The organism is Gardnerella sp. c12Ub_1, from assembly GCF_055804375.1.
The window spans coordinates 1-57,671 of sequence record NZ_JANUZC010000001.1; the positions used below are offsets into that span (position 1 = coordinate 1).

41 protein-coding genes and 2 pseudogenes (1 of these 43 running past the window's edge) are annotated in these 57,671 nt (G+C 43.4%); 30 read left to right on the plus strand and 13 right to left on the minus strand.

Translation table 11 applies throughout. The features are described 5' to 3' along the window. From NYP65_RS00005 to NYP65_RS00025, 5 genes and pseudogenes are all read right to left on the minus strand, one after another. Nucleotides 1–768, minus strand: a pseudogene (locus tag NYP65_RS00005) (hypothetical protein); the annotation flags it as partial. Nucleotides 769–1,094: 326 nt separating this feature from the next. After that, a complete protein-coding gene (locus tag NYP65_RS00010) occupies nucleotides 1,095–2,522 on the minus strand; it encodes a hydroxymethylglutaryl-CoA synthase (protein WP_116285635.1) in 1,428 nt (475 codons plus the stop codon). A gap of 123 nt (nucleotides 2,523–2,645) precedes the next feature. Beyond that, the gene (locus NYP65_RS00015; RefSeq protein WP_116285637.1) at nucleotides 2,646–3,971 is read right to left on the minus strand and encodes a hydroxymethylglutaryl-CoA reductase, degradative; all 1,326 of its coding nucleotides are present in this window, start codon (nucleotides 3,969–3,971) and stop codon (nucleotides 2,646–2,648) included. A gap of 252 nt (nucleotides 3,972–4,223) precedes the next feature. Further along, nucleotides 4,224–5,516: a thiolase family protein gene (locus NYP65_RS00020; RefSeq protein ID WP_119529228.1), complete on the minus strand. Its 1,293-nt coding sequence runs from the start codon at nucleotides 5,514–5,516 to the stop codon at nucleotides 4,224–4,226. A gap of 358 nt (nucleotides 5,517–5,874) precedes the next feature. Then, complete coding sequence (locus tag NYP65_RS00025; protein WP_004574671.1) at nucleotides 5,875–6,456, minus strand: xanthine phosphoribosyltransferase; 582 nt, start codon at nucleotides 6,454–6,456, stop codon at nucleotides 5,875–5,877. Between the two features lie 444 nt (nucleotides 6,457–6,900). On the opposite strand from NYP65_RS00025, the gene NYP65_RS00030 reads away from it, so the two are divergent. The 22 genes and pseudogenes from NYP65_RS00030 (at nucleotide 6,901) to NYP65_RS00135 (ending at nucleotide 37,229) form a co-directional block, all read left to right on the plus strand. Further along, nucleotides 6,901–9,927, plus strand: a complete 3,027-nt coding sequence (locus NYP65_RS00030) for an ATP-dependent helicase (RefSeq protein ID WP_473410427.1) — start codon at nucleotides 6,901–6,903, stop codon at nucleotides 9,925–9,927. A 415-nt stretch (nucleotides 9,928–10,342) separates the two neighbouring features. Continuing rightward, the gene (locus NYP65_RS00035) at nucleotides 10,343–10,777 is read left to right on the plus strand and encodes a DUF4418 family protein (RefSeq protein ID WP_102704705.1); all 435 of its coding nucleotides are present in this window, start codon (nucleotides 10,343–10,345) and stop codon (nucleotides 10,775–10,777) included. A 21-nt stretch (nucleotides 10,778–10,798) separates the two neighbouring features. Next, nucleotides 10,799–12,010, plus strand: coding sequence for an ABC transporter permease (locus tag NYP65_RS00040; protein WP_119529230.1), 1,212 nt, complete (start codon nucleotides 10,799–10,801; stop codon nucleotides 12,008–12,010). A 1-nt stretch (nucleotide 12,011) separates the two neighbouring features. Further along, nucleotides 12,012–12,773, plus strand: coding sequence for an ABC transporter ATP-binding protein (locus NYP65_RS00045; protein ID WP_422112723.1), 762 nt, complete (start codon nucleotides 12,012–12,014; stop codon nucleotides 12,771–12,773). 749 nt (nucleotides 12,774–13,522) lie between these two features. After that, nucleotides 13,523–14,149: a 30S ribosomal protein S4 gene (gene rpsD, locus NYP65_RS00050; protein WP_004113375.1), complete on the plus strand. Its 627-nt coding sequence runs from the start codon at nucleotides 13,523–13,525 to the stop codon at nucleotides 14,147–14,149. A gap of 667 nt (nucleotides 14,150–14,816) precedes the next feature. Next, on the plus strand, nucleotides 14,817–16,634 hold the full coding sequence (gene galT / locus NYP65_RS00055; RefSeq protein ID WP_101889426.1) for a galactose-1-phosphate uridylyltransferase: 1,818 nt from the start codon (nucleotides 14,817–14,819) through the stop codon (nucleotides 16,632–16,634). Nucleotides 16,635–16,736: 102 nt separating this feature from the next. After that, nucleotides 16,737–17,411, plus strand: coding sequence for a histidine phosphatase family protein (locus NYP65_RS00060; protein ID WP_101889425.1), 675 nt, complete (start codon nucleotides 16,737–16,739; stop codon nucleotides 17,409–17,411). Between the two features lie 119 nt (nucleotides 17,412–17,530). After that, nucleotides 17,531–17,965, plus strand: coding sequence for a DUF948 domain-containing protein (locus tag NYP65_RS00065; RefSeq protein WP_473410428.1), 435 nt, complete (start codon nucleotides 17,531–17,533; stop codon nucleotides 17,963–17,965). Beyond that, on the plus strand, nucleotides 17,965–18,243 hold the full coding sequence (locus NYP65_RS00070) for a hypothetical protein (protein ID WP_020757849.1): 279 nt from the start codon (nucleotides 17,965–17,967) through the stop codon (nucleotides 18,241–18,243). Before NYP65_RS00065 ends, NYP65_RS00070 begins: the two co-directional genes overlap by 1 nt. A gap of 52 nt (nucleotides 18,244–18,295) precedes the next feature. Next, a complete protein-coding gene (gene alaS / locus NYP65_RS00075) occupies nucleotides 18,296–20,977 on the plus strand; it encodes an alanine--tRNA ligase (protein ID WP_473410429.1) in 2,682 nt (893 codons plus the stop codon). A gap of 63 nt (nucleotides 20,978–21,040) precedes the next feature. Then, nucleotides 21,041–21,571 (plus strand): Holliday junction resolvase RuvX, encoded by a 531-nt coding sequence (ruvX, locus tag NYP65_RS00080; protein WP_004131952.1) that lies wholly within the window; start codon nucleotides 21,041–21,043, stop codon nucleotides 21,569–21,571. After that, nucleotides 21,564–22,721: an endolytic transglycosylase MltG gene (gene mltG / locus NYP65_RS00085; RefSeq protein WP_115761579.1), complete on the plus strand. Its 1,158-nt coding sequence runs from the start codon at nucleotides 21,564–21,566 to the stop codon at nucleotides 22,719–22,721. Before ruvX ends, mltG begins: the two co-directional genes overlap by 8 nt. Before the next feature lie 452 nt (nucleotides 22,722–23,173). After that, nucleotides 23,174–23,623 (plus strand): A24 family peptidase, encoded by a 450-nt coding sequence (locus tag NYP65_RS00090; protein WP_004131957.1) that lies wholly within the window; start codon nucleotides 23,174–23,176, stop codon nucleotides 23,621–23,623. Between the two features lie 459 nt (nucleotides 23,624–24,082). Beyond that, nucleotides 24,083–25,270 (plus strand): chorismate synthase, encoded by a 1,188-nt coding sequence (aroC, locus tag NYP65_RS00095; protein ID WP_473410430.1) that lies wholly within the window; start codon nucleotides 24,083–24,085, stop codon nucleotides 25,268–25,270. Continuing rightward, nucleotides 25,267–26,970: a bifunctional shikimate kinase/3-dehydroquinate synthase gene (locus NYP65_RS00100; protein ID WP_473410431.1), complete on the plus strand. Its 1,704-nt coding sequence runs from the start codon at nucleotides 25,267–25,269 to the stop codon at nucleotides 26,968–26,970. The genes aroC and NYP65_RS00100 overlap by 4 nt, the downstream gene beginning before the upstream one ends. Nucleotides 26,971–27,027: 57 nt before the next feature. Then, nucleotides 27,028–27,510, plus strand: a complete 483-nt coding sequence (aroQ, locus tag NYP65_RS00105; RefSeq protein ID WP_162861550.1) for a type II 3-dehydroquinate dehydratase — start codon at nucleotides 27,028–27,030, stop codon at nucleotides 27,508–27,510. Then, a complete protein-coding gene (locus tag NYP65_RS00110) occupies nucleotides 27,503–29,170 on the plus strand; it encodes a CTP synthase (protein WP_004131966.1) in 1,668 nt (555 codons plus the stop codon). The genes aroQ and NYP65_RS00110 overlap by 8 nt, the downstream gene beginning before the upstream one ends. A 561-nt stretch (nucleotides 29,171–29,731) precedes the next feature. Continuing rightward, nucleotides 29,732–31,363: pseudogene (locus NYP65_RS00115) on the plus strand (peptide ABC transporter substrate-binding protein). Between the two features lie 232 nt (nucleotides 31,364–31,595). After that, entirely contained in the window at nucleotides 31,596–32,522 is a 927-nt protein-coding gene (locus tag NYP65_RS00120; RefSeq protein WP_016636289.1) for an ABC transporter permease, read from the plus strand. 12 nt (nucleotides 32,523–32,534) lie between these two features. Further along, nucleotides 32,535–33,524: an ABC transporter permease gene (locus NYP65_RS00125; protein WP_016797158.1), complete on the plus strand. Its 990-nt coding sequence runs from the start codon at nucleotides 32,535–32,537 to the stop codon at nucleotides 33,522–33,524. Between the two features lie 23 nt (nucleotides 33,525–33,547). Beyond that, entirely contained in the window at nucleotides 33,548–35,575 is a 2,028-nt protein-coding gene (locus tag NYP65_RS00130) for a dipeptide ABC transporter ATP-binding protein (RefSeq protein WP_020973370.1), read from the plus strand. Between the two features lie 169 nt (nucleotides 35,576–35,744). After that, nucleotides 35,745–37,229, plus strand: a complete 1,485-nt coding sequence (locus NYP65_RS00135) for a sensor histidine kinase (RefSeq protein ID WP_004131977.1) — start codon at nucleotides 35,745–35,747, stop codon at nucleotides 37,227–37,229. An 8-nt stretch (nucleotides 37,230–37,237) separates the two neighbouring features. Here NYP65_RS00135 and NYP65_RS00140 read toward each other — a convergent pair whose 3' ends face one another. The 4 genes from NYP65_RS00140 to NYP65_RS00155 form a co-directional block, all read right to left on the minus strand. Continuing rightward, complete coding sequence (locus NYP65_RS00140; RefSeq protein WP_004131981.1) at nucleotides 37,238–37,510, minus strand: WhiB family transcriptional regulator; 273 nt, start codon at nucleotides 37,508–37,510, stop codon at nucleotides 37,238–37,240. 154 nt (nucleotides 37,511–37,664) lie between these two features. After that, the gene (locus NYP65_RS00145) at nucleotides 37,665–39,440 is read right to left on the minus strand and encodes an FtsK/SpoIIIE domain-containing protein (RefSeq protein ID WP_346284345.1); all 1,776 of its coding nucleotides are present in this window, start codon (nucleotides 39,438–39,440) and stop codon (nucleotides 37,665–37,667) included. A gap of 96 nt (nucleotides 39,441–39,536) precedes the next feature. Further along, the gene (locus NYP65_RS00150; RefSeq protein ID WP_020757527.1) at nucleotides 39,537–40,886 is read right to left on the minus strand and encodes an LCP family protein; all 1,350 of its coding nucleotides are present in this window, start codon (nucleotides 40,884–40,886) and stop codon (nucleotides 39,537–39,539) included. A 133-nt stretch (nucleotides 40,887–41,019) separates the two neighbouring features. Then, nucleotides 41,020–42,501 (minus strand): LCP family protein, encoded by a 1,482-nt coding sequence (locus tag NYP65_RS00155; protein WP_473410432.1) that lies wholly within the window; start codon nucleotides 42,499–42,501, stop codon nucleotides 41,020–41,022. A gap of 100 nt (nucleotides 42,502–42,601) precedes the next feature. Here NYP65_RS00155 and NYP65_RS00160 point away from each other — a divergent pair, with 100 nt between their 5' ends. Together NYP65_RS00160 and NYP65_RS00165 are read left to right on the plus strand one after the other, a co-directional pair. Then, nucleotides 42,602–45,916, plus strand: a complete 3,315-nt coding sequence (locus NYP65_RS00160) for a glycosyltransferase family 2 protein (protein WP_415691502.1) — start codon at nucleotides 42,602–42,604, stop codon at nucleotides 45,914–45,916. A gap of 72 nt (nucleotides 45,917–45,988) precedes the next feature. Continuing rightward, nucleotides 45,989–47,614, plus strand: coding sequence for a DUF5719 family protein (locus NYP65_RS00165; protein ID WP_473410768.1), 1,626 nt, complete (start codon nucleotides 45,989–45,991; stop codon nucleotides 47,612–47,614). Nucleotides 47,615–47,638: 24 nt separating this feature from the next. Here the strand turns inward: NYP65_RS00165 and NYP65_RS00170 are convergent, their stop codons facing one another. Then, nucleotides 47,639–48,067, minus strand: a complete 429-nt coding sequence (locus NYP65_RS00170) for a metallopeptidase family protein (protein ID WP_004131993.1) — start codon at nucleotides 48,065–48,067, stop codon at nucleotides 47,639–47,641. Nucleotides 48,068–48,185: 118 nt separating this feature from the next. Here NYP65_RS00170 and NYP65_RS00175 point away from each other — a divergent pair, with 118 nt between their 5' ends. Further along, nucleotides 48,186–48,998 (plus strand): HAD-IIB family hydrolase, encoded by an 813-nt coding sequence (locus NYP65_RS00175; protein ID WP_473410433.1) that lies wholly within the window; start codon nucleotides 48,186–48,188, stop codon nucleotides 48,996–48,998. 77 nt (nucleotides 48,999–49,075) lie between these two features. Further along, nucleotides 49,076–49,813, plus strand: a complete 738-nt coding sequence (locus tag NYP65_RS00180) for a ComF family protein (protein ID WP_101889416.1) — start codon at nucleotides 49,076–49,078, stop codon at nucleotides 49,811–49,813. 72 nt (nucleotides 49,814–49,885) lie between these two features. Here the strand turns inward: NYP65_RS00180 and NYP65_RS00185 are convergent, their stop codons facing one another. The 3 genes from NYP65_RS00185 to glgB are packed head-to-tail and all read right to left on the minus strand — an operon-like array spanning nucleotide 49,886 to nucleotide 54,068. Then, the gene (locus NYP65_RS00185) at nucleotides 49,886–51,034 is read right to left on the minus strand and encodes a sensor histidine kinase (RefSeq protein ID WP_115761585.1); all 1,149 of its coding nucleotides are present in this window, start codon (nucleotides 51,032–51,034) and stop codon (nucleotides 49,886–49,888) included. Beyond that, nucleotides 51,006–51,755 carry a response regulator transcription factor gene (locus NYP65_RS00190; RefSeq protein ID WP_004131998.1) on the minus strand — a complete coding sequence of 250 codons (750 nt, stop codon included), beginning with the start codon at nucleotides 51,753–51,755 and terminating at the stop codon, nucleotides 51,006–51,008. Before NYP65_RS00190 ends, NYP65_RS00185 begins: the two co-directional genes overlap by 29 nt. 42 nt (nucleotides 51,756–51,797) lie before the next feature. Further along, nucleotides 51,798–54,068 (minus strand): 1,4-alpha-glucan branching protein GlgB, encoded by a 2,271-nt coding sequence (gene glgB, locus NYP65_RS00195; protein ID WP_473410434.1) that lies wholly within the window; start codon nucleotides 54,066–54,068, stop codon nucleotides 51,798–51,800. A 146-nt stretch (nucleotides 54,069–54,214) separates the two neighbouring features. Between glgB and NYP65_RS00200 the strand changes: the two genes are divergently transcribed. The 4 genes from NYP65_RS00200 to NYP65_RS00215 form a co-directional block, all read left to right on the plus strand. After that, nucleotides 54,215–54,811, plus strand: coding sequence for a CarD family transcriptional regulator (locus NYP65_RS00200; protein WP_128813736.1), 597 nt, complete (start codon nucleotides 54,215–54,217; stop codon nucleotides 54,809–54,811). Nucleotides 54,812–54,883: 72 nt separating this feature from the next. Further along, complete coding sequence (gene miaA, locus NYP65_RS00205) at nucleotides 54,884–55,873, plus strand: tRNA (adenosine(37)-N6)-dimethylallyltransferase MiaA (RefSeq protein ID WP_032816129.1); 990 nt, start codon at nucleotides 54,884–54,886, stop codon at nucleotides 55,871–55,873. 151 nt (nucleotides 55,874–56,024) lie between these two features. Further along, complete coding sequence (locus tag NYP65_RS00210; protein WP_016797139.1) at nucleotides 56,025–57,026, plus strand: cation diffusion facilitator family transporter; 1,002 nt, start codon at nucleotides 56,025–56,027, stop codon at nucleotides 57,024–57,026. A gap of 84 nt (nucleotides 57,027–57,110) precedes the next feature. Then, a protein-coding gene (locus NYP65_RS00215) for a TrmH family RNA methyltransferase (RefSeq protein ID WP_410294037.1) crosses the window boundary here: on the plus strand, nucleotides 57,111–57,671 show its 5' portion. 420 nt of this gene lie beyond the right edge of the window; the window shows 561 of its 981 coding nt (coding positions 1–561); it begins with the start codon at nucleotides 57,111–57,113; its stop codon lies beyond the right edge, outside the window.

Consider the following 57,671-nt stretch of genomic DNA (forward strand, 5'->3'; position numbering starts at 1 on the left):
GCTACAACAATCCATGGAGCCGTAAAATTTACGACAAACACGCAAAATTTTGTTAAGATCTTCACCTTTTCGAGCAGCAGAATCGAAAGTTGCCAGCGACTCGGCGAACGACCCCTTCCAAGCACACACATAGATAACGTTGTAAATGCTGGCAACATGACTAATAGCAAGTTCTTCATCAGTCGCAATATGCCCAAATGACGATGCTGTCAAAAAATTCGTATTCTCATCTAATTTATTAAAATTGTCAGCATCTGAATCTAGATAAATTCCGTTTTGATTTTTAATAATATCTTGAATTGCAATCTTTTTAATCTGATTTCGCAACACAGGATTTTTGATTTTGCGCATATTTATCTCATGATTGCGCTTAGCTTTTTTGCTACATGCTATAAAAATTTCTATATTGTTGGCATGTGTTGTTGGTAGTGCAACAACTTCCAGTCCAAGCAATGCTGCGCCAGTTGATGCTGTGAATTTCCATTTTTTCATCTTTATTTTTTGTGAAATTCCCGTAGCAACAAATCTAACTCTGTCCTTGTAGTGCATGTTGTTCCAAATTTCAGTTCTTACATATAGACCGCGATACGGTTCAACTAAATTTCCAGATTTGAAATTAGGACGCAAATTATTGCGAGAGTTGACTTTTGAGGCCATTAGGCATGAATTATTTCGCTCCGACTCAAGTAAATTGTTCATGAGTCTGGCAGGGATATCTGTATTTCTACAAGATGTCTCTGTGTTGTATAGAACATTGTTATTTTTCATAGACTGATAATAAGTGGCAACGTTTTTCTTGTAAATAGATTTTTATCAATGTGGTTAAAGGCTATTTTTAATGATTTTGTGGTGCGTTTGCGCGACGACCTGCCGTATTTTAGATACAATCGCACTACGGTTTTGTTTGTTTGTGTAGTGTGTTTGTATGTAAAAATGCTGAAATTTGGTACAATCGCACTACGGTTTTACGTGTTTGTGTAGTGCGTTTGCGCGACGACCTGCCGTATTTTAGATACAATCGCACTACGGTTTTGTTTGTTTGTGTAGTGCGTTTGTATCAAAAAACACGGAAATTAGGTACAATCGCACTACAGCTAGATAGAACGATAGTTGCGCTCTTGAGATTTGATGGAGTCAAGCACGAATCGCGCGCCACTTCGATTCTTCTGGCTGCTTACAAAATCTTGCGGAGAATAAGGCGCTGCGCTGTTGAACATCTCCTCGTATTGCGAAACGGTTAATTGCGTGCGATTGTTTAATGTTTTTATGTGCTGATTGGAAAACAGCGCGCTTCGCCATCCTGGAACAAGTGTTGCGCTAAAGAATTCTGCTACAGCGCCTGAACCGTAAGAGAATAAGCCGATTTTTTGACCTGGGAGTAGGGGAGACAGGCGCGTCGGCGATTCGTTTGTGTGCGTTGCGGAGGACGAATCGCAAGCAACCGCAGACGAATCGCCAGCAGACTCTGATGAATCGCAAGAATTCCTAAAATAATCGTAATCAAGTAAAGAAATTAAGCCTAAATAGAGTGAGCCAGTGTAAATATTTCCGATTCGGCGACTGTATTGTGTGCTGTCTTGGTATCGCGCAAGAAGACGTTCGCGAGTATCGCTTGTAAGGGACGCGTCGTTATTTGCGCGCAACACGCCGTCATTTGTGTGTAAAACGCCATCGCATGAGTGCGGCGCGCCATCGCATGCGTGCAACACGCCAGAATTTTCCTCCAGCCCAGCTCGAAGCGCTTTAAGCCCCATTTTTGTGTACGGAAGATGGAAGCAAATCGCCTCAAAATCGTTGAAATTGCAGGCGTTTTCCGCACTGTATTTCTGCCACACATCACAGAACATACGAATGTATTGCTCGGTTGAAAACTTTCCGCGCGCCAAAGCCGTGCTTTGATATACGGGCCGCCAAAAATCCTGGATTTCCGCCGATTTTACAACGCTGTCGTTGTTGATTTGCAACACGCGCGGATTCTCGCTTACAAGCATCGCCACAGCACCAGCGCCTTGCGTCACCTCGCCAGGAGTGCCAACGCCGTAGCGCGCGATGTCTGCAGCAATCACCAAAACTTGCGCGCCAGAGTGCGCCAAAACGTAATCACGAGCCATCATAAGCGCCGCAGTTCCGCCATAACACGCCTCTTTTACTTCCACGCAACGCACCCACTCGCTAATGTTCAGCAATTTGTGAATGTAGAGCGCGCTGGATTTGCTGGCGTCGACGCCGCTTTCTGTACCAACGATCACCATTTTTAGGCGGTTGCTGTCGATGGACGGCATCAGTGGCAGAGCAGCTTGAGCGCCAAGCGTTACGATATCTTGATGATTTGGCGGCACTGCTTGCTGGCTTTGGCCGATTCCGATTGTGAATTTGTTAGGGTCAATTCCGCGCGCAATCGCAAGGTCGCGCATGCTTAGGTAGCAATTTGGGGTTGCGAAAGTTATACGGTCGATACCGACTTTTGGCGGAATTTGGGGCGTGCTGGGTGTGTTGCTCGGTATTTTTTGTGTGTTGCTCATGGTTTCCTATTTTTTTTTAAGTGCGATTTTTTTAAGTGTAATTTTAGTGGTGTAAATTTTACGGCGCGGAAGCTTCCGACTTTTCCGCGGAAAAATGGCCATTAACCGCGCGTTTTTGCGGTTTTACGTGTTCCTGCGCTTGCGCAAATCATCAAGAATTATTCTTGCAGAATTCGTGTTCAAATCGGAAGAATTTTCGTTTAGAAGCGCGTGCACAACCTTTTGAATTTCGTCCCCGCGCGCTCCAGAAGCTATAGCGATGTTTGCGGCCTGAAGGCGCATGTGGCCAGCTTGGATTCCAGGGCCTGCGAGTGCGCGAAGAGCCGCCAGGTTTTGCACGAGTCCTACGGCTGCTAGAACGTTTCGAAAATCGTTGGCGTTATTGACTTTAGCAAGGTGCAGCGCGATTTTTGACATTGGGAGTGAGGCGATTGCGCCTCCCACTGTGCCGATTTGCAGCGGGATTTCGATGCGGCCGTAAAGGATTTGGTCGTTATTTTGCAAGGTCCACGTTGAAAGAGGCATGTAGCGGCCAGATTTTGCAGCCCATTCGTGCGCGGCGGCTTGCAATGCGCGCGTGTCGTTGCCCGATGCGAGTGCTGCAGCCACTATTCCGTTTAGGATTCCTTTATTGTGTGTTGCAGCGCGCTCCGCGTCTACGGCGGCCAGGGAGCTTAAGGCGGCGATGCGGCGCGCAAGGCGCATGCCGTCGGCATCTCCAGCTGCGGCAGTTTTTGCGCTAGGCACAAGCGCTTCTACGGGTATGCGCACTTCGGCGACTGTTGCCGCGCGGCTGGAGTTGGCAAGAATTGCCACCAGCGCCTTGCGCCCAACCCAGCTCTCCAGCTGGGTTTTAACAGCTTCGCCAATGGTGTTTGCAATGTTTGCCCCCATTGCGTCGCACGCGTTTATGTCTAGTGTTAGCTTGGCGAAGCCTGTTAACGCCGCCGCCTGCGCGCGTTCTAATCCGCCGCCGCGTTGGTATATTGATGGGTGTGCGGAGCGCGCAACCTCACTAATCGCCGCGCGTTTTGACTCGTCGCGCATTATGTTATCTAGTTTTTTGGCCACTCTTCCGTCCGCATCTTCAAAAACGATTTGCGCGCGCGTAACGTAATGCTCGCTGAGTGCAACAACGCCGTTTTCTAGGCTTTTTGACGCGATTTTTGCTCCGTTGCATGCGGCAGCGATTACGGACGGCTCTTCTGTAGCCATAAGCACGTTTCGCATAACTCCGTTTACTTTTAGGCCGCGCACAACGCCTACTGGCAGGCTGAATCGCCCGATTTGATTTTCGACCATGCTGTTTGCAACGCTTGCAGGAATGTTTGTTTCGCTGCTTTGCGCGAGTTGTTCGAGCAGAAGTTGCGCAAAATCGCCGCTAAGCGCGCACTCTGATTTCAGCGTTTTTATGCGCTGTTCTACGCTTAATTCTCGAAAAGCTGCCATGTTTCTCCATTTTTTGCGCTATTTTCACGATTTTCATTTTTACGTTTTTCACTTTTGCAATGTCTCTTTGATGCGATTGACGCGATTAAAGTCGCAGCAACCGCGAATCGTAAGCAGCCGCCATATTCGTCGCCAGCAACCGCGCGTGTCTCAACACTCCGTATGCATTCTGCCACAATTCGTGCGTGTCGCGACACTCCGTAAGTTGTGTCATTTGTATACGCACACTCCGCACTTATCGCATTGCTACGTCTACTTTCGCATCCTAACTTGCATGCTCACTCCAATTCCGCCTCCCACGCACAGCGCTGCAACGCCGTTTTGCATGTGATTGTCTTTAAGCGCGTAAAGAAGTGTTGTTAAAATCCTGGCTCCGCTAGCGCCAAGCGGGTGACCGAGCGCAATCGCGCCGCCTCTTACATTCAGCTTGTTTTCGCTTATGTTCAGCTGCTGACACACGGCTATGCTTTGCGCAGCAAACGCTTCGTTAATCTCAAAAAGGTCAATGTTTTCAACGGTGTAGCCCGTGTTTTTTAGCATGCGCTCCATAACGTGTTTTGGCGCGTATCCCATAAGATCTGGGCTGATTCCGCCCTCGGCAAATCCCACGATTTCTGCCAAATAGTCGATTCCGTGCGCGATTGCGTAGTCTTTGCTCATTAAGACGAGTGCTGCTGCGCCGTCGTTGATACCGCTCGCGTTTCCAGCGGTTACGGTAGGCGAGTGTTTTGTGCCAGAATCTGCCTCGCTCATTCCACCAGTTTCGCGACTGCCAGAATCCGCCTCACTCAAGCCACAGTTCGCTCCACGCATTCCATCAGCTTCGCGCGTTCCAAAATCCGCCTCAAACAACGTTTTAAGCTTAGCCAATTTCTCCATAGAAGTGTTGGCTCGCGGATGCTCGTCTCGGCTAATCAAAGTTCCATCCGCAAGCTGCACGGGAGCAATCTCCGCGTCAAAATCGCCGTTATTTTGCGCAAAAACGGCTTTCTGGTGCGATTTTAGTGCAAAAGCGTCTTGCTGCTCGCGCGTTATGTCAAACTTTGCAGCCACGTTTTCTGCAGTAACGCCCATTTCTTTGCCAGTAAAAGCATCACAAAGACCGTCTTTTTTTAGTCCATCAACCAGCGCGCTGTTGCCGTAGCGAATGCCACCAAATCGCACGTTTTGCGCGTAAAACGGCACGTTGCTCATGCTTTCCGTGCCGCCAGCAACTACGACTTGTGCGTCTCCCATGCAAATCGCCGACTGCGCAAGGCGAATGGCTTTAAGACCAGACCCACAAACCTCGTTGATTGTCATTGCGCAACTTGACTCGTCAAGCCCCGATCTAAGGGCGATTTGGCGCGCAACGTTTTGACCGCTGCCTGCTTGAAGTACGTTGCCAAAAATCGCTTGATCTACGGATTTTGGGCTGATTCCTGCGCGTTCGATTGCGGCTTTTGCTGCGATTGTTCCTAACTCAACAGATGTGAGCGACTTCAACGCGCCTCCGAATTTGCCTATCGGTGTGCGCGCTGCGCTTACAATCACAACATCACTCATACGTTTAGCCGCCAATCAGTTGAAAACTAGCCGATTAAAGCTATCTTGATCAAGCTATCTTATTGAAAATTATTAAAAATTGCATGTTGAAAACTAGCACATTTAGAGTAATAGGTTTCAAACACCAACCGAACTACTTTATCGTATTTTTACGCAAAATTGCGATTTGTGAAGAATTATGTTTAATTTTTTCACAATTTGCGCACAATCACATTTTTCGCATTTTCCGCTTTTTGTACGTGTTTTGGGTTGATTTTGGTACAAAGTGCGTCAATTTTTTCCGCTTTTTGTACGTGTTTTGGCCTGAATTTGGTACAAAATGCGGAAGTATCGTGTGGTATAAAATGCGAAAGTATCGCTATTTGCGGAATGTGATTGAGCCATCGCTAGGATCCATCGACTCCACAATCGCCAGCGAATCCAAGTCATATCCAGCTTCGCGCAACGCGTCTCCGCCGCCTTGGAAGCCTTTTTCAATCGCAATGCCAATGCCAGCAACCGTGGCCCCAGCGTGATTGCAAATGTCAATCAACCCTTGCAAAGCCTTGCCATTAGCCAAAAAATCGTCCAAAATCAAAACGCGGTCGTCTGCGCTCAAATATTTTCTAGACACAATTACAGGGAACTCGCGCTGCTTTGTAAACGAGAATACGGTAGACACGTATTGATCGCCATCCAGGTTTATTGATTGCGCTTTCTTTGCAAAAACCACTGGAATGTTTCCAAAATGACGCGCAGCAACGCACGCGATTCCGATTCCCGAAGACTCGATTGTTAGGATTTTGTTGATTTGCGTGTTCTGAAAATGCTGTGCCCAAGCGGCTCCCATTGCGTCAAAAAGCGCGCAATCGCACTGGTGGTTAAGGAATGCGTCGACTTTCAAAACATTTCCTGGCTTAACAATGCCTTCTTTTTGGATGCGTTCTTCAAGTTCTTGCACGATTATTCCTTTCAAATTGCGCGTATTTTGCGTGTGCAGCGGTATCTGTATAGCTTACCCCCCGCTTTGACCGCGCTCCGACCTGCCTGAGCGCTCAAAGCGTAGCGCGCGAAGGCAATTCGGAGCGCTGAGCTTGCTTAAGGTTGAAAGCACGGTGTGCTTTCAACGCAAGCGAAGACGTGAGCGCGCTGTAACGCGCGAACGACAGTACCTGCCTTGTAGTGCGTTTGTATAACGACACGCCGTAAATTAGGTACAATCGCACTACAGTTTTACATGTTTATGTAGTGCGTTTGTACCAAAAAACACCGAAATTAGGTACAATCGCACTACAGATTTGCGTAATGCGTACAGTGCAAAACGCACGATTTGTGTTTGGCTGCCGTCCGTTAAAATTGGTTAGAGTTTAATTTTTGCGATTTGGAACACGGGGGAGAGTGGCTTTTGAGCAAGTACGGTTACGATTTTGATTTGTTTGGCAATCCAGAAGCTGCCAGCGAGCAGAGCGATGCTACTATTAATGAAGTTTTCGACGAGCAGAGTGATGCTCCCATTGGCGATGCCTTCACTGGTGATGCTCTTATTAGCGATGCCCCTATTATCGATGCTCCTATTAATGAAGATATGACGAGCGAAGTTTCTGCTTCTACGGTTGCTGGTGATTTTTCCGCACAATATTCAAATTCCGCACAATCTTCCCAAATAGTTCAATCTTCTGCAGCTGAACAATACGCTCAAACATCCGCACAATCTTCCAACCTTCCCGAAATCAACCCACAATCGCTTTTAGAAGGCTTAAATCCCCAGCAATCCAAGGCAGTCCAATACACTGGTCCCGCACTTTTAATCGGAGCTGGCGCAGGCAGCGGTAAAACGCGTGTTCTTACGCGCCGAATCGCGTGGATTTTGGCTAATCGCAAAGCGTGGCCGAGCCAGATTCTTGCAATCACGTTTACAAACAAGGCAGCTGCGGAGATGCGCGAGCGCCTGGCAAGCTTAATCGGCAATAGCGCAAATAGCATGTGGGTCTCTACTTTCCACTCTGCTTGTGTTAAGATTCTTCGCACTCATGGCGATTCAATCGGCTTAAAATCGGGCTTTTCTATCTACGATTCTTCCGATTGCGAGCGTCTTGTTAAAATAATCGCATCCGAATTGAACATCGATATTAAAAAGTTTACGCCGAAACTTTTATTGTCTAAGATATCTGATTTCAAAAATAATTTGGTTACATGGCAGGAAAATCTTAAAAATTACGCACCAGATTATAAGCCAGGCGCGTCTGTATCTGGCGCATCTAGCTTTAATGCTGCTGGCAATGCTGATGCGCTTTACGCTGCCGTTTACGCGGAGTACCAAAATAGGCTTAGTGTGTCGAATTCTGTTGATTTTGACGATTTGATTATGCTAACGGTTAAGCTTTTGCGCCAAAATCCGCAAGTTAGCGCGTATTACAAGCGAAAGTTCCGCTACATTTTGGTTGACGAGTATCAAGATACTAATCACGCGCAATACGTTTTGATTCGCCAGCTTGCAGGCGTGGGTGATGCAGGTGTGGGTGATGCAGGTGTGGGTGATAATTCCTCAGTTCCACAAGTTTCCGCATCTTCACCAGTTTCCGCATCTTCACCAGATTCTCCCCAGCTTTCGCAATCTTCAATCACGGTTGTTGGCGATTCCGACCAGTCGATTTACGCTTTCCGCGGTGCAGATATTCGCAATATTCAAGACTTTGAGCAGGATTTTCCAAACGCTACAACAATTATGTTGGAGCAGAATTATCGCTCTACGCAAACAATTTTGGACGCTGCAAATGCTGTGATTTCTAACAACACTAATCGCAAGCCTAAAAAGTTGTGGACATCTTTAGGCAAGGGATCTCCAATCGTCGGTTACGTGGCCGATAATGCGCAAGGTGAGGCTTCTTGGGTTGCTCAAGAAATCGCGCGTTTGGCAAGCGAAGATGGCGTAAACTACTCAGATATTGCGATTATGTATCGCGCAAATTCGCAATCGCGTAGCTTAGAAGATGCGCTTATTAAGTCGGGCTTGCCTTATCAACTTGTTGGCGGAACTAAGTTCTATGAGCGTCGCGAAGTCAAAGATGCGCTTGCTTACTTGCAATCGATTGCAAACCCTGATGATGATGTTAATATGCGCCGAATTTTGAACGTTCCAAAGCGTGGTCTTGGTGCGCGCGCTGAGTCGCAGATTACGTCTTATGCAAAAGAAAATTCTATAAGTTTTTGGTCTGCTCTTAGTCAAATAGATAAGATTGCGGAGCAAATTGGTATTTCATCTAGGACTTTTAACGCGCTTAAGAGTTTTAGGGATCTTATGACTTCGCTTATTGACTTTATGAAAGCTAACGATTCCAAGCCTTCTAAGGTTGTAGAGAACGTGCTTAACGAAAGCGGATTGTTGCAGGATTTGCGAGAGTCTAAGGACCCTCAAGACGAATTTAGAGTAGATAACTTGTCTCAATTGCAATCGGTTGCAGCCGAGTATGAGCAGAATACGCCTGATGCTAATGTTGCTGGTTTTTTGGAGACTACGGCTTTGGTTGCTGATTCGGATCAGCTTCCAGACCAGGGCGAAGATACTGGAAAAGTTACGCTTATGACGCTTCACACAGCTAAGGGCTTGGAGTATCCTGTTGTGTTTTTGACTGGAATGGAGCAGGGCACTTTTCCTCATTCGCGCTGTGTTGACAATCAAAAGGAGCTTTGCGAGGAGCGTCGTCTTGCATACGTTGGCATAACTCGTGCTAAGAAGATTTTGTACGTTACTTGGGCAGCTGAGCGATCTCAATGGGGCAAATCTGCGGAGATGATTCAAAGCCAGTTTTTGGACGAGATTCCTGCGGATTTGATTTGCTGGAAACGCACAGAAGCGGCCGTTATGCGAGCTGGACTAAGGGGAGCAGGCAGAGATTTTGACCGCGATTTTGCTGGCGATTTCTCCGACGATTTTGGAAGCGACGGCGGTTGGAGCGACGATTCGTACACAACTTACGGAGTCTCGAGTTATAGCGGATCTCGCTACAGCAAATCGCATTATGGCAGCTCATATGGTTCTTCAAAGTCTTATGGCAAGTCGTGTGGTTCAAAGTCGTATGGTTCTAGTTCGTATGGCAGCTCATACGGCAAGTCGTATGGCTCAAAATCTGGCAAAGTCACCACGCGAATCGCAAGAAAATCAAGCGCATCGTACCAAAGTCAATCGTCCACCTCAAATTTGCAATCGTCAGCATCGTCATTATCTTACAAAAAGCAAAGTTTGCAAGAAAAAGACAATCATCTAAACATCAACGATTTTCATGAAGGCGATAAAATTTCGCACGACACATACGGCCTTGGAACTGTTCTTAAAACACAAGACAAGGGCAGAAACTCAATTATTACAGTTGACTTTGGTTCGGATGGCGTAAAGCGACTTATGCTAAGAGTTGCTCCGATTGAGAAATTGTAAAATTTTTCGTTTTATAAATTTTACACTTAAAATAATGCGATCTTATTGAAGATTACTTTAAATTGTTAATTGTAATATTGTTATAACTAGTGCGTGATTATATACACTAAAACAAAATATTCAAGACTTGTTTTCTATTAAGCTATAAGAAAAAATATAAGAGTAAGAGAAATATAAGCGCAAGAAAAATATAAGAGTAAGAAGAATAAAAGTAAAAAAGAATAAAAGTAAAAACTGCAAATGTTCAAGATTTTAGACTCAAGGGGAAGTCGATTAAGTTCTGAATATTTGCGATTGTAGTTATAAACGAGATTTAAAAGGCGTGGCGCTTGCAAATGTGAGTGCCGTAAAGCGTGTTGCGTTAAACAAAAAGCAACACTAAAAAATAATAACTAGATTTAATGAGGTATTTATTATGAAGAACAAATTATTCACATCGCTTCACGCAATTGTGTTTGGAATTCTTATTGCTATAGCGCCATTAACATTTGCAAAACCATGCTCAACTGGTGGCATGGGCAAAATGTCTAAAATGGCTAAAATGCCTATGATGATGCAACCTATGACATGCTACTACACAAGCCGCGTGGCTATTGGAATTGGCGTTGTTATAGCGATTCTAGGCATTATTGCGCTATTTGTTAAAGAACACGTTCGCGCTGGCTTAAATATTGCTGTAATTGCTAACTCTCTGTTTATGATTGCTACTACAACATTCCTTATTGGTGTTTGCAAAAGCCCAATGATGCATTGCGCATCTGTTATGCGTCCAACGTTGATTGTGTTATCTGTACTAGCGTTGGTGTTTGCATCCGTTAGCGTGTATCTCGATACTAAGTCTGCTTGCTAGTGTGTATCTAAGTAATTTACTATGCACACTATTACATTAAAGCGATTGCCGCTAGAAAACCTAAAGCAAAAGCCGCTAAGAACCGCCGCGTTAATCGTGGTTTCCGCGTGCCTAGCTGCAGTGTTTTTTGGCGGCTCGCTAATCTCCCTAAATCTTTCAAACGGCCTAAATAGCATGCGCGCTCGCCTTGGCGCGGATATTATGGTGATTCCGCAAAACACATACAATCGCGCGGAAGCGTTGCTAACTAATGGCGGATCGAGCACGTTTTACTTTACGAACAATATTGAAGATTTTGTGCGAAAATCAAAAGGCGTTGAAAAAGCAAGCATGCAAACTTACATATCTTCTCTATCTGCTGGATGCTGCGCGGAAAAGTTGCAAATCATAGGTTTTGACCCTACGAGTGACTTTGTAATCGCGCCATGGATTTATTCACAACACAAAAACGAGCTTAAAAAAGGTCAGATGATTGCAGGCGCAAATGTGCTTGTTTCTTACCAAAACACGGTTCGCTTGTATGGGCACGAATGGCCGATTGTTGCGCAACTTGCTAAAACGGGCACTAGCCTAGATAACTCAGTGTTTGTAAACAGAGACACGATTCCAGCGGTTGTTAAGTATTCTTCTAAAGTTGGGCACACTGCGATTCCTGCAAAATACGCGCGCAAGGCCGTTAGTGCTGTTCTTGTAAAAGTTCGCAAGGGTTTTAGCGCTAAGAGTGTTGCGGAAAATATTCGTAAAACTAGCGGAATTAAAAGTCTTGGAATGGTTTTTCCAGGCGGAATTACAGAGCAGACTAAAAAGAGTTTAGAGGTGCTAAACAAGGCGATTTTCCTTGGCGTTTTTGCGTTTTGGGCTGTGGGCGTGTTAATTCTTGTGTGCGTTTTTGCGGCATCTACATCGGAGCGCAAGAGGGAATTTTCTTCATTGAGGATTTTGGGCGCAAATAAGCGCATGCTTTTTGTCATGATTTCGCGCGAATCGGCTGTGATTGGCGTTGCAGGTGGCGTGATTGGCGTTGCGTTTGCTTCGCTTATTTTGTTCCCATACAATATTGCGATTTCTAGCCAGTTACAATTGCCGTACTTGGAATCGAATGTTTGGCTTGTGTGCGCGCTTGCTGCGATTTCTGTAGCGTTTTCGCTTGCTAGTGTTTTGGTAACTTCTGCGATTATTGTTGGGCGAATCGCAAGCAGGGAAGCGTATTTGACTTTAAGAGATGGCGAGTAAGATGGCGAATAAAGTGGTTAGTAACGATTTAGGCGATTTAGTCGTAAATCTTAAAAACGTTACTCGCGAATTTAAGCGCAAAAATCGCAAGTTTATTGCTGTAGACAATGTTGATTTTTCGCTTAAAGCTGGCGACTTTGCGGCGATTGTGGGCAAGTCTGGAAATGGAAAGTCAACTCTATTAAACATGATTGCAGGGCTTTTAAAGCCTACGCGCGGAAGTGTTACGATTTTTGGATGCAATATTTCGATGTCTTCTATAAGCGACGAGCAAATTTCTGCGATTCGCGCAAAAAACATTGGTTTTGTTACGCAATCGCAGACGCTGCTTGCTAATTTGAATGTGATAAATAACGTTATTTTGCCTGTTATGATTGCGCGTGCTTCTTCTAAGCGAGTAGGCGATTTTACGCAAAAACTTGAGACAGAAGATTGTGCGAATTTAAATTCCTTCGCTATGGATTTGCTTAAGCAACTTAACGTGGACGATCTTGCGCATTGCTATCCGCGCGAGCTTTCTGGCGGAGAAATGCGTCGCGTTATGATTGCGCGCGCTTTGATTAATAAGCCGCGTTTGTTGATTTTGGACGAGCCTACTGGCGATTTGGATTCGCAAAACACGCAAACTGTTGTGTCTTTGCTGCGCGATTGTGCGGCTTCTGGAGCGGCTGTTTTAGTTGTGACTCACGATGAATCGGTTGCTGCAAGCGCTGACTGTGTTTACGCAATGGACTCTGGCGTTCTTCGCGCGCGCTTTGACTGAGCGCTTAAAGCATAACGCGAGAGCGATTTTCCGCACTTTGTACCATATTTAATCTAAATCACGTACAAAAAGCGTCAACCATTTCCGCACTTTGTACCATATTTGACTTAAATCACGTACAAAAAGCGTCAACCATTTCCGCACTTTGTACCATATTTGACTTAAATCACGTACAAAAAGCGTCAACCATTTCCGCACTTTGTACCATATTTGGCCTAAATCACGTACAAAAAGCGTCAACCGTTTCCGTACTTTGTAGCTTAAAGCATTCGCGCGGATTAGCCGCGCTATTCCTCGCGGCTATTAGTAGCCGCTCGGCTGATTTGGCATGTAAAGTCCACTGGACTTTACATTTGAGCCAAATCACGCTTTGAAGGAGCTTGAAACGCGCTATGCAATTTCAAGCTCAGTCAGAGCGCTTTGCAGCGCAGAAGCAATGCTTCTGCTTTAAGCGGCTCAGCGCTCCGAATTGCCTTTGTGCGCTACGCTCAAGCACAAAGGCAGGTCGTCGCGTATATTCTACGGCGCGGAGTAGTATAGGGAACGATGCCTATTTTTCGTAGGCATTATCTGGAGCCTTAGCCCATCAGTGGGTCGGCGCGCAAGAATTATGGCGTTATTTAAGCGTTTTAATGCTTTCGCGTTCGTGTGTTTACACGAAGAAGCACTGGAGAGGCCGGCTCAGCGTGAATAATCGTAAAAGTTTGGTTCACGTTCCGTTCAGATAACGACAGAATAAAGGATTAGTAATGACTAATATTCAGCGTTCTCGCCGTCAGGTGCGTCTTTCTCGCGCCCTCGGCATCGCTTTGACCCCAAAGGCTCAGCGTATTTTCGAGAAGCGTCCATATGCTCCAGGTGAGCACGGCCGCACTCGTCGTCGTACCGAGTCCGATTACGCAGTACGTCTTCGCGAGAAGCAGCGTCTTCGCGCTCAGTACGGTCTTTCCGAGAAGCAGCTTCGTGCAGCTTACGAAAAGGGTACGCACACTGCAGGTCAGACTGGTGACGCAATGCTCACTGATTTGGAAACCCGTCTTGATGCTTTGGTTTTGCGCGCAGGTTTTGCTCGTACAACCGCTCAAGCTCGCCAGTTTGTTGTGCATCGTCACATCTTGGTAGATGGCAATCTTGTTGATCGCCCATCTTACCGTGTTAAGCCAGGCCAGACCATTCAGGTTCGCGCTAAGAGCCAGACAATGGTGCCATTCCAGATGGCTGCTGAAGGCGTTCATCGTGACGTTTTGCCAGCAGTTCCTGGTTACCTCGATGTGAATCTTGCCTCTTTGAAGGCTACTTTGACTCGTAAGCCGGAAGTCGATCAGATTCCAGTTGAAGTCAACATCCAGTACGTCGTCGAGTACTACGCTCGCTAAATTCTGGATTTCATTCTTAAGGACATACCGCTTGACCCCTGCTGTGCATTGCATAGTGGGGGTCAATGCGTTTTATTTGCTATTCTTCCCGTGTTTTGTATTTTGATTGGTGTGTTGGACTACAAAGTGCGGAAGTTTTTCCGCGTTTTGTTGTTCAACACGCTGTTTAGAGCTACAAAGTGCGGAAAATACTGCACGAATCGTAGTGCATTTGTATAAAATCAGTATGAACTACGTAAAAGCTGGTTGTGTGTTGGTGCGCATTAACTTTTGTTAGGGAAAGGTCGCAAGTAACCGAACATTATGCAACAAAACGCTTTAATAATAAAACAAAATCACATATAATAATTACATTAATGCCCGTTATATTACAAAATATAACATTGTGCGAGTGTTGAATCAGAAAATATATAATAGGTAACTAAGCGTCTAAAGCGTGTTGTTAAGATACAAAAGAATATATAAAAGAATAAAAGAAGATACAAAATACAAGTAAAACAGAATACGCAATAAAAGAAGACTAGAGAGTAGAAGAGACGATGGAGTCAAAGATGTCTCAACAAAATACCAAAGCGAATGCGCTAAAAGCACAACAACTTGCCGCATGCGCAATCAACAAACACGCAAAAGACGCGCTAAACAATAACACTTTTGAAGGGGTGGTCTTGTGGTAGAGCCTAAAAAGATTGACGGGTTGCATAATATTCCAACTACGGCTGGATTTGCAGGCCCAGGCGGCGGCTTTGAAGGTGGTGCTGCTGCAGGATTCGAGATTGATGATGCTTCTGTGCATAAGAAGGCAGATGAACGAGAAGTCGAAAAAAGTCTAGAAGACACAGATGCTTTTGATGCAATAGACGTTAACGCGATTCGTGCTAGAAACAAAGCTAGCGGCGCAAACGAAACGGTTATGAGCAAGATTACAAGCACGGGTGTTGGGGATTCTTCGCTTAGTAGCCTTGTAGCTCAAGCCGAAGGAGAAGCTGCTGCCGATGTGCGCGATTCGTTGTATGTAACTCAGCAAATGCCTGCAGTACCTGCGGTTTTAAGTGGTATTACGCCGCAAGAGCCGCCGCACGCAACGCAATCTCCGATTCGCGATTTTGGCGGCGAGTATCCGTATAAGTTGTATCGCCCTGGAACTTACGCGCGCGAGCATATGCGCATTACAGCAACAAAACTTTCCGACGGGCGAGACTTTTTCTACATAGATGACAATCCAGAATACGTTAGCGGCCACAAAACAAGGGAACTGATTGACCCTAGAAAGTTGGCGTATCGTTTTACTTCGCATGTTGATAGCGAAGGCAACGAAGTTCCTAGCGAAGTTCCGCAAATGCGCCAAGATCCGCTTACAGGAGACTGGATTCCTATGTCTAGGTTGTGGGCAAAGCGGCCAGCTGCGATTCTTGGTGAGGATTCAAATAATCATGATTCTGCGGATTCTGCAGAAGGTTCTGCGCCATCAAGAATCGACCCATTTGCTGGCAGAAAAGCGCAATGCGAGTATCAAGATGGCGAAATTCCAGACGAAGACTATGACGTTGTTGTTTTTGAAAACCGCTATCCAGCTATGGCTCAGGTTGCAGGCGTGCCAAATACAACAACATACGTTGACGGAAATCCATTGTGGAAGCAGGCTCCTGCAGCTGGTCGATGCGAAGTGATTTGCTTTAGTTCAAACGAGAATATGCTTCCAGCTAATCTTTCTGTTTTGCGCATGCGCACGATTGTTGAAGCGTGGGCGTTTAGAACCGCAGAAATTAGCCAAATCGAAGGAATTGAGCAAATTTATCCGTTTGAAAATCACGGCAGTCAAATCGGCGTAACTTTGCATCATCCTCATGGTCAGATTTACGCGTATCCGTTTATTGCTCCTAGGTTAGAGCAGGAGTTGCGCCACACTGAGGCTTATTTTGAGCGCACTGGCAGCAATCTTCTTAAGGATTTGATGAATTCAGAGATTGAAGCTAAAAAGCGTGTGATTATGCATAATCACAGTTGGGTTGCGTATGTTCCAGCTGCTGCTCGATGGCCGCTAGAGGTGCATGTTGCTCCTGTTAGAGACGTTCTTACTTTGGATCAGCTTGACGACCAAGAGCGTTGGGATTTGGCGCAAATCTACATAACACTTCTTAAGCGTGCTAATAAGTTCTTTGGATTATCGTCTTCAAACGCGGGCGATTCGAGCGCTAAATCGTTTGCAAGTTCGGCTGCTTTCGACTTATCTTCTGGCGCGAGTGATGCAAATTCCAGCGATTTCGTTGATTTGCCTTACGTTGCAGCGTGGCATCAAGCCCCTGTGCATGATTCTCGCCGCTCGCATTATCGCCTTAATTTGCAATTCTTCTCGTTTATGCGAGATGCTAATAAAATCAAGTATTTGGCTGGGTCGGAAGCAGGGATGGCATCTTGGATTTCCGATACTACTCCAGAGTTGATTGCAAGCAGATTCCAAGAATTAGGAGATGTTGACTTGGATTAGTCTGACTTGATTAGTTGTGATTAGTCTTGTCTTAATTTGTTTAGTCAGTCTTGATTGCTCTGATTTTTACACGTTTTACTCAAAAAGTGAGATGATTAAGTTATGTTGTTGCATCTTTATTTAGTTCGTCATGGCCAAACCATGTTTAATTGCTACAATCGCTTGCAAGGATGGAGCAATTCTCCACTAACTCAAAAAGGGCTCAAAGACGCCGATTTAGCAGCTCAAAAGCTTAAGAACGTTGTTTTTGCTGCCGCATATTGCTCCGATACAACTCGTGCGCAAATCACAGCTGAGCGTATTTTAAGCGAAAACGAAAAGCATACGCATATTCGTCCGCATCTTGTAAGCGATATGCATTTTCGTGAGCAATGCTACGGCTATTTTGAAGGCCAAGATATGAATATGGCTTGGTGGGCTGCAGGCGCGCCTCACGGAGCAAAAACGTATAACGAAATCGTTGAAAAATTTGGTCTTGCTGCAACTCGAGACATGCTTAAAGAGGCCGACCCATTCCACGATGCGGAGTCAGATATTGAGTATTGGAAGCGCGTTGAAGGCGGTTTCAAAATAATCGCTAGCAATCCAGCGTTAAAAGACGGAGACAACGTTTTGCAAATCTCCCACGGAAACACGCTTTTAAGCCTTATGCATCGTTTTGCGCCTGCTGGTTACGATTTAAGCGAGCGCCCGCAAAATGGAAGTGTAACTCGCCTTGATTTCAACACAGCAGAGACGATTGATCAAGCTATAACAATTAAGGGATATAACGAGTAAATGTGATTAGTTTGCGCAAAAAATGTTCGCTAAATTTACAAAAAGAGTCTTGACTCTTCGTTAATCTTTTAATACATTGCGTGGGTAGTCGTGTGTAAAACAGCAGGAAAGAGGTTACGATGAGCGTTGGAGACATTGCTGCTCTAATTGCGGCGATTTCGTTTGCGGTGCTTTCGGGATTTATGATTTATCCGCTTATTCGGCTGGGTAAAATGTTCAATCAGATTTCTCAAACTGTTAAGGAATCGGGCGAGCACGCTTTACCTGCTATCGACGAATCTGTTACCACAGTAAAACAAGTGAACAAAACCCTTGAAGACGTTAATGCCGTTACAGATGCTGCTCGCACTACAGCTACAAATGTTGGCGCTCTTACGGATTTGTATGGCGCTTTTCTTGGAAAGCCAGTTGTTAAAATTGCATCTGCTTGCTACGCGCTTAAAGACACTTTTAATGCGTTCTTTAATAAGGCTACTGTTCCAACGGATGCAGCAGAATCTTCCGCTAGGGATGCGGCAAATTCTGGCGAGTCGTTTACGCCTAAGGGGGAGTGATGTTTAAGCGTTTATTTTGGATTTGCATCGGTTTTGTAATGGGAGTTATGTCTGTTACAAAAGCTCGCGCGTACGTTAAGGAAAAGTTCCCGCAAAACGCTAGGAATTTCTTCTTCGATAAAGATCCAAAAAATCTTACTTTAAGCACGATTCTGTCTTTGTACAATGATTTTAATTCCAGCAGAAAAGCCCACGAGTCGCAGCTTAACTCTAAGTATGCTAGTAAGTATGCTGATAAGCGTGACGATTCGTTTACAAACAAGTCTTATACTAAGTAGTTACTAAGTAGTCTTATACTAAGTCTGATAAATAAAAAAGGAGTTCGTACCCATGCGCACAGCAGAAATTGCAAAGCGTTATCTTGACTATTTTGGTAATCATGGACATATGGTCGTGCCTTCTGCATCGCTGATTTCTCCAAATCCAACGACGCTTTTCACGATTGCAGGCATGGTTCCATTCATACCTTATCTTTTAGGAGAGCAAACGCCTCCTTCTCGCAGAATGACGTCTAACCAAAAGTGCGTACGTACGCTCGATATTGACGAAGTTGGTAAAACAACTCGCCACGGTACCTTCTTCCAAATGGTTGGTAACTTTAGTTTTGGCGACTATTTTAAGGAAGAAGCAATTCACTACGCTTGGGAGCTTTTAACAACTCCTCAAGATAAGGGCGGCTACGGTTTTGACCCAGAAAAGCTGTGGGTTACTACTTATACCGACGACGACGAAGCTCGCGCAATTTGGAAGAATGAGGGCTTTGATCCAGAGCACATGCAAGTTTTTGGCATGGAAGATAACTTCTGGACTACTGGTGGCCCTGGCCCTGGCGGCCCATGCTCCGAGATTTACGTGGATCGCGGTCCAGAATATGGAAAGGATGGCGGTCCTGCTGCAGACGAATCTCGTTTTATTGAGATTTGGGATTTGGTTTTTGAGAACTTCCAGGTAGACAACGTAAAGTCTAAGACCGATTTGCACATTGTTGGTGAGCTTGATCAAAAGAATATTGATACAGGCGCTGGTTTGGAGCGTTTGGCTTACCTTATGCAAGGCAAGGAAAACATTTACGAGACTGACGAAGTTTATCCAGTTATTGAAGCTGCAGAAAAACTTAGCGGCGTAAAGTACGGCAGCAACGCCGATGCGGATGTTCGTTTCCGCGTTGTAGCAGATCACGTGCGTTCCGCGTTGATGATTATGAGCGATGGCGTGCGTCCAAGCAACGTTGGCCGCGGATACGTGCTTCGCCGTCTTCTTCGCAGAACTGTTCGCGCAATGCGCATGCTTGGCGTGCAAGACCCAGTTTTGCCAACCTTGTTCCCAGTTTCTAAGGGCGCTATGGAGCCAAGCTATCCAGAGCTTAATAACACTTTCCACGAGGTTAGCGAAGCTGCATACGGTGAGGAAGATGCGTTCCGCCGCACTCTAGAAAAGGGTACGACTATTCTTGACTTGGCTGTTGAAAAAGCTAAGAAAGAACGCAAGGATGACCCTATTGTTGGCGGCTCCGACGCATTTACTTTGCACGATACTTACGGCTTCCCAATCGAGTTGACTCTTGAGATGGCTGCTGAGCAGGGTGTTAAGGTTGATGAAGCTAAGTTCCGCGAGCTTATGAGCGAGCAGAAAGGTCGCGCTCGCGCGGATGCTTTGAAGAAGCGTCACAATGTGGATGTTAGCGTTTACGACGACATTAAGAAAGAACTTGAAAAGCCAATCGACTTCCTCGGTTACACAGACTTCTCCAGCCGTTCAAACGTTTTGGCGATTGTTGAAGCCGGTAAGGGTGCTGTTAAAAGTGTTAGCGCTCCTGCAAACGTTGAAGTTATTCTTGATCGCACGCCATTCTATGCTGAGCGCGGTGGTCAGATTGCTGATCAGGGCGAGATTATTTCCGATGACGGCGCGATTTTGGAAGTTGACGATGTTCAGCGTCCGATTAAGGATTTGATTGTTCACAGCTGCCGACTTACTGAAGGAACTCTTAGCGTTGGTGCTCCTGTAAACACAAATATTGACCAGGTGCGCCGTGCTGCTTTGGCTAGAAGCCACACTGCTACACACACTCTTCACAAGGCTTTGCGAGAAGAGCTTGGCCCGCAGGCAACTCAGCGCGGTTCGGTAGTAGATCCAGATCGTTTGCGCTTTGACTTCCAATGGCCAAAGGCTGTTGATAAAGATGCGTTGTTACGCGTAGAAGCTCGCGTAAACGAGCGTATTCGCGAAGACTTGCAAGTTGTTCCAAAAGAGATGCCGATTGACGATGCTTTCAAGCTTGGCGCAATGCACTTGTTCGGCGAAAAGTATGGCGATATTGTTCGCGTTGTAGAGATTGGCGATGGCTGGAGCCGCGAGCTTTGCGGCGGTACTCATGCTAAGAGCACTGGCAAGATTGGTATGGTTACAATCCTTTCTGAGTCTTCTATTGGCTCTGGTGTGCGCAGAATCGACGCGCTTTGCGGCGAAGAAGCGTACCGATATGGCGCTCGCGAGCATGCTTTGGTTGCTCAATTTGCAGACATGGTTAATGCGCGTCCAGACGAATTGGCTGAGCGCTTAGAGTCTTTGCTTAACAAGATGAAGGATTCCGATCGCAAGCTTGCTTCTGTTTACGAATCCCAGCTTAATGAGGCTGTTCCAGAATTAGTTGATGCAGCTAAGCAAAGCAGCTCAAAGATTAAGCTTGCTGTAAAGAATGTTGGAAACTTCGGTTCCTTCGACGCTTTGCGCAAGACTGTTCTTGACGTTCGTTCTCGCTTGGGCGAAGATGCGCCAGTAGTTGTAGCTTTGTGCGGTGTAAACGAGAGCGATAAGCCAATGGTTGCTGTTGCTACTAACGATGCAGCTCGCTCGGCTGGCGCTAAGGCTGGCGACTTGGTGCGTACAGCTTCCAAGGTGCTTGGCGGCGGTGGCGGCGGCAAGCCAGACTTTGCTCAAGGTGGCGGTGCGGATGCTTCTAAGATTGATGAAGCACTCGAGGCCGTGAAAGCCGAAGTTTTGAAGCTATAGTCAAAAGGTTGAATGTTTAAGATGTTTAACACTCGAGCCGAATTAATAAGTTAGAGTTTTCGTATGATTTGGCTTGGCGTTGATTTAGGAGATGCCAGGGTTGGACTTTCTAAGTCCGACCCTGAGCTGACTTTTGCGCACCCAATCGGTAATATTCAAGCTTATGGCGACTCATTTAATGCGATTGAAGACGTTATTAACGTTATAGAAGACAATAGTGTGAGCCGAGTCGTAGTTGGTTTGCCCTTACAGTTAGATGGATCCGAAGGAAAGTCTGCTAAAAAAGCGCGCAGATGGGGTGCTAATTTAGCCAAGCGCATTAAATCGCTTTTTGATTATGGCGATTGGTCGCTTGATTTTATTCCAGAAATCGTTTTTAACGACGAACGACTAACAACAGTTACTGCCCATAGGCAATTGTTAGATGCTGATTTTTCCACTAAAAAGCATCGTCCAATGGTTGATCAGCAATCGGCAGTGTTGATTTTGCAATCTGCGATTGACGATTACAGAAATGCTTGCAAAAATGTAAAAGGCGACTCGCAAAGTGACTCGCAAAGTAACTCCATCAGAAAGGAAGCGTTTAATGAGTGAGAATATAGACGATTTTTTCAATCAAAACGCTAAATGGAGTCACAATTCATCCAATCCTCCTGTTCCGCCAAAATCGCGAAAAGCAAGAACTGCGCGTAAAAATCGCAGAAACAAGCGGAATCGCATAATCGCATTTATTCTTACGCTAGTTTTTGCGTTGCTATTTGTTGTTGGATACGGCTTATATCGAGTTGCAGTTTATGTAAGAAACAATAGTCAGTCGTCAATTATGGAAGACTGGCCAGGTCCTGGAAGTGGGTTCGTTGAATTTACGATTGAACCAGGTCAAGGATCTGTAGAAGTGGGAAATAACCTTGTTAAGGCGCAGGTTGTAAAGTCGCAATCCACTTTTTCTAATATTGTTGCAGCAAATAACAAGATTTTGTACCCAGGAATTTACGCGCTTAAAAAACACATGAATTCAATGGACGTAGTGGAAATTCTTTCCGACCAAAGCAAGGCTGGTGGATTCTTAGACGTTAAAGCAGGGGAGCGCGCAACGGAGGTTATTCGCAAGGCTGCACAAATCTCGGGAATTGACATTGCTCAATTTAACGCGATTCAAAAAGCGGACGGCGAGGGGATTTTGCCGCCAGAGGCGGGCGGAAGCTTTGAAGGATGGTTGGAGCCTGGAGTTTACAACGTAAAAGCCATTAAATCAGCTAGCAAGATATTGGCAAAAATGGTAGATAAGCGCATTGAAAAGCTTGATTCTCTAGGCGTTCCTAAGGGTGATTTGCGTCAAAAAGTTCTTAAAATTGCTTCCATTGCAGAAGCAGAAGTCAATAATCGTGAATACTACGGCAAAGTTTCGCGCGTAATCTTAAATCGTTTAGCTAAAGACATGCCTTTGGGAATGGATACTACGGTTGCGTACGGAATTGGGATTAAGGCGATTAACCTTACGCAATCGCAGCTAGACGATGCAAGCAACCCGTACAACACTAGGATTCACAAGGGGCTGACGCCTACTCCTATAAGCATTCCTGGAGATAACGCGATTTTGGCGGCTCTTAATCCTGCAAATGGTCCATGGATTTATTTTGTTACTACTAACTTAAAGACAGGCGAAACTAAGTTTGCGGATAACTACGACGATTTCTTAAAGATTCGCGACGAGTATAAGCGTTCCAACGAAAACGCTAACTAGCGCGCCAACCTGCCGGAGCGCTTAAAGCGTAGCGTGCGAAGGCAATTTGGCGCGCTGAGCCGCTTAGAGCAGAAGCACTGCTTCTGCGCGGCGAAGACGTTCGCACGGCTAATCCGTGCGAACGACAGGACCTGCCTTTTCGCTTAAAGCGTAGTGCGCTTTCCTATTTAGCGTTGTGCGAGGTTTGAGTATTTCTCTCCTCGCAAATCCCGTCGCTACGCTCCTCTTTTATTGCTCGTAGAGAAATACATCAAACCTTCTGAATATTTAGGACTTTTGCGTATCTTTCATCACCGAGATTCTCTACTTCACTTTGCGTATTTGCGTAATTACAAAAAGCCTTTAACCACATTGAGCATAATTTGTTGCGTTCGCAGTTTTTGCGCATTTAGCATAATCAAATGAGTCAGTTTATTATCGCGTGTTTATTTACAACGCCAACGCTTATATGCATGATTGCATTGTGCGCAACGGATTTAACAAGCCGCATTGTGCCTAGACTTTGGGTTGTACTAGCTGCTTTTACACAATCTGCAGCAAACCTTATTTTTTCGCTGATTACTTTTCATAATGTTAATTTTCTTTTGCGCGGATGGCTTTGTGCAGTATCAGTTTTTGCAATCTATGTTTTGGTGCAAAAACTTTGCGTGCGCGGAGCACTTGGATTTGGCGATGTTACATGCGCTTCTATGATCGCTCAAGCTTTGGCGCTATTTGGATTTGATTGCATAATCTACTGGTTTGCATCAGTCGGAATATTTGGATTAATTTGGATTTTAGTGTGGAAAATCTGCTCTAGAGTCTGCTGGCGATTTTTCCGCGTTAAGTCTAAAAATGTGCAAAATAAAATCCCGTTCGTGCCTGTTCTAGCTGTATCTGCGCTCATCGCTGTTATGCTTTGAACTTTTGCTGCAATTCTATAGTGATAAGTAAGGTGGAGATTCGAGATTTTTCGCCCTGAATGAGATGTTTCGTTCGCGCGGTCTAAGCGCGCTCACGTCTTCGCAGCGCAGAAGCAGTGCTTCTGCCTTGAGCTGCTCAGCGCGCCAAATTGCCTTCGCGCGCTACGCTTTAAGCGCTCCGGCAGGTTGGCGCGCCTGCGAGGAGAGAAATACTCAAACCTCGCGCAATACTAAATAGGAAGTCGCGCAACAGCAAACAAGGAATCACACAATACCAAATAAAGATAGTGGTTTCTAGAAAAGTTTGCCAGATTTTGCGATTGATTACGTGGATTGTGAGCAATACTTAGTGGTTAGTAGAATACAGATTTAGAATCGAGTATTGATTTAAAATAAAGAACAGTATTAAGTGCAAGAAGTATAACAATAAATATAACGCACAACGCGATTGGAGAAGGCATGCTTAGATGGCAAACGGCAGGGGAGTCGCATGGTGAAGCGCTGGTGGCAATGATTGAAGGAGTGCCAGCAGGAGTTAAGATTACTAGCGCAGACATTGTTTCTGCTCTTGCGCGTAGACGACTTGGATATGGTCGTGGAGCGCGAATGAAGTTTGAGCAAGACAAAGTGCGTTTGCTTACAGGTGTTCGCCACGGTGTTACTCTTGGGTCTCCAATTGCAATCGAAATCGCAAATAGCGAGTGGCCAAAGTGGGTTGAAGTGATGAGTGCAGATCCGCTAGACCATGATTTGCCAAAAGAAGGCCGTAACGCGCCTCTTTCTAGGCCGCGCCCTGGGCATGCGGATTTAACAGGCATGCGTAAATACGGTTTTAGTGATTCTCGCGAGGTTTTGGAGCGTTCGAGTGCCAGGGAAACGGCTTCTCGCGTGGCTTTAGGCGCTGTAGCTGATGCGTTTTTGCACCAAGCATTGGGTGTGCGCACAGTTGCGCACGTTATTGGGATCGGCGGCGAATATGTAAGCAAAAGTTTAGCCCTGCCAACACCAGATGATCTTGCTGCTCTGGATGCTTCTCCAGTTCGCACTCTAGATAAAGATGCCGAAGCGCGCATGATGGCTCGCATCGATGAAGCAAAAGCCAATGCAGATACGCTTGGCGGTGTTGTAGAGGTTTTGGCATACGGCATGCCTGCTGGAGTTGGAACTTATGTTGAGTCGGATCGCCGATTAGATGCGGCGTTGGCGGCGGCGCTTATGGGAATCCAGGCGATTAAAGGCGTGGAAATTGGAGACGGTTTTGAAGAAGCAAATCGCCCTGGCTCGGCTGCTCACGACGAAATCGTAACAGGCGAAGATGGCAACATTGCACGCCTTAGCAATCGCGCAGGAGGCATTGAAGGCGGAATGTCAAATGGAGAGACAATTCGCGTGCGCGCTGCAATGAAGCCGATTCCGTCCATTCCGCGTGCTTTGCGAACGGTAGATGTGCTTACTGGCCAGCCAGCGCAGGCAATTAATCAGCGCTCCGATTTTACGGCAGTTCCAGCCGCTTCTGTAGTTGCAGAGGCAATGGTTCGATTAACGCTTGCAAAGTATGCGTTAGAAAAGTTTGGTGGAGATTCGCTAGAAGAAACTGCTAGGAATGCTAAGAGTTACGTTCAATCTTGGAAAGAGCATATGAGATGAGCGAAGAATCTTTGCAAAGTTCCACTCACGGTGTGCCTAAATACAAAATGCCATTAGCTGTTATAATCGGCATGCCTGCAGCTGGAAAAACGCGTGTTGGCAAGGAATTAGCGCATATTTTGAATGTTCCTTTTATAGATACAGACGATTTAATTGAGCAAAAAATCAATATGCCGATTAGCCAGTATTTTAAGGATTTTGGTGAAGAGTCTTTTAGAGATATTGAAGCTAAAATTGTTAAAGATGCTATTTTTGCAGATTCTGAGCAATCCTCCCCAATAATCGCCCTCGGCGGCGGCTCCCCAATGCGCCCACAAACGCAAGAAGTCTTAAAAAAATATACAAAACTCGGTGGCTGCGTTGTTTACTTGCAAGTGGATCCAAACGATGCAATTGAGCGCGTAAGCTGGAATTCAAATCGCCCTATGCTAAGCGGCAAAGACGGAGCAAAACGGTGGTTGGATTTGTTTGCTAAAAGAGACCCCGTGTTTTGTAAAGTAGCGAATCTGCACGCTCGCGTTTACGGATTAACGCCAAAACCTGCCGCAAGAAAGCTGAAAGATATGATTATGCAACGAATTGTGCATGTAAGTGGCAAAGATATTGAAAACTATAATGTTAATATTGGCGCTGGTGCTATGAGTCTTTTGCCGCAAATGCTTGGAAAAGAGCCTGTTCGAGTAGCTTTGATTCACACTCAGCCTGTTCAAAGGCATAGCGATAAAGCAAGAACTATTTTGCGCGCTGCTGGCTACGATGTTTTTGACATTCTTATTCCAGACGCAGAGGCTGGCAAAACCGTTAAGGTTGCGGATTTTGTGTGGTCGCATCTTGCAAACGCTGGTTTTACGCGTTCAGACGCGATTGTTGGCTTGGGCGGTGGAGCAGCCACAGATTTGGCTGGATTCGTTGCATCTACTTGGATGCGTGGAATCCGCTACGTAAATTGCCCAACTTCGCTTCTTGCTATGGTAGATGCTTCGACTGGCGGAAAAACTGGCGTAAATACTGCATTTGGCAAGAATTTGGTTGGTAGTTTTTACACGCCTGCAGGTGTTTTGGCAGATACTTGCGCGTTTTCTACGCTTCGTAACGATATTTTTGTTGAAGGCTTAGGAGAGGTTGCAAAATCAGGGTTTATTGGCGATACGAGCATCCTAAAAATTCTGGAAAATCCGCAAAATGCTAGCAAATTACGCACTCTCGATGGCTCTTCTGTTTTAAGCGATTCACATTTGAACAATATGGTTTGCGATTTAATAGAAAAAAGCGTGCGCGTTAAGGCATACCACGTTTCTAACGACTTAAAAGAGCAAGGTTTGCGCGAGTTTTTGAACTACGGCCATACTCTTGGTCATGCAATTGAGCAAATAGAGCATTTTTCTTGGCGTCACGGAAACGCAGTTGCTGTTGGAATGGTTTTTGCGGCGGAGCTTGCGAAAATTTTGGGCTATTTAAGTCCAGAAGACGTTGAGTATCATCGTTCACTTTTAAAGTCACTTGGATTGCCAATATCTTGGAATGGCGGCGGCAATAATGACGATGCTTTTGCCAAGGTTCTTGATTTGATGCATAAAGATAAAAAAGCTAGAGGCAACACTTTGCGATTTGTTGTTTTAGACGGGATTGGAAACCCGATTCACTTAGATAATCCGCCGCTGGAGGCGATTCGCGAAGCGTTTAATAAGATTAGAGGTTAGAAAATGGTAGATGTAGAAAACGCGCAAAATCGAGAAAATTCAAAAAACGCTATAAATATGCGCAAGGTTTTGGTAGTAAATGGCCCAAATTTGGGGCGATTAGGCGTTCGCCAGCCAGACGTTTATGGCAATCAAGATTTTGAAGCACTGTGCTCGCTTTGCAAAAAGTGGGCGCAAAAGCTTAACTTGCAAGTAGAAGTGCGTCAAAGTGACGACGAAGCACAAATGGTGCACTGGATGCACGAAGCAGCTGATACGCATACTCCTGTTGTTATGAATCCTGCTGCTTTTACGCACTACAGTTATGCGCTCGCGGATGCTGCGCACATGGTTTTGGATGCTGGAGTGCCGCTAGTGGAAGTGCATATTTCTAATCCTTCTGCGCGCGATGCTTTTCGTAAAATTAGCGTTATTAGCGCTGTTGCAACTGGAACTATTACAGGCATGGGGCTATATGGCTACAAGCTTGCACTAGAAGCTGTTGCTCATTGTTTAACACCCGAGTCGAGGCTCGAAGATACTATGGAGTTCCATGGTTAGAAGAAAACATGGTAACTCTCAGGAGCATATTACAAAGCATATTTTTGTTACTGGTGGCGTTGTTTCGTCCCTCGGAAAAGGTCTTACTGCATCGTCTTTAGGTAGGCTTTTGCGAAGCCGCGGTCTTCATGTTTTGCAACAAAAACTTGATCCTTACATCAATGTTGACCCAGGCACAATGAACCCATTCCAACATGGTGAGGTTTACGTTACAGAAGATGGCGCAGAAACAGATCTTGATATTGGTCACTACGAGCGATTCCTTGATGTTTTCTTAAGTCAAAAAGCAAATGTTACAACTGGCCAGATTTATCAATCCGTGCTTAGAAAAGAACGTGCTGGCGAGTATTTGGGTCAGTGCGTGCAAGTTATTCCACACATTACTGGCGAAATTAAATCGCGTATGCGTGCGCAAGCTAGCGACGATGTAGACGTTATTATTACGGAAATCGGCGGTACTGTTGGAGATATTGAGTCGCAGCCATTCTTGGAGGCTGCTCGAGAAGTTCGCCGCGATTTAGGCCCAGAAAATTGCATGTTTGTGCACGTTTCTTTGGTGCCTTATATTGCTGCAGCTCATGAGTTGAAGACTAAGCCAACTCAACATTCCGTAATGATGCTTCGCTCTCTTGGTATTTCTCCAGACGCGCTTGTTTTGCGTTCGGATCGCCCTCTTAATCAAGGCATTAAAGACAAGATTTCTCTTATGTGCGATGTTGATGCAGAAGGCGTTGTGAATTGCGTGGATGCTCCAAGCATTTACGATGTTCCAAAGATTTTGTTCAACGAGGGCTTGGATGCTTACGTTGTGCGCGAGCTTGAGCTTCCATTCCACGATGTTGATTGGAACGAGTGGGAAGATTTGCTTGAGCGCGTTCATCATCCAAAGCATGAGCTAAACATTGCAATCGTTGGAAAGTACATTGATTTACCAGATGCGTATCTTTCCGTTACGGAGGCCATTAAGGCTGGAGGTTTTGCAAACTGGGCTAAGGTTAACGTGCGATGGGTTGCTGCTGATAAGTGCGAAACTCAAGAAGGTGCTGCTGCAGCTCTGGACCAAATGGACGGCATGGTTATTCCAGGCGGATTTGGTATTCGCGGCATTGAAGGTAAGATTGGCGCGCTTCGTTACGCTCGCGAGCATGGCTTGCCAACGCTTGGTCTTTGCCTTGGCTTGCAATCTATGGTTATTGAATATGCTCGTCACGTGCTTGGGCTTGAAGATGCTAATTCCACAGAGTTCGAAAAGGATTGTGGAGATCCAGTAATCGCAACTATGGAAGAGCAAAAAGATATTGTTGCTGGCAAGGGAGATATGGGTCACACAATGCGACTCGGTTCTTATCCTGCAACTCTTGAAGAAGGCTCTATTGTTGCTGAGCTTTACGGCTCTACGCATGTTACCGAGCGTCATCGTCACCGTTACGAAGTGAACGTGGCTTATAAGGATCGTTTGCGCGAAGCTGGCTTGCGTATTAGCGGCCAAAGCCCAGACGGTAATTTGACTGAGTTTGTGGAGCTTCCAAAGAGTGTTCACCCATTCTATGTTGCAACTCAAGCTCATCCAGAGTTTAAGTCTCGTCCAACTAAGCCTCATCCTTTGTTTGCTGGATTAGTGGCGGCTGCTCTTGAGCATCAAACAAATAACGCTAAGTGATTTAATCAAACTAGCTGTTTGATTAAATCGAACTAGTTGACTAGATTCGATTATCTACTTGACTTAAATTATTAAGTGGTGTAAACTCGTGACTTTGGGTGCGATTTTACACCACTTTTTATTTTGATTAATACTTAATCATCTTGTTGCATATTTTGCATCGTTTAACATGATTGTTACATATTCCAGATGCAAATTTACATTTTTGTAATATCACTGCAGATGTAAAAGACTTGGCAAAATATCGCATAGAATACGATTTAATCTAATATTTTTCTATTACAATAGTTGTTTTTACTGTTTATAGACAAAATAACAGTAAATTTTACATTTAGACTTTGAGCTTGCGTTGTTTAATAAAATCCGTATGATTGAATTTTAATCAACGAAGAGGCCTCCTTATTGGCTTTGCAAAGAATCCATCTGGCAATAAATACTAGGTGGATTTTATTTATTAAGCCTATAGAGCCTGTAAAGCGTAAAGGCTTTGCAAAGCTTGTAATGAGACTTTTTCGTGATAATTAATGGAATCCTGCCATACCCAACGTTAGGAGAAAACATATGAAGAATAAGGCATTACTTTTTGCCGCAGCTGCGTGCTCGGTTGCTATGCTGCTCGGTGGATGAGGTTCTTCTGCCTCGAAGACCGCTCAAACAAATGGTGGCAAGGTTGTTATTACCGTAAACGACTCCGAGCCTCAGAACGAGCTTGTTCCAGGAAACATTAACGAGAATGCTGGTGCTCGTCCTGCTGTATTGGTCAACTCCACGTTGGTCACTTTTGATGAAAAGGGCAACACGGTAAACGAAGATGCCGAGAGCGTAACTCCAAACGCCGATGCAACCCAATACACCGTTAAGCTTAAAAAAGATAAGAAGTTCAGCGATGGCACTCCAATCACCGCAGAAAGCTTCACTAAGGCTTGGAGCTTTGTAGCAAACGCTAAGAATGCTCAGAAGTGCTCTTCCTTCTTCCAGACCATTAAGGGTTACGAAGACTTGCAGAAGAATGATACTAAGGGCGACGAGCAGCTTTCTGGCTTAAAGGTTGTAGATAAGTACACCTTTACTGTTGATTTGAACCAGCCAGATTCTGTGTTTGCCATTAAGGTTGGTTACCTTGCATTCGCTCCTCTTCCAGAATCCTTCTACAAGAATCCAAAGGCTTACGGCGAAAAGCCAGTTTCCTCTGGACCATACCTCTTTAAGTCTTGGGATCACAACAAGCAGATCGAAGTTGTAAAGAATCCAGATTATGATGGCCCACGCAAGGCTCAGAATGATGGCGTTACCTTTAAGATTTACACCGACGGCACCGCTGCTTACCGCGATGTTCAGTCTGGCAATCTTGATATGACGGACAACATTCCAGATACAGAAACCAAGACTTTCCAAAAGGACACAACTGTTAAGGCATACAACCGTCCAGGTTCTGTAATCCAGCAGTTTGGTATTCCTGCATCCTTGCCACACTTCGATGTAACTACCGAAGAAGGCCGCTTGCGTCGTCAAGCTGTTTCTATGGCAATCGACCGCGAAACCATCATCAAGAAGGTTCTTAACAACACTGCATCTCCTGCAAACGAGTTCACTTCTCCTTTGACTCCAGGCTACAAGGCAGATCTTAAGGGACATGAAAACCTTAAGTTTAATGCCGCAAAGGCTAAGGAACTTTGGGCAAAGGCAGATAAGATCTCTAAGTATGATGGTCCTCTTACCTTTACTTACAACGCCGATGGCAACGCTAAGTCTGTGTTCGACGCAGTTGTAAACTCCATTAAGAATCATCTTGGAATCAATGCTGAAACAACTCCAGTTCCAACATTCCAAGAGTTCCGTAACGCATGCGAACAGCGTCAGGTTAAGGGTGCATGGCGTGCAGGCTGGATGCCAGATTACCCAAGCCCAGAAAATTACTTGACTCAGGAATTTGCTTCCGTTGCTGCGGATGGCAATGGTTCCAACGAAGCTGATTACAAGAATCCTAAGTTCGATGCTTTGCTTAAGAAGGCTTCTTCTTCTCAGCCAGCTGAGGCAACTAAGCTTTATCAGCAGGCTAACGAGATTCTTCTTGAGGATCTTCCATACGTCCCACTGTTCTACTCGAACGCCAAGGCTGTTATGGTTCCAAGCTTGAAGGGCTTTGTAATGGATTGGCAGAATATGCCACTTTACTACAAGCTCCACAAGTAAAGATCAAAATCAAGTAGCTATTAAAATCAAGTAGCTATTAAAAAATAAATCATAATTAAATAGCATGTAAAAACGTGCTGCTGCCTTCGAATGGCGAATAAAATTACAAAATTCTATCCGCTGTTCGAGGCAGCACTTTGTGTTTTTACTTAGGTTGGGTTAAATCAATATGCAAGCCACAAGTTGGGTGTGTGCTATGCGAATTTTTAAGTAAATATATAAGGAGAAACCAATGGGTAAATATGTTCTGCGCCGCGTTTTGCAGATGATTCCTGTGGTTCTCGGCACAACATTGTTGGTATACGCTTTGGTGTTTGCTTTGCCTGGAGATCCAGTAAAAGCAATGTTTGGCGATAAGCCAATTAACCATGCTGTAGAAGCGCAAATTCGTGCCGAGTATAACTTGGATAAGCCATTTATTATTCAATATTTGTTGTTCTTAAAGAATGCGCTTACTCTTGATTTTGGTCATACTTTTGCTGGTCAGCCAGTAATTGACGAGATTGGCCGCGCATTCCCTGTAACCATTAAGCTTGCGTTGATGGCGTTTGCTTTCGAAGCCTTGTTCGGCGTAGCTTTCGGTATAATCTCTGGCTTAAAGAAAGGAAAGTGGTACGACAGCGTAATCCTAGTTGTATCACTTCTTCTTATTTCTGTGCCAACATTTGTTACTGGCTTTATTGGCCAATATTTGTTTGGTGTTAAGTGGCATATTATGCCTGTTACTGCAAGCAATGATCCTGGATTCTACGATCTTCTTCTTCCTGCAATAGTTCTTGGATCCGTTTCAATGGCATATATTATTCGACTTACAAGGTCGGAAATTTCGTCAAACATATCGCTTGATTACGTGCGCACGGCTCGTGCAAAGGGCTTAAAAGAAGGCTCCGTTATTGTTCGACACATTTTGCGTAACTCGCTTATTCCTGTTGTTACATTCTTAGGTCAAGATTTGGGCGCTCTTATGAGCGGCGCAATGATTTCGGAAACAATCTTCAACATTCATGGCGTTGGATTCCTTACATATCAGGGAATTCTAAAGGGAGAAGGAAACCTTGTTGTTTCTATAGTTACGCTTCTTATGTTGATATTTGTAGTCAGCAATCTTCTTGTTGACATGTTGTACGCGGCTCTAGATCCGCGCATTCGTTACGCGTAAGGAGAGCACATTATGGAAGATAATTTGATGGAAGATAATTTGATTACAAATAATGCAAATTACAATACATTGCCAGGTCAGGAACGCTATGTTGCTCCTCTTGACGATACGCCTCTTCAAGAAGTTGATTCTGTAGACGAATCCGCTCCAGCTACAAGCATGTGGGCTGATGCTTGGCGATCTTTGCGCAGAAATCCATTGTTTATTGTTTCTGCAGTTTTGATTATTGCAATTATTTTTGTTGCGCTCTTCCCAGGCGCTCTTACAAAGCACAATCCTAATTACTGTGTTTTGGAGCACTCGCTTGAGCCAGCTTCTGCTGCGCATCCGTTTGGATTCGACATGCAAGGATGCGATATTTACGCTCGAGTTGTATATGGAACACGTACATCTTTAAGCGTTGGCTTGCTAGCAACCGCCTTAGTGGTGTTAGTTGGTTCGCTAATTGGAGCTTTGGCTGGATTCTTTGGAGGATGGATTGATGCGGTTCTTAGCCGAATCACCGATATCTTCTTGGCTTTGCCAATGCTGCTAGGTGCAATCGTAGTTTTGCAAATGTTCCGCACATCTAAGTCGATTTGGAAAATCGTGTTTGTTATGGTTCTCTTTGGATGGGTAGGCGTTGCTCGAATCGCAAGAAGTGCTGTTATGGAATCCAAGAATCTTGAATTTAACACAGCATCTACTGCTTTAGGTTCTACTCCAATGCGAAACTTGTTCCAGCACATTATTCCAAACTCGCTGGCTCCAATCATTGTTGTAGGTACAACTTCTCTCGGCTCTTACATTGTTTTGGAAGCAACACTTAGCTTCTTGGGTATTGGTTTGCCAACAACAACAGTTAGCTGGGGTGTAGATATTTCTACCGCTAGAAATGTTCTTACTACAAATCCAGAAGTCTTGTTCTATCCATCCATTGCGCTCGCCATTACCGTGCTCGCCTTTATTATGATGGGCGACGCCGTAAAAGATGCGTTGGATCCAAAGAGCCGTAAGGCGTAAGTTAGCGTGGAGGAATAGTGATTATGAACACAGCAACACGTAAAAATGTAGATACTATTGCAATGCAACGCGAGCAGGGTCCTTTGCTGGAAGTTAAAAATCTTCAAGTTGACTTTACAACGGATTCTAAAAAGGCCGTACACGCTGTTCGCGATGCAAGCTTTAACGTTTACCCAGGTCAGTGGGTTGCAATCGTAGGCGAATCTGGTTCTGGAAAGTCTACTTCTGCAATGGCGGTTCTTGGTTTACTCCCTGGAACAGGTCACGTTACGGGTGGTTCTATTAAGCTTAAAGGTCAAGAAATAAGCAATCTAAAGCCTAAAGATTATGCGGCTTTGCGCGGTACAGCAATGGGATTGGTTCCGCAAGACCCTATGAGTAATTTGAACCCTGTTTGGCGAATTGGAACTCAAGTTAAAGAAGCTCTTCTTGCAAATGGCGTTGACGTAAGCCATGAGAAGCGCTCCGCTTTGGCAGAAGCTTTAGCAGGAGACGCTGTAGAAGTTAAAAGCAACGAAGACGAAATCTTCCTTGGCTCTAAAGAACTGAGCGCATTATTAGACGAAGCAAAGCAAGCTTTGGCGCAGGCTGGTCTTAGCGAGCAAACGAATGCCGAAAAGTTTAATGAAGCTATGGAATACTACAAAAAAGAGTGGGTTCCAGGTTCCGAAACTCGTTGGCGCGTTGCAGACGATTTAATCAAGTACGGTGTGAACGACGACAAGGCTTGGGAAATCGCCAAAAAGTATGTTGTTGGTGCAAGCGTTGAAGACCGCATTGCTGGTTTGCTTGATGAAGCTGGTTTGCCAGATGCTGCAACTCGCGCACGTCAGTTCCCGCACGAGTTTTCTGGTGGTATGCGTCAGCGCGCGTTAATCGCGATTGGCTTGGCTTGCCGTCCAGATTTGCTGATTGCAGATGAGCCAACTTCCGCACTAGATGTAACTGTTCAAAAGCGTATTCTTGACCATTTGCATACGCTTACCGATTCTCTCGGCACTTCTGTGCTCTTTATTACTCACGATTTAGGTTTGGCTGCAGCTCGTGCTCAGCACGTTGTTGTTATGTATAAGGGTCGCGTTGTTGAGTCTGGTCCATCTTTGGACGTTTTGCAGCATCCGCAGCATCCGTACACTAAGCGACTTGTTGCTGCTGCTCCAAGCCTTGCTTCTCAGCGAATCATCTCCGTTAAGGAGCATGGCGGAAACGCGGATAATTTGCTTGAGCATCACGTAGTAGGTGAGCAAACTCTTGAAAAGAGCGAGCATATTATTACAGTCGACCACTTAACTCGCGAGTTTAAGCTTCCGCGCAAGAAGGAACTTTTCAAAGCTGTTGACGATGTTTCGTTCTCTATTAAGCGCGGAACAACGTTGGCAATTGTGGGCGAATCTGGTTCTGGTAAGTCTACTGTTGCAAACATGGTTTTGAGATTACTAAAGCCAACAAGTGGAACTGTTACCTACGAGGGCAAGAATATTGCTGACTTAAAGGGCGCGGATTTGCTTGATTTCCGTCGTCATGTTCAGCCAGTATTCCAAAATCCTTACGGCTCGCTAGACCCAATGTATTCGATTTATCGTTCCATTGAAGAGCCTTTGCGTATTCATAAGATTGGAAGTAAAAAGAGCCGTCAGAATCGCGTACGCGAGCTTTTAGATATGGTTCGCATGCCTGCTTCTGTTATGACTCGATTCCCGAACGAGCTTTCTGGCGGTCAGCGTCAGCGCATTGCAATCGCGCGTGCAATGGCATTGGATCCAGACGTAATCGTTTGCGATGAGGCTGTTTCTGCATTAGACGTGCTTGTACAAGATCAGGTTTTGCACTTGCTTAACGATTTGCAAGCGGAGCGCGGATTAAGCTACTTGTTCATCACTCACGATTTGGCTGTTGTTCGTCAAATCGCAGATGAGGTTGTTGTTATGCAACACGGCAAGCTTGTTGAGCATGCTACAACCGACGAAGTGTTTGATCATCCTCAAAAGGAATATACTCGCGATCTTCTCGACGCAATTCCAGGTGGAAACTTGGAGCTTGGATTGGATTAGTCGCAAGACTCGTATTAGTGCAAGCTAATAGATGTAGATAAAAGTGCAGGAGTTAGAACTTCTGCACTTTTGTTTTATAACGCGCTTTAATAGACTTTAGAATCTTGGTCTGCTTATTTAGTCTGCTTATATTCGCGTGTTTATATTCGCGTGTTTATATTATTAAATCATGGCTGATTTTTCTCATATTCTTGCAACGCGTCCAGATTTTGACGAGTCGGATCGCGAATGGTTGCATCACCTTGTAGCAGATTGGCAAGTAATAGCAGATTTAAGTTTTGCAGACTTGCTTTTGGTTATTCAAAATGGCAATGGCGATTACGTTGTAGCAGAACAATGCCGTCCGTCTACAGCAATCACACTTAGAACCGAAGATTTACTCGGCGTAAAGCTAGACGAATCAATGCATAATGAGCTAGAAGCAGCAATGAGTAAAGAAACAAGTTTCCACTCTTCGGTTTTAAGAACTGTTGGCAGAGCTACTGTTTGCAACGTTTACGCTCCAGTTCGACACAACGGCAAAACGCTTGGTCTTGTTCTTAGGGAAACAAATCTTGCAACAAGAGAATCAAACGGTAGGTACGAGACGGAAAGCATTAATGCTGGCAAAACGTTGTTCGACATGATTGCGCGCGAGCAGTTTCCGTACCACGATTCAATGCTAAATCAGCGCCACAATGCTCGAGTTGCAGACGGTTTTATTATTTTAGAAGAAAGTGGTGTTGTTCGCTATGCTTCTCCAAACGCAATCAGCTGCTTCCGCAGACTTGGCGGATTAAACACTATGCAAGGCGAGTTCTTGTGCGAGTTTGGAGCGCGTCTTCTTCACACAAACGATGTTGTTCCCGAAAGCTTGCCTTTAGTTTTAAGCGGTAAAGCAGACGTTGATTGCGAGTTAGAAGTAAATAATTCCGTTGTTTCTATGCGCTCGCTGCCGCTTTATGGGCCTAACGATAGAACTGGCGCAGTTGTTCTTTGCAGAGATGTTACGGAGGTTCTTAGAAGAGAAAAGGAGCTTCAGACTAAGAACGCTACCATTTCCGAGATTCATCATCGCGTTAAAAATAATCTTCAAGCTGTTTCTGCTTTGCTTCGTCTTCAAGCTAGAAAAACCAAGTCGTACGAAGTTAGAAAAGAGCTAGAAGAAGCTCAAAGGCGAGTTCAAACTATTGCTCTTGTTCACGAAGGTTTAAGCCAGACTGCCGATGAGGTTGTTGACTTCGACAAAGTAATTTCTAGCTTGCTTAAAATGACGATTGAGCTTGCTTCGCAAAATCAAAATATTACGGTTGATTTTTGTGGTAAATTCGGCAAGCTTGCAGCTCAAGATGCAACGCCTCTTTCTCTTGTTTTAACCGAGCTTGTTACAAATGCAGTTGAGCATGGTTTTGAAGGAATGAGCGAAGGCCATATTACGATTTCTGTTGGTCGTGGCGGAGACAACCTTAGTATTGTTGTAGAAGACAATGGCGGCGGAATCGAAAGCGAATCCTTGCATGGAATGGCAAAGTCTTCTGGATCTGGATTAGGCACTCAGCTAATCAACACTTTTGTTACTAACGATTTTGGTGGCACTGTTAAGTGGGAATCGCGCAGAGAAGGCGGAACTCGCGTTCTGCTAGATATTAAGCTACGTGTGCCTGGAGTAGAGTAGTCTCTTACTTAAAATTCAGTGCTTTGATTTCTGCGCGCTCGCATTGCTCTACGCTTTAGCGAGCGCCTTTCATCTTCGCTAAGTCCGCCCCAAACTCCGTAATCTTGGCTTGTTTCTAGAGCGCATCTTAAGCAATTGTCGGCAACATTACAAGTTCTGCACACTGCTTTGGCTTCTTCAACTTGCTGATTGGATGAGCTGTTGTTTCCTACTGGGAAGAAAAGTTCAGGATCCTTATCTCGGCAAGCTGCTTTTGCACGCCAGTCGAATGCGCTACTCATAAGTAAATAACCTCTTTTTAATACGCGTATATTTTTACTAAATTTGCTAGATTTTGTATAAAACTATCCGCACTCCAGGAAAGCATGAATATAACTTTTTTTCAAGACTTTTACAAAATTTTTTTAATCTTTTTGAGTGATTTAAGTCATATTTTTATGTAAAACTCAATATTTGCAGCAAATTGGCTTTTCCAGGAATCACCATTATGCATCTTCCTGGTGTTTGATAATCTTCCACGCTTAGTGTTTTTAGTAAGTCGGTAGGTATTCCAAGCATTGAGTCTGTTGCAGCATCGCCTGTTGGGAAGATTATTCTTACTGGCGCTTGCTCTGGTATGCGTATGTGTCTTGCGTTTTGAGCGCAAAATATTACTGTTGTTTTAGTGTCTTTTAGTTTGCATTGCAATTCTTTAGACTTTTCGTCGCTGTTAAAAGGCTCTAAAAGTGAGTCTGCGTTGTCTTGAATGTGAATGTTTTTTGAATCAAGATTTTGCATACTAATCGCATTTTTAATCGCATTTATAAGATTAGACTTTCCTCGTTTGCTTCCGCCAATAATCGCTATGTTTCCAAGATTTATTGGCAAAATTGCTTCGCTTAGGTTAATTCCGTCGTCTTTTAAGCCGATTAAAAGTCCAAACTCGCTATCTTTTGTGTTTTTGCAGTATTTATTAAGCGTTGAATTATTTAAGTATCTTGGTAGGGGAGCGCTAAACAATTGCTTAGGAGTTTTGTAGCAATAGAATTTTCCAGCCAATTCGATTGCTTTTATAAGCGAATTTTTGTTTTGACTTTGTGAGCATTGTAATGCTACTATTCCGTCTCCTGTATTGCAATATGCTGCTCCAGGATTATTCGGGTTTATGCTTGCGGCGGCAGGAGACCCAAGTAGTTCGTGCGATTGCATTGCGTCTCTAACTCTTAAACAAATGTTTATAGACATATTCGCCTTCATATCTGCGTTTACTTGTCCCATTGGGTTTTGTGTGCACGCTATAAGATGCATTCCTAGGGATCTTCCAACCGAAGCTATGCGTATTAGGCGATTCATGTAATCGGGTAGTTGATTTTTAAGGGCATGAAACTCGTCTATAACAATAACCATTGAAGGCTCGCTTGGTTTTACTTGACTAATATCGTGGCAGCCTTGATTTGCAACTAATCTTTCTCGCCTGTCTAATTCCATTTCTAATCCGCGCAATGCTCTTGCAGCATGCTTAAGATTTAAGTCTCCAACGTTTCCAACGCTGTGTGGAAGAGTAGAAAGTGAATCGAATGTAGCTCCTCCCTTAAAATCCATAAACACAAATTGCAATAATTTAGGTGAATATCTAAAAGCTAGAGCTAAACACCAAGATGTTAGTAAAACGGATTTCCCAGACCCTGTTGTTCCTGCTACAAGCGCGTGCGGACCATTTTTAACAAGATCTATACAAAAATAACCGCTGCTGTTTATTCCAATCGGAGCTTCTAAAGAGTTTTTAGAAGACACTAGCCAAGCGTATACAACATTTTTCCATGGAGGAACACGATTTTGCATGTTTTTGGAGTAATTTGTAGAAACAATTTGATTTGCGTTATTAATCAGCATTGCTTCTAGGTTAATTGGAACAAGAGTTTCTGGAACACCTTTAATATGAGAATCGACTGTTGTTTTGCTAAAGTGAATGCTTTGATTCGTATTATTTTTTACTAAATTTTTGTTGTTTTTGTTTGAATTATATTGAACAATTTGCGGTATTAAGCAAGCAATATACATCATTATGCTAGGAACAATCATTGCAAGCATCATCCAACTTTTTTGCAAAAACGCCATTATAGCAAGAGCAATATTGGCTAAAATAGGCACAATATTTGCCATTATTTGCATCCAAAACATTGGTTTTGAAGCTATGCTTTTAGTATTATTTGCATTGTTTTCGTATTCCATAACGCAATAGTGTATTGCGATTAAGAAATATGCAAGTAAAAACTATAAATGTGGTTAAAGGCTAAATTGGCTAAATATGATTAGCTAAAATTATGTTTATTGCTCTGCAAGCGTTCCAACGTTTCCAGGCGCATGCGTTCCAGCAGATAATTGATCGAATAATTCAATGTTTTTAGCATCGTCTAACAAAACGGCTGATCCAACTGAATACACCCAATAATCTGGATTAGTCCAATAGACTGTTCCTGTTACGCCGTCTTTTCCTGTTGCTTCCTTAAAAGCAAGACCCATGTTCAGCAGTGTTCCAGGATTTGAGTTTTCGTCTAATATTGCAGAATCAAGCGATGCTTTTGCAAAGCCTTTTACTTTCGAGAAGTTTGTAAGCGTGCTGCTAGATAAAGCTTTTTTCATTATTGCGCTAATTACCATTCGCTGTCTTGCAGCTCTTCCAAAATCAGATTGAGGATCCGCATATCTCATTCTAGAAAATGCTAATGCAACGTTTCCGTCTACGCTGTGGCATCCTGCAGTCCAATTAAGCCCACTGTAGACATCGCTAACTGTGCGATCGTAGCATAAGTCTATTGTTCCAAGCGAGTTTACAACGTTTGTAAGTCCTGCGAATTTTATTTCTGCAACGTGGTCTATTTTGTGACCCGTAATTTTTTCAACGGTTTTTGTTAATGCTCTATTTCCAAGATCTTGTGCAACTGTGTTAATCTTCATTTGCTGGCCGTTTACAGAAACTAGCGAGTCTCTTGGAATGGATATTAAGGAGCTGTGCCCACTTACTGGTTTTGTTAAAACAAGAATCGTATCTGTTCTAAAACCAGTTATTTCTTTTGCTTCTTCGCCTTCTCGCTGATCCGATCCCAGGATTAGCCAAGTTGTTTCTTGAGTATCTGGAGTATCCGTTAGCCAATTATCTCGCTTAATTTGAGAGTCAACCCAGTTCCAAGATAAAACGCCTAGTGCTCCTACAAGAATCAATATTGTTACTAAAAGCAGGGATAAGTACTTTAGTAAGCGATGTTTTTTTCTAAAAGCAAGAGTTCCAGCAGAAGAATTACTTGCTATTGGTCTAACTTCGTTTTGACTAAAGTTTTGGATTCTTTTTGAAGTAAAACTAGATGCACTTGCATTGTTTTGGCTTAAACGCTGACTTTGTTCGGGGTAGTATTGCTCGCTATATGCTTGTGTGCCAGTGTTTTGCGTGCGATAATTTTGCGAGTTTTGGCTTACTTTTCTAGGCTTTGGCTCAAACGACGGTGCACGCTGAACAGTCTCTTGCTTGTTTAATTCGCTGTTTTTATGCGCGTTATTGTGTGCGTTTTTAGGCGGAAAGCTCGGTATTGAATTCGCGTTTTTATTGTGTTTATTCGATGGAGTAAAGCTAGGTGGATTATTTTGATTCCCCAAAGCGTCTTCTGGACGTTGCTGGCTCATTTATCCTCCCTAAGCCATACATTTGCAATATTGATGGCGTCTATATGTATGCATAATTATTAGTGAAAACTACCAATGGCATTATAAAACAACGTAGTTATAAACGATTTAACAACGTGCTTTTTCTAGTGTATTATCTTCCTTTTGGAACAGCGCATATTGTATTATTTAGGTATTTATCTGCAATTCCCATGTAGTGACCAGTTTGCGGGTTTCTTATTGTTCCGTCTTCTGGGTTAACAATTCCGCCGCTATTTGGATCAATAAGTCTACCTAAGCTGTCTTTTGCTAATCCAGTTTTTGGATCCACGCGCCCAATTTTAACTGCATTTGAATCTGCATAGGAATTAGAGGAATTAAGGCTATTCTCGCCAGAATTTGTAGACTCCGCAGAGTTGTTAGAATCTGCACTAGAAGAATCGGAGTTTTCTTTAGAGGCAGACTTTTCGCCATTTTTTGCGTTCTTTTTTGAAGACTTTTCACTTTTACTTGATTTTTCGCCTAAATCTTTAGTTAACGGCTTATCTTCTTGCATTAAATCCCAAACGTCTTGAGCACTTTCGTCTAAAATAACACGATTTGCATCGTATGGGTCGGTTGTAATCGGTATTGTTTGCGCGTAAATGTGCGAAGGTTTTAGATTACGAAGACTTGCAGCTAAACCAACCAGTGTTGTAGGGTTTGCAAGACCCTGGCTCATATTAAGTGACTTTAGAGCTGATTTTGCAAGTTGATAAAGCTGACTCGACTGTGTTAGAAGATTCTTTGATAGAGCTTGATGAATAAGTTGCTTAAGAAGATATTGCTGGCGCGTTGTTCGCATAATATCGCTTCCGTCGCTTGCGCTGTCGTGCCTCATTCTTGCATATTGTGTTGCTTGCACGCCATCAAGGTGTTGAAGTCCGCGCTTTAGATTAACGCCCGTGTAATAATCCCTAGTGTTTACAGGAATGCACAAGGTTACTCCGCCAATCGCGTTAATCATATCGCTTAAACCGCTAAAGTCTGCAACAATAAAATCTGTTATGTTTAAGCCAGTAATTTCGTTTACTGTTGCAAGCGTACATGATGCTGCGCTTGCTAAGTCGCCTCCCTTAGCGTAGCCAAGTGCGAAAATCGAGTTAAACATAACTTTACGTCTAGCTGGAATTCTGCCTTTAGACGTATTGCACGATGCGGCTTTAACCATTGAATCTCTTGGAATTGAAACAATGTTTATATAAGACCTGTCTGCGCTGATTTGAACAATCATTGCTGTGTCTGATTGATGATTTTCGTCTTCTCCGCCGCCCTGAAAAGCGCGATTCTTACCTTCTCGAGTATCTTGACCAAGAACAAGAATATTAATAGTTTTACCAGCATTAGGGTCTATTGACTGAATCTGTTTGGTGCTTGTTGAGATGGTTTTTATAACGCGCGAACTAATAGTAGAAGAAAAGTCAAGCCATACGGATGCGATTATTGTAGTTAAAAAGACTAGAACGGCAATAATCGCCATGCAAATGATTTTACGAGTATTATTAAGCATTTGACTATTGAGAGTATGGTGTGGTGCAGATGAGTCCCAATAGTTAGTTTGGTACCGACGGTCTTGATTATACCGAGAGGCTGCCATGCTTCCTTCTTTCGTAAATGCACATATAAATCATCATTATAGTGTATTCTATTGAGATTTTAACATGCATAATACATACCCCTTGCGTAAACTGTTATGTATGGATTCAATAACCGCTGAAACTTGCACTTTTGAAAACGATGTTTTACAAGTCTTTTCTGCTATGAATAGAATAAAGCCTCGCGAGGTTGATTCTTCTATTGTTTCAATAATGAGCGTTGAGCAAGATACGCGGTTTTACGAAGAAACTTTGCAAGCGGTTATAAATCAAAGTGTTCTTCCTGGAACTATTGTTGTAGCTGATTGTGCTAGTAGAACACAAAAAGAGTTAGTAAAGTCTTTTAACGTTCAAATAGAGCCAACTCAATTATCGGGATTAATTTCTAGTGCAGATTTTTCCAACAGTAATCAGTTGTACAGTAACGAGTATGCCAATGGGTACGCTAATGGATATAACACTGATTCCTACAAACAATATAAGCAAGTAAAAGTTGTTATTCTTCCAATTAAGTCTGCAAAATCATTTGGAGATGCTGTAGAAAAGTCTTTAAGAAAACTTTTGCCATTGCAAGGCGTTAAGTCGTTATGGCTTTTGCACGACGATTCAAAACCTTGCGATTCAAAATGCTTGGAAGCTTTAAGAGAGACTTGGCGAAACACTCCAACAGCTTGCGTTCTTGGTGCAAAACAAGTTGATTGGCAAGGAAAAATTCTTCATAACGTTGGCATGTATGCGTGGAAGCATAAAGTGCATTCACTTAGCGTAGAAGGCGAGCCAGATCAAGAGCAATACGATTTTAGGGGAGACGTTTATTCTGTTTCTCTTGCAGGCGCTTTAGTTTCGCTTAGCACTTGGCAGACAATGCGAGGAACTCAGCCTTGGCTTACCACTTTTGAAGAGTCTAACGATTTTTGTAGGCGAGTCGTTTTAAGCGGTGGGCGAGTTGTTGTTGTTCCGCAAGCTAGAATTGCGCATAGAAGAGCGCGTTTTGATGGTCTTCGCACTAGGAGCGGCGAAGAGCGCGATGCAGAAAAAACCAATGTTTGCTACGGCTTAGCTTATTCGATTATGGCAAAGCAAAGATACATGTATACAGATATTAGCGTTATTATGTGGCCTCTTATTTGGCTTTGCACTGTTCCAATGTCAATAATCCGCGCACTTCAATCTTTGTTTGCTAAGCAGCCGTATGTTGCGTTTATGCGTCTTATGCTTCCTTGGATTGCGTTAGCACAATTACCTAGCGCTATTTTTGCAAGAAGACGAGTGTCTAGAGTTTCAAAAGTTTCATTAAAACGACTCACTTCTCTTATAGCAAGTCGTAGCCAAATTACGCGTTGGAAAGACAAAACTATTGCTTTTAAGACTCAAAAAAAGGGTGTTATTTTAAGTCCACTTGCAAGAAAACACTTGCATAGAAGAGTTTTGTTTAGATGGAGCGCAGCAATTTGTGCATCTCTTCTTGTTTTTGCAACCGTAATACTTCTTTACGGAGCGCCGATTAACAAGATTCTTTCTGGCTCTTCGCTTTATTCAAGCCAGCTTCTTTCTACTGGAACAAGTTTTAGTGATTTATTTAATGCTGCGATTGGAGCATATATTCCAGACGACGGTTTTGCGTCTCCTCTTCCTCCATCTCCGCTTCTTATAATTTGGATGCTAGCTTCCATTGTGTTTGGTGGAAATACGTTAGCTGCAATAAACGCCATATTTTTCCTTGCTGCTCCTGCAATGCTTCTAAGTTTTTGGGCGCTAGCAGGCGTGTTTACTAGATCAGACATTGTGCGAGTGTGCTCTGGTCTTTGTTGGACAATGATTGCGATGGCTTTTGGCGTTTTTGCTAGAGGCGATTTGCCAATGATTCTAACAATGGTATTTTTGCCAGCTGCATTTGCATTCGCTTTCCACGCTGTAGGAATGTACGTTACAGAAGACCCTGTTGTTCCAGTTGCGTCAATCCAAAGCGCGGCTTGCGCATCTTTGTGCTTTATGGTTCCCCTTGCTGCAAGTCCTCAGCTTTTGCTGCCAATGTTTGTTATTTTTGTTGCATCAATAATTATGGTGCGCTCGCATCGTTTTATGCTTGCGCTAATGCCTGTTCCATCTGTTTTGGTTCTTTTGCCAACGCTTGGTAGCGTTGTGCGCTATTTTGGAACTGGAATGTGGCGTCAAATTTTTGCTAGTATGGCTTTGCCTTCTCAAAAAATAAATGGTGCTCCTAGGGCTAGTAATTATATAGATGTTTTGCTTCGAGCGTTTAACATTGATTTGAATCATTTTTCTTCGGGTTCAATGTTAATTTTGCAACTTCGCGGAATAATCATGATTGTGTTTGCAGCCTTAGCTGTATTAATGGCTTTATGCGCGCTTGCTCTTCCTTTTGCTTTAAGAGCTTCAAGAATGATGTGGGTTGTAATAGTTAGCGGAATGGCGCTTTCTTTAGTCGCTTGCCGCGTTGTTGTTGCTTCAGATTTTGACGGTCCTATTAGCGCAAGTGTTCTTCCAGGCGTAAGCTTAAGCGCACTTGGTGTTCTTGCATGCATGTGCATGGTTGCAGGAAAAGCTGTTCGTAGGTTTGAGCCTTTGCGAAAATCTAATTCTGCTAATCAAGACAATAATCCAGACGATTATACTACGCGCGTTTCTAAGCGTGCAGCTATGAATCGTTCTGCTAAGGCAATGATGAAAAAGATTATTCATCTTGCAAGAGGAATTTTAGCTTTTGGAATTTTTGCTGTTGCTGTTTTGCTTGGATTATTTGCGATTATTAGCGGACCTGTAACATCCGTTTACGCAAGCGATAGTGGCCTGCCGATGGTTGTTTCGGACTACTTGAATAAGAATAGTGCAAATCGCGTTCTTGCGATTAAAGCTGTGAATAGTCGTGAGTTGAATATTTCGCTTATGCGTACCACTCGTGGCGATTTAGTTGACTTATCTCCATCTTTGCAAGTTAGAGATGTTTTATACGGGCATTCTCCTAGCACAAATACGCTTTATTACGCGGCTTCTAAGCTTCTTTCTCACGCAAGCGATGAGTCGATTGTAACCTTAAAGCAGCTTGGTATTGGCGGAATTTACATTGTTAATGATTCTAAAGCCAAAAATAATTTAGCGGCTAATAATTCAATTATTGGATTAGAAGGAGACGCAAATAAAGACGCAACAGAAAAGTTGATTGCAAACGTAAACGCTTCGGAAGGAACTCAGCTTGTTGTTTCATCTAGTCATGGAACGTATTGCAGATTCGACGATGTAGCAGACATGTCTTCTTCTAAAACTTCGATTTATAGCCATTCGCGCCCACTTTCCTGGAGAATTCCATGGATTGTTGTTTTTGCTTTAGTGCTGCTATTGTATTGCCTGGTTGCTTTGCCTCGTTTTAACAGCAATAACGTAATAGAGCGTGAATAATTAGAGCGTGAATAATTAGGATGATTAGTTAGAAGCTATGATTGATTAGACGGATAAATGGCAGGTAGATTAATGAAGTCAGATACGAATTCTAAAAATAGTCATCGTCATGCACAAGATGCTGCTTCGATTAGCGCTTCTGTTCGTTTTAGAAGATTCAAACTGTGGTCTTTGTCTATTTTAAGCGCAGCAATACTGGTTTCTTGTGCAGTTGTTGCGTCTTGCGTATGCCCACTAAAACAGCTAACAGACGACCCGATTTTTCCTATTGGAAGCGTAGAAAAGCGTGTTGGTTCTACAAATTTGCAAACAGTTTGCCCTAGCAGAATAGCTCTACCAGATTCAGCAAAATATGGCGATAGCGAGTTTCAAGAATCCGAAGGAGACTTAAAGTCAGTATCCAGATATGCGTCTTTTGGAAGCGTTTACAAGTCCACTCTTAATGGCATAAAATATGCTGGCGATTCTAAAGATTTAGTTAACAAATCTTTTAACAATCCTTCTAGTTCTTCTAGTGATCCTAGTGATTCAAGCGAAAGCCAAGATAGAGCTTATTTTGCAGAAAGTAATGTAGATAAAGACGCTCAAGTTTTGGAAAGTAGTCTTTTAAGTGCGCAATCTGGAACTGGGTCTGCTGCATCTGTTGCATCTTGGGCTAAAAACGGCGACTTAAAAGGCTTATCGGCCACTTCTTGCGTATCTCCTTCAATGCGCCAAAACTTTATTATTCCAAGAATAGCGGAAGGTGTTTCTGTAAGATTAAACTCTGTTAATCTTTCGTCTAAGCCTACTGTTGTAAGCGTTAAAGCGTGGTCAACTAATAAATCGGGCGCGCAACTAAATCTTTCTACAGGAAGCACTTTTACTGTTCCAGCGCATAGTGACGCTTACTTTAACATTTCTGCAGCTGCAGAAAAGTCGGATGGCCTTTATATTCAAGTTTTAAGCGAACAGGCTCCAGTTTCGTCGTTCGTTAAGTTTATTCGTTCATCTGGTCTTGTTTCTAAAGGCGTGGATGTTATTTCTCCGCAAGAATCAGCATCTTTAGAGCCTGTTTTGCCAGGTGTTATTGAGGGTGATCAAGCTAAAGCTTATATTTGGTCTAATAAAAGCGGAAAAGTCGATTTGTATTGGCTTGATGATTCTGGAAAAAAGAGCATAAAGCAAGTAGATTTTAGTGCAAGACAAATTCAAGTTGTTGATTTACCAGAAGTACCTAAGGGCGTTGGGGCGATTTTTGCGCAAAGTAGCGTTCCGATTTTTGCTATGTCTTCTGTTGAAAAAAGTGGCAAAGATGGTCAAAGCGATATTGCTTTTGTTAATTCAGTTCGTTCTATTACAAATAGTGCGCTTGTTTCCCCATTTTCTGCAGACGAAACTTCGCTGCATATTGCAAACGGATCTGTTGATAATGCCAATGTAAAGCTTAGTGCTTACGATTCTTCTGGCTTAAAAGTAGTGTCTAAGACTATTGAAGTTAAGTCTTATACTGTTTCCACGATTTTAGCGAAAGATATTAATCCTAAAGCTGTTATGTTTACTCTTAAGTCTAAGTCTGGCGTTTCGTTTGCGTCTAGGATTCAATCAAAAGCAGTAAACGACGCTGGTTTTGCAAGCGTTGCATGGATTCCTTCTAAGTCGCTTGACCCTAACAGTATAAGTGTTAAAGTTCGCTCAAATCCTTCGATTGTAAAGTAGACTTAGGGCTTTTTAGGCTGTTATTTACAATCCCCAATCTGGGTCGATTTCTTCTGGTCTTCTTCCGTACAATTCTGCTAAACGTTGCACTATTTCGTCTCTAATCGCGTATTGAAGCTCCGCTCTGCTAGTAACGTGTGTGCATAGTGGAAGCCGGTATAAAACTATTCTTTGTGGTATTCCTTTAGATGCAGGAAAAGCTTGAGACATTATTCTTTTATTACTTTCCCACAAAACTGGCTGGCTTGGAGGAACATCTTCTACAGCAAATTGAACGTCTTTTATAAGATTTGACCAAGCACTGTTAAGTCTTCTAATTTGAGCTGCTACCATTGAATCGAACATTCCGCTGGCTGTTCTGTATCTAGGAAGTCGCGTGCCAAACATTGGCGCACGCATGCCGCGTCCGTGGCGGTTTCTATATCTTTTTTGTTCCCATACTAAAGACGTCATACACTTAACTTTATTTGTACGCTAGGGCATTTGATTAATATGCAAACACAAAACGGTGTAGTAAATATGTTGATAATATGGAATACTTGAATTGCACAGTTTGTACAGGAGGAAAGCGTTGGAGCCAAATATTCATGAGTACAATGAGCAGGGGATTTGTGAGCGTCTTGCTTTGTGTTCGCTTATTGGTTTTGACTTAGACAACACTCTTGCATGTTCTAAAAAGCCTATGACTAGTCCAATGTGCAAGGTTTTTGGCGATTTAATCAATAAAATGCCAATTGCGCTAATTACTGGTGGAGACTTGCGACTTGTTAAAAGTCAAGTTCTAAGCGTTTTGCCTGCTTCTACGAATTTAGACAATTTTCACATTATGCCAACTAATGGAACAAGCTATTATCGAATTGTTGATGGCAGTCTTAAATGCGTGTATTCTCACACGATTTCCGTAAAAGACGCAAATCGAATTATTTGCGTTGTTAAAGATTGCGCTAAAAAAATGGGATTACTAAAAAGCGTTGGAGACAAAGACCTTTGGGGTAGTCAAATAGAAAATCGTGGTACTCAAATCACTTTTTCTGCACTAGGGCAGCTTGCTCCAATCGAACTTAAAAAGAATTGGGATCCTAGCGGCAAGCTAAAGGAGCAGCTAGCTGAACAAATTTCTGCATATTTGCCCGACTTTTCTGTGCGAGCTGGCGGAGAGACAAGTGTTGATATTGTTTGCAAAGGAAACAACAAGGCTTATGCTCTTGATTCTCTTTGTAGTATTTGCGAAATTTCGCTAAAATCTGTTGCTTTTGTGGGAGATCGTATGTATAAAGGTGGTAACGATTACCCAACTTCTTTAACAGGAGCTCTTGCGATTTGCGTAAAAAACCCTAATAACACTTTTGAATTGTGCTCTAAGCTATTAGAAAGTCTTAAGTAAAGTTTTAAGTAAAAAGCCTTTAACCACATTGCTCTAATTTTATTGCTATTTGTTTTTAGCATTGCTATCGTCTTTTTATGATTTACAAAAACCTTAACAAAAGCAAACAAAATCGGCTTATTTCCAACGTTTCTTGGGTAAATTTGCTTAAGACCATTCTTAATCTTGCTTTTCCAATTTCTTGTGCTGGCTGCTCAATTGCAGATTGCGTACTTTGCAACGAATGCAAATCAAAGTTTAGTAAGTGGCATATGGATCCGTTTAGCGGAGTGTTTTGCAAAAATATTTATTCTTGTGCAACATACGGATGGGCTGTAAGAAGGTGTATTTTGCAATGGAAAGATCATGGAAACCAACTTTTAGATAAGCCTTTTTCGGACTTGCTTTTTAGCTTGATTATTAGTGTTGTTGGAAACTCAAGCAAAGTGGCCATTATTCCAGTTCCTTCGTCTTCTGCATCTAAAAGAAAGCGCGGCAGAAGTCATATGGATCCAATAGCTAAAAATGTTGTTAAAAGTCTTAAAAAACAAGGTATTGATGCTACTTTTGTTAAAGCAATTAAAATGATTAATGTAAGGGGAAAATCGGTTCAAGCAAGTGGGAGTAGGCAAAGGTCTTTGCGCACGTCTAAAGGTTTATCTGTAAACGTAAAGGGCATTAAAAGCGGGTGCAAAGTGATTATTATAGACGACATTATTACCACGGGGTCTACGCTAAAAAACTGTGTTAAAGAGCTAAATAAAAGCGGTGTTGCTGTTTTTGCGTGTTTTGCGCTGGCTGGAGTGTGGTCTAAAGAAAGCGTTTTATACTCTTAGATTTGCGTGATTATGGGCCTTGCATGATTATGAGCCTTGCGCGATTATGCTATTAAAGTTTGCGCAATCTTTCTATTCGCTATATGTAAGCGGCAATGTTATCTCAAAATTAACTCCGCGCTTATCGTCTACAACTCTAATGTTTCCGTGATGAAGCAGAGCAGCCCATCTTGCAATAGAAAGTCCTAATCCAGTTCCTCCAGACTCTGTTCCCATTCCTTGATTTCCCTTAACAAATCTGCGGAAAATGTCTGCTCGATTTTCTTCAGGAATTTGTGTTCCAAAATTAATAACATTGCAAACTAAAATATTTTTTTCGTGATTCGACTTAGCGCTTATAAGAATCTTAGTGTTGTCTGCAGAATGTTTGATTGCGTTAGATACTACGTTTGTAAACAATTGAGATAGGCGATTTTTGTCTCCAACAAGCATAATGTTGTTCTCAATATTAAGACTTATGCTGTGATTGTGACCCGCGTCTGCGATTTTTACTGTTTCTACAATGTTGTTAATAAAGTCTTTAAAGTCAAAGCTTGTAATAACAAGGCTTTCTGCGCCTGCTTCTACTCTAGATAAGTCAAGAAGAAAAGTGATTAAATCAGCTAATTTATGTGTTTGATTTACGATTGCTTCCATATTGGAAGGCGTTGGCTCCACAACGCCATCTGCAAGGTTTTCTACCATTGCTTGCAAAGCGCTAACAGGCGTTCTAAGCTCATGGCTAACGTTTGCTATAAGGTCTCGGCGCATGTTGTCTGCGTGCTCTAGTTCTTCTGCCATCTCGTTAAAAGCAAGAGTGAGTTTTCCAACTTCGTCTTTTCTGCTTTCGATTTGAACACGCACAGAATAGTCGCCATCTGCCATCGTTTCTGCAGCATCGCGCATTTGTCTAAGTGGGGAAGTTAATCCTCTAGAAAACGCGTATGTTATTCCTAATGCAACTGCAAGAGTTAGTGGCATTGCAATCCAACCACTTAATCCAACTTTTAGTAAAAACCATGCCATAACAAATGCTATAGCGGTTGCAAAAACAATAATCGCAGACAATTCGCCTTTTAATGACGTAAAAAATCCTATTGCGCTTTTAGGATGAGGCAGTGGGTTTTTTAGTGGGCTTTTTAGAGTATTCTTCATTGAATTTTTTAATGAACGCTTTAGCAGATTGCTATTTTTTATGTTCTTATGATCTTTGCTATTTTTGAGAATCAAATTCTGGCTCATAATCTTCTTTAGGTGGCTCAAAAGCGTAGCCTACTCCATGTATTGTGCGAATCCAATCAGATCCAATCTTATGTCTTAAAGATTTAACGTGGGAATCAACTGTGCGCGTTCCCGAAGCATCTGGCCAATCCCAGACTTTTTCTAAAAGCGTTTCTCTTTTTAACACTTCGTGAGGATGATTTGCAAAAGTCGTAAGTAAAGAAAATTCTGTAGGCGTAAAGTGGATTGCTTTTTCGCCAATCGTAACAAGTCTCTGCTTTGTGTCAATAATCAAGTTTCCAAACTTAATTAAAGTGTTGTATTGTTCTCTTTTTGCTATTATTGCAGCGCGCTCAACTCTTCTTAAAAGCGCACCGCATCTTGCAATAAGCTCTCTAGGGGAGAATGGCTTTGTAACGTAGTCGTCTGCTCCTGCGCTTAGTCCAGCCAACTTATCTGCTTCTGAGTCTCTTGCTGTAAGCATAAGAACAGGAATCGGGCATTTAGATACTATTCTTCGCGTTGCTTCTATGCCATCCATAAGCGGAAGCATAATATCCATGATTATAAGGTCTGGTTTTAAGCTTAACGCTGCTTTAACGGCAGACACTCCATCGCAAACAACTCTAGCTTTCCAACCTCTAGCAGCAATTCTTTGTGCTATAGCTGTAGCTAAATCTGGCTCGTCTTCTACAACAAGAATTGTTCGAGGAGCACTTGTTTGTAATGGAGTGTCCAACATTTTACCTAGTTTAGATTCCTTTTTAGCTATTTAATTATTAACTTAATCTAGTGGCTTAAGGAATACAGCTCCAAGTGCTGGAACAGTAATCCTTGCAGAATACGGCCTGGAATGATACTCTTCGGCTGCAGCAGTAAATGTGCCGTTGTGAATATCGGATCCGCAATACTTAGCGTCGTCTGTAGTAAGAATCTCTTGCCACTTTCCGCCCTTAGGTAATGCCACTTGGTAATCTTGCCAAGCTTGACCAGAGAAGTTAACAACAACAACGATTTCTTCGCCGTTGTCTCCGATTCGCATGTAGCTTAATGTATTGTGGTCGGAATCGTCGCTAGTAAGCCACTGGAATCCGTCTGGCGTAAAGTCTTGGCTCCAGAATGCCCTAGAGCTCTTATACAAAGCATTAAGATCTGCAACCAGCTTTTGAACTCCTTGATGGAATGGCCATTGAAGCTCGTGCCAATTAAGCGAATTGTTGAAGTTCCATTCGCAAGACTGGCCGATTTCTCCGCCCATAAACAGAAGATTCTTTCCTGGGTGAGACCATTGATACGCCAAGAGCGCTCGAAGGCCAGCAAATTGTTGCCACTCGTCTCCAGGCATCTTTCCAAGAAGAGATCCCTTGCCATACACAACTTCATCGTGGCTAAGAGGCAACACGTAATGCTCGGAATACGCGTAAACCATAGAGAATGTGATTTCGTTGTGATGCCAACGGCGATTAATCGGTTCTTCTTTAAGGTATTGCAAAGTGTCGTGCATCCAGCCCATGTTCCACTTTAAGCCAAAGCCTAAGCCGCCCATGTCTGTAGGAGCAGTAACGCCTTGGTATGCAGTGGACTCTTCTGCAATCATCATAATTCCAGGATTATTCTTGTATGCAGTAGCGTTTGCTTCCTTAATAAAGTCAATAGCTTCAAGGTTTTCGCGTCCACCATACATGTTTGGACGCCATTGGCCAGCTTCGCGGCTGTAATCCAAGTAGAGCATAGAAGACACGGCATCTACTCGCAAAGCATCAACGTGATATTCGCTAAGCCAGAAGCACGCGTTAGCAACCAAGAAGTTGCGAACCTCGTGTCTGCCAAAGTTAAATATGTACGTTCCCCAATCTGGGTGCTCGCCGCGAAGTGGATCTGGGTCTTCGTAAAGCGCAGTGCCGTCGAATCTGCCCAAAGCAAAGTCATCCTTAGGGAAGTGTGCTGGAACCCAATCCATAATCACACCAATGCCAGCCTTGTGGAGCTTGTTTACTAAGTACTTAAAGTCGTCTGGACTTCCAAGTCTGGAATCAACAGCATAATAGCCAGTAACTTGATATCCCCAAGATCCCGAGAATGGATATTGTGTAAGAGGCATAAACTCAACGTGAGTAAAGCCTTCTTGCTGAACGTAATCAACCAAGTGATCTGCAAGCTCGCGATAATTGTCGTAATCGCGATTCCAGCTATTTGCTTGAACTTCGTAAATGCTAACAGGGCCATCGTGCGCATTCGTCTTTGCGCGATGCTCAAGCCATTCGCTATCGTGCCACTTAAAGTCGGAGTCAACAACAACAGAGCCAGTGTTAGGTGGAACTTCGTGCGAGCGCTCCATTGGGTCTGCCTTCATAATCCAGTTTCCAGCTTGAGTCATAATCTCAAACTTGTAAACCTCGCCTGCGCCTACTCCTGGAATGAAAAGCTCCCAAATTCCGCTAGAGCCAAGTGAACGCATTGCGTGACGGCGGCCATTCCAATAGTTAAAGTTGCCAACAACTCTTACAGCGCGAGCATTTGGAGCCCACACAGTAAAGGATGTTCCAGTAACTTTTTTAACCATTTTGCCTGTTTCTGGGCTTACAAGACCCCAAGAATCAGTAATGCTTTTAACATGAGCGCCAAGTGCTTCCCAAAGTCTTTCGTGCCTGCCTTCGCCAAACAGGTACATGTCCATGTCGCCGATTTGAGGCAAGTAGCGGTATGGGTCGTCGTCTACAGACTCTGTGCCGTCTACTTCTACGGTACGAATGCGGTAGCTAGGAACAGACCATTCTTTGCTTTTAGCGTGCTTAGTTGCAGGAATAGTGGCAACAAAAATGCCATTGTATTCGTTCTGAGCTTCGTATTCGCCGCTCTTAGTGAGAATTGTTACTTTCTTGGCCATTGGTCGTAAAACGCGAACCGTGGCAGTACCGGCGCCATTGCCAGTTCCGAGATGTCCACCAAGGACCTCGTGAGGATTGTAATATTCTGCATTGCTCACCGCAGCAAGCACGTCCTGACGAACGGCAACTGCGATTGCATCTTCATTGATGTTAGATACTGTACTCATGTTGTCTATCATACAACATTATTTGCGTATGTCTTGTGTGTTTTGAGCAAAGTTTGACTAATAAGTCAAAAAAATAATTTAGAAGCGTTCAAGTCTTTGCCTTATGGGAAACTGAAATGAGTTTTTCTGTGCATACGGAGGGTTCTGTGGGTTATCAAGTCGGCGATATGGTCGTCTATCCTCGTCATGGTGCGGCTAGAGTCGAGGAAATTAGTGAACGTACTGTTAAGGGTGTTACTAGGCAATATTTGCGCTTAGTCGTATTGTCTTCAGATGGTTTAGAGATTAACGTTCCTGTAGATAATGTTAAAAAAGTTGGCGTTAGAGACATTGTTGGCGCCAAAGAAGTTGCTAAAGTTTTTGAGATTTTGCGTACGCCAATCATTGAAAAAGAAATGAATTGGTCTAGAAGATACAAGCTTAACGTTGAGAAAATTGCCACGGGCGATGTTAATAAGATTGCGGAAGTTGTTCGCGATTTGTCGCAGCGAGACGTTGATGAACACGGACTTTCTGCTGGAGAAAAGCGCATGCTTGCGCGCGCTCGCAGTATTCTTATATCGGAAATCGCATTATCGGAAAAGATTGACGAGACTCAAGCAGAACGTTTGCTTAATGTGAATCTTGGATATGCTAATCCTTTGCCTGGAGACGAGGAACACCATACTCATGCTCCAGAAGAAGCAGCTGCAGATACTCTTAGATTGCTTGCGGAAAAGTCTAAAAAAGCTAAGAAGAAGTAAGTCTATTTTTATTAGCTTAAATTTTATTAGCTTAAATTTTATTAGCTTAAATTTGCTACGTAGGAGCGCATTGTGTGCAAACCGCCGAAAGTGATTTCGATTGTAGGACCAACAGCATCTGGCAAAACGAGTCTTGGTATTGCGATTGCAAAGAAATTTGCTGAACGTGGTGTAAAAGCGGAAATTATTAACGCAGACGCATATCAAATGTACCGCTACATGGATATTGGTACAGCAAAAGCCACTAAAGAAGAGCAAAGCGCGGTTAAGCACCATTTAATAGACATTATTGACCCGCAAGAGGTAATGAGCGTTGCAAAGTTTCAAACGCTTGCTAGGCAATGCATACGCGATTTGCAAGAAAAAGGTATTCGCCCGATTCTTGTTGGAGGATCTGGTCTATATGCTCGCGCTGCCGTAGACGATATAACTTTTCCTGGCACAAATCCTGATGTTCGCAAAGCTTTGGAAGAGCGCGAAAAATCGCAAGGAGCAATGGCGCTTTTTGAAGAATTACAAAAGCTAGACCCCGTTGCAGCTAAAAATATGGATCCAAGAAATTCGCGCCGAACAATTCGCGCGCTAGAAGTTATTGAGCTAACAGGCAAACCGTATTCTGCAACTTTGCCAAAATACAAGTATTTGATTGATTGCGTGCAAATCGGATTGGACTTAAGTAGAGAAGATTTAGATGCACGAGTGGATCTTCGCACAAAAATGATGCGCGAGCAGGGTTTTGTAAACGAAGTTAAAGAGATTCGCTCAAAGCTTGGTGTTACTGCTATAAGGGCTTTGGGATACAAGCAAATAATGGACTATTTAGACGGTTTGTGTAGTGAAGACGAAGCATTTGACGATATTGCGCAAAAAACTAGGCGACTTGCACGCAAGCAAATGGGCTGGTTTGGAAGAGACTCGCGTATTCATTGGATTAATGCTTTGAAATCAAATGTTGTTGACGATGCTATGGAAATAATCGACGCGGCGGATAATGGTAATTTTAAAGATGATTTGATTGCTGAATCAACTTCTCATCATCTTGGCGCGTTAATTGTCGAATAGTAATAATAGAATAAGTTTTTAGATAATTAATCTTTAGATGTTTATGCGTGAACCCTAGCTTAGGCTGGGGTTCATTGCGTATAAGGCATATTGGGAATGATATTGAGAAACGATATCGAGATACTTATTTGTATGAACATAGGAGATTTGTGTGAATAATCATCATTTGTCAAACTCTTCCAGTGAAATCTTAGAGAAGAATGATTTAAGTACTTCTGGAACTAATGCCGCTTCTTTGCAAGATGCTATTAGCGCAAGTCACGCGCATCAGCATAAGCTTTCGCTATCACTAGCGTTAACGTCAATTGTGTTTTTGGCAGAAGTAATCGGATCTATTTTAACTAATTCGATTTCTTTGCTGATTGATGCTGGTCATATGCTAACGGATATTTCCGTTTTAGCTGCATCTACGGTTACTGCGATTTTAATGCGCAAAAAGCCTAATGCAAAGCGCACTTGGGGGTGGGCAAGGCTAGAAGTGATTACTGCTGCAGCTGGCGCTCTTGTGCTTCTTTTTGTAGGCGTTTATGCGATTGTGGAGTCGGGGATGCGTCTTTTTGGCGCAAGTCATAATGAAATTCACAGTGTAAGTCAGCTGCTTTTCTTTGGTATTCTAGGTCTTCTTGCAAATATTGCTTCGCTTATAATTCTTGTTTCTCAATCTAAAGACAATATGAATATGCGAGCAGCGTTTTTGGAAGTTATGAACGATGCTTTAGGCTCTGTAGCAGTAGTTGTTTCTGCATTAGTTATGATAGCTACAAATTGGAGCGGTTTCGACGCTGTAGCTGGCGGAATTATAGCAATTTTGATGATTCCTAGAGCGTTGCACTTGCTTAAAAATGCTGTAAAAGTTTTGCTTGAGCAAACTCCAGAAGGATTGGATATAGAAAAAGTTCGTGACCATCTTGAGCACGTTCCTCACGTTCTTGCTGTTCACGATTTGCATGCAAGTACTGTTTCTACAGGAATGCCTATTTTTATGGCGCATGTTGTTGTTGAGCGCGATTTGACGATGGGGCAGTGTGCAGATATTTTAAGCCAGCTTCAAGATTGTTTGCGTGAGCATTTTCCAGTTTCTGTTTCGCACACAACATTCCAGTTGGAGCCAGAGGGCTATACTACTCAAAGTTCGTCGGAGCATCACGAGTAGTTTTGTTGAGTAGTTTTGTATTGCAACAGTTACGTGTGTTGTAAATACATGTAAATGTAAATACATGTAAAGTAGAGTGATATTATGCCGTTAAAAGAGTTAATAGACAACGCGCATAGCGATCGCGTTAAGCGCATTTGTGCAATAATTCGCGCAAAATCGCGAGTGGATGGGCGCTTTTTAGTTGAAGGCCCGCAAAGCGTTAGGGAAGCTGTAAGGTACGCGCGTAAATCGATTTTAGACATTTATGTTTTGCAAGATGCTGTTAATAGTGGCAGTAATCGTAGTTATAGTGGCGTCACGAGTAATGGTGGCCCTATAGAAGTAATCGCTAAAATCGTTGACGAATCATTAAAAAATAATTGCTATGTTCATCCTGCAACGGCAGAAGTTATGCGAAAAATCAGCACGGATTGCCAGGGGATTGTTGCGCTTTGTGATTCTAAGGTTTTAGACGAAGAATTTAGTAAAGAATTTAATAAGATTAGTGAGGCTAATAAAGCTGGGCTAGAGAGCAGCGATGATACTAAATCTTGCAAAAACAAAAACATATTAATTGCATCATGTTGGCAAGTAAGAGATCCAGGCAACGCTGGCGCGATTATTCGCGTTGCAGACGTAGCTGGATGCAATGCTGTTGTTTTT

Bases quoted from the DNA above. Each gene is read 5' to 3' on its own strand.
- NYP65_RS00010 (WP_116285635.1), bottom strand. From the start codon at position 2,522: ATGAGCAACACACAAAAAATACCGAGCAACACACCCAGCACGCCCCAA.
- NYP65_RS00015 (WP_116285637.1), bottom strand. From the start codon at position 3,971: ATGGCAGCTTTTCGAGAATTAAGCGTAGAACAGCGCATAAAAACGCTG.
- NYP65_RS00020 (WP_119529228.1), bottom strand. From the start codon at position 5,516: ATGAGTGATGTTGTGATTGTAAGCGCAGCGCGCACACCGATAGGCAAA.
- NYP65_RS00035 (WP_102704705.1), top strand. From the start codon at position 10,343: ATGAAGAACAAATTATTCACATCGCTTCACGCAATTGTGTTTGGAATT.
- NYP65_RS00040 (WP_119529230.1), top strand. From the start codon at position 10,799: ATGCACACTATTACATTAAAGCGATTGCCGCTAGAAAACCTAAAGCAA.
- NYP65_RS00045 (WP_422112723.1), top strand. From the start codon at position 12,012: ATGGCGAATAAAGTGGTTAGTAACGATTTAGGCGATTTAGTCGTAAAT.
- rpsD (WP_004113375.1), top strand. From the start codon at position 13,523: ATGACTAATATTCAGCGTTCTCGCCGTCAGGTGCGTCTTTCTCGCGCC.
- NYP65_RS00060 (WP_101889425.1), top strand. From the start codon at position 16,737: ATGTTGTTGCATCTTTATTTAGTTCGTCATGGCCAAACCATGTTTAAT.
- NYP65_RS00065 (WP_473410428.1), top strand. From the start codon at position 17,531: ATGAGCGTTGGAGACATTGCTGCTCTAATTGCGGCGATTTCGTTTGCG.
- NYP65_RS00070 (WP_020757849.1), top strand. From the start codon at position 17,965: ATGTTTAAGCGTTTATTTTGGATTTGCATCGGTTTTGTAATGGGAGTT.
- alaS (WP_473410429.1), top strand. From the start codon at position 18,296: ATGCGCACAGCAGAAATTGCAAAGCGTTATCTTGACTATTTTGGTAAT.
- ruvX (WP_004131952.1), top strand. From the start codon at position 21,041: ATGATTTGGCTTGGCGTTGATTTAGGAGATGCCAGGGTTGGACTTTCT.
- mltG (WP_115761579.1), top strand. From the start codon at position 21,564: ATGAGTGAGAATATAGACGATTTTTTCAATCAAAACGCTAAATGGAGT.
- NYP65_RS00090 (WP_004131957.1), top strand. From the start codon at position 23,174: ATGATTGCATTGTGCGCAACGGATTTAACAAGCCGCATTGTGCCTAGA.
- aroC (WP_473410430.1), top strand. From the start codon at position 24,083: ATGCTTAGATGGCAAACGGCAGGGGAGTCGCATGGTGAAGCGCTGGTG.
- NYP65_RS00100 (WP_473410431.1), top strand. From the start codon at position 25,267: ATGAGCGAAGAATCTTTGCAAAGTTCCACTCACGGTGTGCCTAAATAC.
- aroQ (WP_162861550.1), top strand. From the start codon at position 27,028: ATGCGCAAGGTTTTGGTAGTAAATGGCCCAAATTTGGGGCGATTAGGC.
- NYP65_RS00110 (WP_004131966.1), top strand. From the start codon at position 27,503: ATGGTTAGAAGAAAACATGGTAACTCTCAGGAGCATATTACAAAGCAT.
- NYP65_RS00120 (WP_016636289.1), top strand. From the start codon at position 31,596: ATGGGTAAATATGTTCTGCGCCGCGTTTTGCAGATGATTCCTGTGGTT.
- NYP65_RS00125 (WP_016797158.1), top strand. From the start codon at position 32,535: ATGGAAGATAATTTGATGGAAGATAATTTGATTACAAATAATGCAAAT.
- NYP65_RS00130 (WP_020973370.1), top strand. From the start codon at position 33,548: ATGAACACAGCAACACGTAAAAATGTAGATACTATTGCAATGCAACGC.
- NYP65_RS00135 (WP_004131977.1), top strand. From the start codon at position 35,745: ATGGCTGATTTTTCTCATATTCTTGCAACGCGTCCAGATTTTGACGAG.
- NYP65_RS00140 (WP_004131981.1), bottom strand. From the start codon at position 37,510: ATGAGTAGCGCATTCGACTGGCGTGCAAAAGCAGCTTGCCGAGATAAG.
- NYP65_RS00145 (WP_346284345.1), bottom strand. From the start codon at position 39,440: ATGGAATACGAAAACAATGCAAATAATACTAAAAGCATAGCTTCAAAA.
- NYP65_RS00150 (WP_020757527.1), bottom strand. From the start codon at position 40,886: ATGAGCCAGCAACGTCCAGAAGACGCTTTGGGGAATCAAAATAATCCA.
- NYP65_RS00155 (WP_473410432.1), bottom strand. From the start codon at position 42,501: ATGGCAGCCTCTCGGTATAATCAAGACCGTCGGTACCAAACTAACTAT.
- NYP65_RS00160 (WP_415691502.1), top strand. From the start codon at position 42,602: ATGGATTCAATAACCGCTGAAACTTGCACTTTTGAAAACGATGTTTTA.
- NYP65_RS00165 (WP_473410768.1), top strand. From the start codon at position 45,989: ATGAAGTCAGATACGAATTCTAAAAATAGTCATCGTCATGCACAAGAT.
- NYP65_RS00170 (WP_004131993.1), bottom strand. From the start codon at position 48,067: ATGACGTCTTTAGTATGGGAACAAAAAAGATATAGAAACCGCCACGGA.
- NYP65_RS00180 (WP_101889416.1), top strand. From the start codon at position 49,076: ATGATTTACAAAAACCTTAACAAAAGCAAACAAAATCGGCTTATTTCC.
- NYP65_RS00185 (WP_115761585.1), bottom strand. From the start codon at position 51,034: ATGAGCCAGAATTTGATTCTCAAAAATAGCAAAGATCATAAGAACATA.
- NYP65_RS00190 (WP_004131998.1), bottom strand. From the start codon at position 51,755: ATGTTGGACACTCCATTACAAACAAGTGCTCCTCGAACAATTCTTGTT.
- glgB (WP_473410434.1), bottom strand. From the start codon at position 54,068: ATGAGTACAGTATCTAACATCAATGAAGATGCAATCGCAGTTGCCGTT.